Consider the following 57,671-nt stretch of genomic DNA (forward strand, 5'->3'; position numbering starts at 1 on the left):
TCTTGACCCAGTTGGCCAGACCCTGGGTGGCCTGACGGACGACATAAATGTTCATGCGATTGGTGCCAGCACCCAGAACGCCGCGCAGACCGGCGGTGCCGAACTTCAGGGCCACCGCAAAGCGGTCCTTGATCTCCTCGTCATTTCCCTCGATCCTGGCCAGTTCCGGCTTCAGGTCAGCGTCTTCCAGATCCGCTGCCAGCCAGCGCTTATACTCATCCAGATACATATTACACACACCTTACCTTTATTGTTTTTGCCAAGGGGCAGTTTTTCCAAACCTACTTATACTATAAACGCTTGGCTCGTCTGTGTCAATTCCATATTATGTAAGAAGTTTTGCCAAAGAAATCATACAAATACCACAAATCGCTTCCCAAAATCCGCATTTTGGGGCGTTTGCACCGTGTCCGGCGGCGTCAGCAGACAAAATGGCTGGTGCAGGTCGTCCAGAATTTCCAGCCACTGGCCGGGGCCGATGCCGTTTTCACACAGGTACCGCATCACCCGCATGGCCTGCGGAAAATTCTCCGCCGGGCACAGCACCCGGCTGACCGTGCAGCTCCCGCTCTGTTCCTGTGCCAGTTCCAGCACGATGCCCATCTCGGTGCGTCGGGCAGAGTAATACAGCGTGTGGGCATGCTGCAGCCCCTCCAGCTCCGAATAAGAGCGGACGTACTGACAGAATTCCTTTACGATCATGGTCTTTCCTCCCTCATTTCACACATTGACATTATCAATACCCCAAACTATAATGAAAATCAAGATGATAATCTGTCGAAATTCGAGTTCTGACGATTTCTTAGCCGTTTCTTTGCCAAAAATTGGGAACTTGCCACCATTCGGTGGTTCCCTGAGGAGGATCTTATGTACTCTGTTCTGAGAAGTTACGGCCTGAATGGCCTGACCGGCTTTGCTGTGGCCGTCGAAGCCGACATCTCCGGCGGGCTGCCCGCATTTTCGCTGGTGGGCCTGCCGGATTCCGCCGTCCGCGAGAGCGGCGACCGTGTCCGTGCCGCCGTCAAGAATCTGGGCTTCAAGTGGCCGGACCGTCACATCACGGTCAACCTGGCCCCTGCCGATGTCCGCAAGACCGGGCCGGTCTACGACCTGCCCCTGCTGCTGGCGGTGCTGACCGCCTCCGGCCAGCTGGAAACCCCGCCGCAGGATACCGCCTTCCTCGGCGAACTGGCGCTGGACGGTGCGCTCCGCCCGGTGTCCGGTGTGCTGCCCATGGCGCTGGCCGCTGCCGCCGACGGCGTCCGGGCCTTGTACGTCCCCGCCGAGAACGCCGCCGAAGCAGCCGAGGCGGGCGGCGACGCGATGAAGGTCTACCCGGCCCGCACCGCGCGGGAGGTGGTGGACGCGCTGCGCGGCCTCTCCCCCATCGCCCCCACAGTGTCCATCCCCTTCGACCCCGCCGAGAGCTGGAACAATGCCCCGGACCTGGCAGACGTCATGGGCCAGCCCCTCGCCCGCCGGGCCATGGTCATTGCCGCCGCAGGCGGGCACAACGTGCTTCTGATCGGCGCACCCGGCACTGGCAAATCCATGCTGGCCCGGCGTCTGCCCGGAATTCTGCCGCCGCTCAGCCGTGAAGAGGCTGTGGAGACGACCAAGATCTACTCCATCGCCGGGCAGCTGCCCAAAGGGCGCGGGCTCATCACCCATCGGCCCTTCCGCAGCCCGCACCACTCAGCCAGTGCCGCTTCTCTGGCTGGCGGCGGAGCGAACTTCCGCCCCGGCGAGTGCAGTCTGGCTGACTGCGGCGTCCTGTTTCTGGACGAGCTGCCGGAGTTTTCCCGCGAGAGCCTCGAAGTGCTCCGCCAGCCGCTGGAAGACGGCCAGATCACGGTCAGCCGCGCCGCAGGCAGCGCCACCTACCCCAGCCGGTTCCAGCTGGTAGCCGCCATGAACCCCTGCAAGTGCGGCTACTACGGTCACCCCACCCGCGCCTGCACCTGCTCGCCCAGCGCGGTGCGGCAGTACCGCAGCCGGGTGTCCGGCCCGCTGCTCGACCGCATCGACCTCTGCGTCGAGATGGACCCCGTCGCCTTCGATGAGCTTCACGCCTCCTCCCCTGCCGAGAGCAGCGCCGCCCTGCGCCAGCAGGTGCTGAAGGCCCGCCAGATCCAATCCTGGCGTTATGCCGCCCCCGGCTTCGAGGGCGTCCGCTGCAACGCCCAGCTCACGGCCGGGCAGGTGCGCCGGATCTGCCGGATGACCCCCGGTGCCGAGCAGCTCCTCCGCGCTTCTTACGACGCGCTGGGCCTCTCTGCCCGCGCCCATGACCGCATCCTCCGGGTGGCCCGCACCGTCGCCGACCTGGCCGGAAAGCAGCTCCTCGACGAAGATTCTGTGCTGGAAGCCTTGCAGTACCGCGCACAGGAAAAAGTCGATCTGACGTTCTGAACGTTGCTGCATTTGCTGCATATAAAAAGGACTGCCACTCCAATGGGTGACAGTCCTTTTGCTTTTCTTACTTGTAAATATCGCCGCGATTTCCCGCATCGGTCACACGGACTGTGATGATTTCTTCTTCCACGGTATACAGAATGCGGTAGTCACCGACACGCAGTCGGTAGAATCCTTCTGAACCCGCCATCGGCTTGATATCCCCTGCAAATGGAAGCTGTGCAAGTGCCTGCATGATTCGCTTTTGCTGTGCAGGCTGTTGTTTGCGAATAAACTTTGCCGCCCACTTTTCCACTACGATGTGATACTTCATAGTGCGATCCCCAGTTCCTGTGCAAGCTCTTCCAGCGGAACCGCATCATGCTTGTGCGGGTCAGGATTCTCCTGGTAGTTTTTCAGGAGCTGCTCACAGTAGGCATCGTCCGCCTGGTCTGTTGTCTCATCTGCCATCAGTCCCTGCACATAGGCCAGCACATAGGCCAGCTTATAATCCGGCAATGCCGCCGTCAGTTCATTCAGTTGTTCCCGAACGCTCATGAAAATCACCTCTTTGCTTCAGTATATCACGGTTCCGCGTCGATTTCAATCAGAATCTCCTCCACGTATCGGGCAGAAAGAACACCAGCATCGGGAAGATCTCCAGACGGCCGGCGAGCATATCGAAGATCATGACGAGCTTGGCGGGGTTGGAATAGCTGCCAAAGTTCATCATGGGGCCGACCTGATTCAGGCCGGGGCCGATGTTGTTCAGGGTGGCGGCAATGGCCGTGAAGTTCGTCACCATGTCGAAGCCGTCCAGACTGATGAGCAGGAAGGACGCTGCAAAGATGAAGATGTACGCTGCCACATAGACGTTCGTTGCACGAATGGTCTCGTGGTTGAGCAGCTTGCCGTCCATCCGAACCGGGGCCACCACCTGCGGGTGAAGAGCCTGCTTGAGTTCCTTTTTCAGGGTCTTGCCCAGGATCAGGATGCGGCTGACCTTCATGCCGCCGCCCGTGCTGCCCGCACAGGCACCCACAAACATCAGCATGACCAGGATCTCTTTCGAGAGGGTGGGCCACAGGTCAAAATCGCAACTGGAAAAACCGGTGGTCGTGATGATGGAGCCCACCTGGAACGCCGCCTGCCGCAGCGCCTCGCCGAGGCTGTTGTACATGCTGTAAATGTTGCAGGTGATGATGCCGACCGCCACAGCGATGATGAGGAAATAGGCGCGCACCTCTTCGCTGGCGGCCGCGCGGCGGAACCGGCGCATCAGCAGCAGGAAGTAGGCGTTGAAGTTGACGCCGAACAGGATCATGAAGATGGTCACGACCCACTGGATGTAGGGCGAAAAACTGCCGAAGCTGTCGTTCCGAAAGCCAAAACCGCCGGTGCCCGCTGTGCCAAAGGCTGTGAGCAGAGACTCAAACACCGGCATCCCGCCGAACAGCAGGAACACGAACTCGATGACGGTCAGGCCAAAATAAATGCCGTAGAGGATCTTTGCTGTGGACTGCACCTTCGGCACCAGCTTATCCACCTGGGGGCCGGGGCTTTCGGCTTTCATCAGGTTGACGTGAGAGCCGCCGGTCAGCGGCAGCAGGGACAGCAGAAAGACCAGAACGCCCATGCCGCCCACCCAGTGGGTGAAGCTGCGCCAGAACAGGATGCCCTTGGGCAGGTCTTCCACGCCGGGCAGGATGGACGCGCCGGTGGTCGTGAAACCGGACACCGTCTCGAACAGGGCATCCACCGGGTTCGGGATGCAGCCGGTCAGGACAAAGGGCACCGCGCCCACCACACTGATGAGCAGCCAGCAGAGCGCCGTGGTGGCAAAGCCCTCGCGCATATAGAAGATCTGGCTTTTGGTCTTGATGCGGTGGAGCAGTGCCCCCAGCACCGCGCTGAGCGCCGCTGTGAACAGGAAGACGCCCATCACGAACCACTCGCCATAGCACAGGCTGGCCGCAGCGGGCAGCAGCAGCAGAGCGCCCTCCGTCAGCAGGATGTAGCTCAGCAGCCGCAAAACGATCGCATAATTCATGCCGCGCCTCCGTCAGTCTTCCACGATGTCCCGCAGGTCGTGCAGGCCGTGTTCCAGCGTGACCACGATGACGTTGTCGCCCACCTGGATCTGGTCGCCGCCGCGGGGGATCTTGATCTCATTGCCGCGGGTGATGCAGCACAGCAGGGTGTTCTTTTTGAGGTGCAGGCGGCTCAGGGGCACCCCCGTGGCCCGGCTCTCCTCATGGACCGTAAATTCCAGCGCTTCCACGCGGTCGTCCAGGATGCGGTAGAGCGTCTTGATGTTGCTGCCCGCCTCGTTCTGCAAGGCGCGGACGTACTGGACGATGTAGTCGCAGGTCATGTACTTGGGGTAGACGATGCTGCCCAGGTCCAGCCCGGCCAGAATGTCGTCAAATTCCAGGCGGTTGATCTTGGTGACCAGCTTGCCGTTGGAATGCTTTTTGGCAAACAGGGTCAGCAGAACGTTCTCCTCGTCGATGTTGGTCAGGGCCACGAACGCCTCGGTGGATTCCAGCCCCTCCGAGAGCAGGAACTCCCGGTTCGAGCCGTCCTCGCACAGGATCTGTGCTTCGGGCAGGGACTCGGCCAGCACATTGCAGCGCTCCGGGTCCCGCTCCACGATGCGGACGCGGACATGGTTTTCCAGCAGCTCCTGGCTCAGATAGAAGCCAATGGCACCGCCGCCCACGATCATGGCATTGCGCACCGGGCGCACCGCCAGATGGATGCGCTGGAAGAACGCGTGCGCCTTCTCCTGCGTGGCCAGGAAGGTGACCTGGTCGCCGGTCTGCAGCACAAAGTTGCCGTTGGGGATGATGACATCGCCCGCGCGCTCCACGGCGCAGACGAGGATATCGCTCTTCAGGCGGGTGGGGATCTCATGGATGGCCACGCCGTCGAGCTCCTGCGCATCGGTCAGAGTGAACTTGATGAGCCGGACGCGCCCGTCCGCAAAGGTGTCGATCTTGCTGGCGCCGGGGAAGCGCAGCAGGTGCGAGATCTCACGCGCTGCCGCCATTTCCGGGTTGATGATGGCCGAGATGCCGATCTGCTTCTTGATGAAGTCCAGCTCGTGGCTGTACGACGGGTTGCGCACACGGGCGATGGCGTGGCAGTGGCCCGCCTTCTTCGCGAACATGCAGCACAGCAGGTTCAGCTCATCCGAGCCGGTGACCGCGATAAACACGTCGGCTTCTTCAATTCCGGCTTCGGACAGGGTGTTGATGGAGGAGCCATTGCCCACAATGCCCATCACGTCGTAGGACTCGCTCAGGTGCTCCACGCGGGCCTTGTTCGTGTCGATGACCGTTACGTTGTGGCTCTCCTCGCTGAGCTGCCGCGCCAGCGCTGTGCCGACCTTGCCGCCGCCCACCAGAATGATCTTCATAGTCGAAAATTCCTTTCCTTTTCTTCCCCTGTGGGAAGTGTATTGCCAAATGAAAATACAGATTTAGTATAGCACAGTTCAACGGATAGTTCCACTGTTTATGCGGTTTTCTGAGGTTTCCCAACCGTTCTTGCATTTTGTGTGGAAATGTGGTATAGTCGATTCAACGATTTACTGGAAGGAGGGCGCACCTGAATGGTCGGAACTGCTGCACGGTTTACTCAAAATCCCGCGTCGTAGATTCAGCGTTTCCGGCTCGAAGTGCGCCCATTTTTAGGGGATATCCCTCTCCGTGTTTTGATACAACCTCTCCGTCAATGCTTCGCATTGCCACCTCTCCTTGTAGGAGAGGCCTTGGCAGTCCACACCGCGTGTCCGGTTTCGCCAGAGGCTCTCCTACCAGGAGAGCTGTCGAGCGTGCGCGAGACTGAGAGGTTGTACGAAGGATCATCCAAAAGGCGCACTTTCTATTTTGAAATCGATTTGTTCAATAGAAAGGGTGTTCCCATGAACCATCCGCTCAACCTGAAAAGACAGCTCCGTTGTATTTATCTTTCCGATTTCTTCTCCGGCCTGCGCATCACGGATGCGGTCTGGGTGGCCCTGCTGGCCGCGCGGGGCTTCTCACTGCTGGAGATCGGTCTTGCCAAAAGCATCTATTATACGGTCAGTCTGCTGGCCGAGATTCCCAGCGGGATGGCCGCTGACCTGTTCGGCCGTAAGCGCGCCCTCGTCTTGGGCGGTGTCCTGGTCGTGGCCTACAACGTATTGATAGCCTTTGCCCCGAACCTGTTTGTCATCTGCCTTGCTATGGCGTTGAACGCACTGTCCAACGCCCTGTTCTCCGGCACCAGTTCTGCACTGACCTACGACAGCTTGAAGCAAGCGGGCCGCGAACAAGATTACATTCAAGTGTCGGCCAATGAGTACCAGATCACAAATGTTACCAATGCCCTCGGTTCACTGACCAGTCTTCTGCACAAATTTCTGGGCTTTTCCGGATTTTATCTTCTGAGCGCCGCTTTTGAGAGTATTTCTGCCCTTGCCATCACACGTTTAGAGGAACCCCTCGTCACCGAAACGCAGGCCAGCCGGAAGCAGCATCCTCTGCGGGAGCTGCCCGCCCAATTTGCTCAGCTGATCCAGGACAGCCTGCGGGTCCTCCGTTCCTGCCCGTCAGTCGGGAGACTCATTCTGTCCAGCGCCGTCATCAGCGGCTCCAACTATCTGAGCATCATGTTCTTTCAACAGCGTCTGGTAGAACTGGGATATCCCACTTCGCTGCTGTTTCTTCCGTTACTGCTCAGCAATCTGGCTGCTATGCTGGGTACGGAATGGGGTCGTCGAATCCACCTGCACAGTTTCCGGCGGTTTTATACCCTCTGTGCCCTGCTCTGCGGCATCGGATGCCTCTGCGTGGGTGCCGCGCCTGCACTGGTGGGCATTTTGGGTTGTATGCTGGCCGAAGGCGTATTGGGTGCCTGGCTCCTGCACGAGAACCGACTGTTGAACGATGCCATCCCCAGTGACCAGCGGGCCACGCTCATCAGCATGGACAACATAGCCTACAGTCTGCTGATGATTCCCGCCAGCCCGCTCGTGGGTGCGATCGGGGACATTTTCGGGCAGGCCGGGGCCGGACTCGTTCTTCTGGGGCTTGCCGTTGCCCTCAGTGGGCTGATCGTACAAAAGCAGAACTGACACAAAAGGCAGAGCCGAAAAATCCCGGCCCTGCCTTTTGTTTGATCTCTTAATACCGTTCCACACCATCTTTGGTGACGAGGGCATACACCAGCGGGGCCTCTTCGGACTTTTCGGTGCCGTAGACAAGGCCGCTGCGGTACTCCTCGGCGGCGGCAGCGAACTTGTCCGCTGCGCCGTAGAAGGTCGCCAGGCTCTCGCCCTTGTGGACGTAGTCGCCGCGCTTTTTGTGCAGGACGATGCCGGCGGCAAAATCCAGCGGGTCGCCCTTTTTCTGGCGGCCTGCACCCAGCAGCACACTGGCCGAGCCGATCTTCTCGGCGTCGTTGGCCGTGATGTAGCCATCCTGTTCGGCCAGCAGCTCATAGCGGGCAGTGGGCTTCTCGAACCGGTCGTAATCGTCCAGCACACGGATGTCGCCGCCCTGAGCCGCGAACATCTCCTTGCACTTGGCAAAGGCGGAGCCGTCCGCGATGACTGCTTCGGCCATGGCGCGGCACTCTGTCGGTGTGCCCTTACCGGCCAGCACCAGCATGTTGGCGGCCAGCTGCAGGCAGACCTCGGTGAGGTCCGCCGGGCCTTTGCCTTTGAGGACGTCCATGCTCTCCATCACTTCGAGGCTGTTGCCGATGTTGTGGCCCAGCGGGGTATCCATGTCGGTGATCATCGCGGCCACGCGGCGGCCATGGTGGGTGCCGATGGAGACCATCAGCTTGGCCAGCTCGATGCTCTGGTCCACGGTCTTCATGAAGGCACCGGTGCCGGTGGTGACGTCCAGCAGGATGGCATCCGAGCCGGACGCCAGCTTTTTGGACATGATGGACGACGCGATGAGCGGGATGCAGCTGACGGTGGCCGTCACATCCCGCAGGGCGTACATCTTTTTATCGGCGACCGCGATGCCCTCGCTCTGGCCGATGACCGACAGGCCGATCTTGTTCACCTGCGCAAAGAAGTCCTCCTGCGAGAGGGCCGTCCGGGTGCCGGGCACACTCTCCATCTTGTCGATGGTGCCGCCGGTGTGGCCCAGGCCGCGGCCGCTCATCTTGGCGATCTTGACGCCGCAGGCCGCCACCACCGGCGCGATGACCAGCGTGGTCTTGTCGCCCACGCCGCCGGTGGAGTGCTTGTCCACCTTGATGCCGGGGATGGGCGAAAGGTCTACCATCACGCCGCTGTGGGCCATCACATCGGTCAGCTCGGCGGTCTCTTCGTCGGTCATGCCGCGCAGGTAGACGGCCATCATCCAGGCGGCCATCTGGTAGTCGGCCACTTCCCCGCTGACGAAGCCGTTGACGATGGCTTCCAGCTCCTCACGGGTGTGGATGCCGCCGTCGCGCTTTTTGGCGATCAGATCATAAATGCGCATAGAGTCACACTCCTCGAATATTCTTGTCTCAAGTATATCAAATCCTGCCGCAAAATCAAGCTGCATTTGTTCGTTTTCCATGAAAACGGGCGCAGCCGCCCGAAAGCAGCTGCGCCCTGTGGAACTGTTGCGATGCGAACGGATCAGCGGGAGCCCTTGTCGTAGGGGATGCCCTCGGCCTTGGGGGCCATGCTGTTCTTCGACGTGAACGCCAGAATGATCATCGAGGCGATGAACGGCATCATGTTGTAGATGTTGCTGGACCAGTGGAACTGGGCCAGGAAGGTGGAGTCGGCGATGTTGGCCAGGCTCTTGAACACTGCAAAGAACATGGCAGCGGCGCAGATGTTGAACGGCTTCCACTGGCCGAAGATCATAACGGCCAGGGCCAGGAAGCCTGCACCGGCCACACCGACCTCGAAGTTCCAGGTCTGGACGGGCGGCACGATGTAGGCCATGCCGCCGATGGCGCCCAGCGCACCGGAGATGAGCACACCGGCATACCGCATCTTGTAGACGTTGATGCCCACCGAGTCGGCTGCCTGGGGGTGCTCACCGCAGGCCCGCAGACGCAGGCCGAAGCGGGTCTTGTACAGCACGACATAGCTGATGATGAGCAGCACGATGCCCAGCGGGACAAAGATGCTCAGCTCCAGCCCGCCGATGCTGAACAGGAAGGGCTTGTTGGAATAATTCAGCTTGGCGCTGCCGCTGTCGCTGAAATACTTGGCGATGACCACCGCGATGGCCGTCGCCAGCAGGTTCAGGGCCGTGCCGCCGATGGTCTGATCCGCTTTCAGGTTGATGGAAGCGAACGCCAGCAGCAGGCTGTACACCACGCCCGCCAGCGCAGCCACCAGCACCGAGATGAGCACGGTAAGGAACGGCGACAGACCGGCCGGAAGCATGGTCAGGGTGAGCACACCCGCCACGCCGCCGATGACCATGATGCCTTCCAGCGCGATGTTGATGATGCCGGAGTGCTCACTGAACATGCCGCCCAGCGCCACCAGCATCAGAACGATGCCATACAGCAGAGTATATTTGATCAAAAGCAGCATCTTACTTGCCCTCCTTCTTCGCGTTGGCCTTTTCCGCCGGGGCAGGCTCTGCGTTCACGTTGGTCTTGTCCGCGTTCTTGAACAGCAGCTTCTGGATCTTGCCGCGGAAGAGCATGGAGAATGCGCACAGATAGATGATGATACCACTGATGAGGTCTGCGATCTCAGTGGGGTAATACTTGGTGGAAAGGAAGGTGCCGCCCACCGAGATGTGGGAGATGAAGATGGCCGAGAAGATAGTGCCGATGGGGTTGGAGCTTGCCAGCAGGGCAACGGAAATGCCGTTGAAGCCCATGGCGGGCAGGCTGGTGGAGTTCAGCGGGTTCCACTGGCCCACGTTGGACAGATAGAACAGGCCCGCACCAAAACCGGCCAGTGCACCGGCAATGGCCATGGAGAGGATGATGTTCTTCTTCTCGTTGATGCCGGCATAGCGGGCAGCGCTCTTGTTCAGGCCGACGGCCTTCAGCTCATAGCCGAAGGTGGTCTTGTTCAGCACCACCCAGACCAGGACCGCCACGACCGCCGCCAGGAAGATGGCGATGGTGGTGCTGTTGGTCTGGAACAGCTTGTTCAGGCCGAAATCCGGGATGATGGACTGCGCAAAATCTGCATTCTTGCCCAGGTTCAGGGTGCGCGTGTTGCGCACATCGTACATGGGGCCGGTGCCGTTCTGGTAGACCAGTTCATTGACGAGGTAGAGGCCGATCCAGTTGAACATGATGGAGGTGATGACCTCGTTGATGTTGAAATAGGCCTTGAAGAAGCCGGGGATCGCGCCCCAGAGGCCGCCCAGAACCGCCGCAACCAGCAGGCAGACGAACCAGGGCAGCTTGAGCATGATGGCGCAGTAGAGGGCACCGTAAGCGCCCAGCGTATACTGACCGGCTGCACCGATGTTGAACAGGCCGGTCTTGAAGGCAAAGCCGACCGAAAGGCCGGTCATAATGAGGGGTGCCGCATTGGCCAGCTCCTTGCCGACGCCGTAGGGGGCATCGTAGAAGCCGCCCTTGACGATGCGGACGAAACCGTCGCCCCAGGCGTGGGCCGGGTTGATGGCCAGCAGCACCAGGAAACCGACGGCCATGCCGATCACGATGCACAGCAGCGCGGCCAGAACGCTCGTGATGGAGCTGTTCAGATTGCTGCGGGAAAGTTTTTTGTTTTTCATCTGTTAATTGCTCTCCTTTCCCTGCTTGCGCGCGCCTGCCATATACAGGCCCAGTTCCTGCACGGTGGTGGTCTTGGGATTGAATTCGCCCACGACCTCGCCCTCGTACATGACAAGGATACGGTCGGACAGGTTCATGACCTCGTCCAGTTCCAAACTGACCAGAAGCACGGCCTTGCCCTTATCGCGCTGGGCCACGATCTGGCGGTGGATGTATTCGATGGCACCGACGTCCAGGCCACGGGTGGGCTGCACGGCCACCAGCAGCTTGGGGTCTTTGTCGATCTCGCGGGCGATGATGGCCTTCTGCTGGTTGCCGCCGGACATGCTGCGCACGATGGTGGCACTTCCCTGACCGCTGCGCACGTCGTACTGCTCGATCAGCCGGTCGGAATACTCCCGCACCTTCTCGCTGCGGATGAAGCCGTTCTTCTGGAACTCCGGCTGCCAGTAGCGCTGCAGCACGATGTTGTTTTCCAGACTGTAATCCAGCACCAGACCATGCTTGTGGCGGTCTTCGGGGATGTGGCTCATGCCGTCCTTCGAGCGCTCGCGGATGGAGGCATTGGTGATGTCCTTGCCGTCCAGCGTGACCTTGCCGGAGTTGAACTTTTCCAGACCGGTCAGGCCGTAGACGAATTCGGTCTGGCCGTTGCCCTCGATGCCTGCCAGACAGACGATCTCACCGGCGTGCACCTGGAAGGAGACGTTCTTGACGGAATCCTTCTTGTGCTGGGCGTTGTGCATGGTGACATTCTCCACGTCCAGCACGACCTTGCCGGGGGCTGCGGGCTTTTTTTCGACCTGAAGCTGGACATCGCGGCCGACCATCATGCGAGAAAGCTCTTCCTTGGTGGTATCCTTGATGTCCACGGTGCCCATATACTTGCCCTTGCGCAGAACGCTGCAGCGGTCTGCAACGGCCATGATCTCGTTCAGCTTGTGGGTGATGAAGAGGATGGACTTGCCCTCTTTCTTGAACCCGCGCATGATCTCCATCAGCTCGTCGATCTCCTGCGGGGTCAGAACTGCGGTGGGCTCATCAAAGATCAGGATCTCGTTGTCGCGGTAGAGCATCTTCAGGATCTCCACGCGCTGCTGCATACCGACCGAGATGTCGCTGATGAGGGCATCCGGGTCCACGCGCAGGCCGTACTTCTCGCTCAGGGCCATGACCTTCCTGCGGGCCTCCGCCTTCTGCAAAAAGCCCAGCTTGTTGGGCTCCACACCCAGGATGATGTTGTCCAGAACGCTGAAGCACTCCACCAGCTTGAAGTGCTGGTGCACCATGCCGATGCCCAGTGCATTGGCATCGTTGGGGTTGCGGATGGCGACCTCCTTGCCGTTTTTGAGGATCTTACCCTGTTCCGGCTGGTACAGGCCAAACAGAACGCTCATCAGCGTACTCTTGCCCGCGCCGTTCTCGCCCAACAGAGCGTGTACCTCGCCTTTGCGCAGTTGCAGGGTGATGTCGTCGTTTGCCTTGATACCGGGGAATTCCTTGGTAATGTGGAGCATCTCGATCACAAAATCCTCTGCCAATCTGCTCACTCTCCTTTCGTGCCGGTTCGACACCTATACTATTCTGTCTCTCATTATACCGTATTTTTGCCGGTTTGCACACTTCTTTTTGAATTTTTAAGGATTTGCCCTACAAAAAGTATGACTTTTGTGCAATCTGACCAGTTTTCTGCGAGGCGTTTTTCTCCAGAAATTGCAAAAAGAGGCTGCTACACCCACTCCCTTCGTCACAGCTCCGCCGCGTCTGCTCCCTCTGGGAGGGAGCCTGAACGTGACGGCCCGCAATCAAAGCCTCCCTCATTGAGGGAGGTGGCATTGCACAAGCAATGCCGGAAAGAGTGATGCAGCAGCCTCGCAGACTACAGAAAAATTACTGGATGTAGGTGACGGTGGTGAACTCGCTGACGGTGGGCTTGGTTGCGTCGTCGGAGCTGTTGTCCACGGTGATCTCGCCGGAAGCGATCTTGGCCTTGACTGCCTCGTACTCATCCTTGGTGAAGGACTCGAAGTTCCAGCTGTCGTCATCGGTGGGCAGGCCGATGTAATCGCCATCTTCCAGACCGAAGTTGCCGTTGGTGGCAGCGATCTCGCTCCACTCGCCGCCCTCGATGTCGGTCAGAGCAGTCTCGACCGCAGCGGACAGGCCCTTCATGGCGGAGGTGATGAACGGGTTGTAAGCATAGGTGCCATCTGCCACGCCGTTTGCGCCGATGTAGTTCTGGTCAACGTCAACGCCGATGACATAGCCGTTGTTCTTCAGAGCAGCCTCAACCGCAGAGGTGTAGATGCCGCCGCCGCAGGCGAAGACGACCTGCGTACCGTTGGAGTACCAGCCCTCCATACGGGAGGTGATGTTGGCATCGCCGTAGAACTGGCCGCCGTAGAAGTAGTTGATCTCGACGTTCTGTCCCAGCTCCTGTGCGGCAGCGTCAGCGCCCTGCACGAAGCCATAGCCATAACGGATGACAGCGGGAACTGCCATGCCGCCCAGGAAGCCCAGCTTGTTCTTGCCGTCCTTGGTGATGGCATAGCCTGCCAGATAGCCTGCCTGCTCCTCCTTGAAGGTGATGCAGTAGCAGTTTGCGGGGATGGCATCGGTGCCGATGTCGCCCTGGGTGACATCAATAGCGATGAACTTGACATCGGGATACTGCTCAGCAGCCCATGCCAGAGAAGCACCGTACAGATAGCCGACGCAGACGATGACCTCAGCGCCGTCGTTGACAGCCTGGCGGATCATGGTCTCGCGGTCCTCATCGGAAGCGTCTGCTTCGGGGATGTAGTACTGGCAGTCATCGCCCATGTAACCGGAAACAGCGGTCCAGCAAGCCTGGTTGAAGCTCTCGTCATCGATCGTGCCGGTATCGCAGGTCAGAGCGACCTTCGTGATCTTGCCAGCAGCCTCAGAGCCAGCAGATGCTGCGGAAGAAGCAGCAGAAGAAGCGGTGCTGGTGGAAGAGGAAGAACCACCACAGGCAGTCAGAGCGGCAGCAGCGGCAGCGGCGCCAGCCACAGCCAGGAAGTTACGACGAGAAATCATCATAGTGAAAACTCTCCTTTTATGTGATTTGAAAACTTGCGTTTTACGTTCCAAATGTGCACACTGGCACATTTACTGAACCAAGTATAGCCGGGATCTGTGACGAAAGCAAGGAATTTCCGATTACAAAATATTTACAGATTTTTTGTAAAATTCGCGTAAAAGTCTTGCTTTTTGTCCAATTTTGCGCTTTTCTGCCCGGTCTGCGGCCTCATTCCTCCACCGCTTTGTTGCCCGCCACGTTGGACGGCCCGAAGCCGAAGGGCAGCAGTTCGTCCATGCTGCGCTCGATGAAATCATCCGGCGTCCTGGCCATGATGACGTTCAGCTCCGGCCCGCCGAACTCGAACAGCGCCTGACGGCAGACCCCGCAGGGCGACGTGATCTGTTTGTTCACCTCGCCCCGGCGGGCCCCCACGACGGCAATGTCGGTGAACCGGGTCACGCCCTCACTCACCGCCTTGAACAGCGCCGTGCGTTCGGCGCAACTGGTCGGGGTAAAGGCGGCGTTCTCCACATTGCAGCCGGTGAAGACACGGCCGTCCTCCGCCCGCAGCGCCGCGCCGACCAGAAAGTCCGAATAGGGCGCATAGGCTCCCTCGCGGGCCTTCAGTGCCATCCGGATCAGCTCCTTCTTTTCTTCCAGCGTCAGATTCGTCATGGTGTAGTCCTCCTTTTTATCTCAGCGGATAAACAAACATTTCTGCATCCTTCTGCACAAATCCTATTGAGCGGAACATTGCCTGGGACTGTGCATTGAACGAATAGATCTCCGCAAAGCACTCCGGGTAGCCCTTTTCCCGTGCCAGCTCCAAGATCTTTCCTACCACAGCCCGCCCGATGTGCCGGTTCTGGTATGCCTTGCAGACCACAATGGCAATTTCTCCGCTGGCCTGTAAACAAACATCGCCGCAGAGGGTTCCTTCGCACTCGATGTAAAACAGGTCGCCATGGGTGTTCAGATACTCATACATGTTTTTCAAAATGGACAAATCATAAATGCGGTTTTGATTGTCCACCTGGTGACATAGCTCTGCATCCTGATACCACGGAAGCGTAGTCTCGTAGGCTGGGTAATAGGGAACGAGGCGGAGCGATGGGGTGATGGGAATAGTTTTCCTTCCCTGCTTTTCCATTGTCCTTCCTCCTTTTTCATATCAATTAAAGTATACCCCATTCCTTCTTTTCCCGCAAGCGTTCCGATTTTTGCAAAGAAAGTCTCGCGCGAGCACCGCATTCCGTTTGAGGTCTCTGCTGACCCGTTCTACGCAGAGAGCAACATCAATCACCTGCGTCAGATCGTGCACGATATTGATACCGGAAAAGCCAAGCTGACCGAACATGACCTGATCGAGGTAGATTAAATGAGACTGCTTCGGGCATTATGATGACACCTGAAAAGAGGGGGCAGCTGCCGTGTGGCAACCGTCCCCCTCTTTCTTTTCAACCCATAATCAGTATTCTGCCCCCAGAGCGACCTTCATCATATTGGTGAAGCTGGTCTGGCGCTGCTCGGCGGTGGTGATCTCCGGCGAAACGAAGCTGTCGGAGATGGTCAGCAGGCAGGCGGCATTCTTGCCCAGGACCTGGGCATTGGCAAACAGAGCGAAGCTCTCCATCTCGACGCAGAGGCAGCCGCGCTCATCCCGCAGCTTCTCCCAGTAGGTAGGCTTTTCCTCGGAGGGCTGACGGTAGAAGACATCCGAAGAGTGGACGTTTCCCTCGATGAGAGAGATGCCCTGCCTGGTCGCCGAAGCGCGGAGCTTGTCGTTCAGGGTCTGGCTGGGCAGGGTGATGTCCCCCTCGAAGCCGCTCTGGACGCGGGCATAGTTGGACTCGCTGACCGCACCGGTGGCCAGCACGACGTCGAACAGCTTGGCCTTGTCGGTGTAGCTGCCCGCCGAGCCGATGCGGATGATGTTGTCCACATCGTAGAACTTGAACAGCTCGTAGGAGTAGATGCCGATGGAGGGCATTCCCATGCCGCTGCCCATCACGCTGATGGGGCGGCCCTCATAGGTACCGGTAAAACCCAGCATCCCGCGGACGCCGGTCACCTGGCGGACATCCTGCAGGAAGGTGTCTGCAATGAATTTTGCGCGCAGGGGGTCACCGGGCATCAGAACAGTTTTTGCGAAGTCGCCTTTTTCGGCGCTGATGTGGGGAGTTGCCATAGTAATCGTCTCCTTTTCCTTGGTTATGTTAGAATGAACCTCTCAGGCGTCACGCAGCAGAACGCGAGGTTTTTTCCTTATCTTTTGCCGGGGAAGAAGTTCTGCGGTGCCAGATACGAGCCGCTGCGGCGGATCTCGAAGTGGCAGTGGTTGCCGCTGGAACGCCCGGTGCTGCCCACGTAACCGATGAGCTGGCCCTGACGGACGCTCTGGCCTGCACGGACGGTCAGCGACAGGCAGTGGGCATAGACGGTGGTGTAGCCGCCGGAGTGGCTGATGATGACCGAGTAGCCATAGTTCGTGCCGGCACCGGCCTTGTTGTAGCCCGCCTTGGTCACGGTGCCGCCTGCCGACGCATAGATGGGCGTACCGGCCGGTGCGCAGATGTCCACGCCCTTGTGGCCGCTGCCGTACCAGCGCGAGCAGTTACGGTAGTTGGGCACCGGCCAGATGAACTGGCCGCTGCCGGTGATGTAGGCGGTCTTGTTCGTCACCTTCTTGGTGCCGACGACCACCTTCTTGGGCACGGCTTCCTTGAGGGTCTGGGTGGAAACGACGGTCTGTTCCAACAGGGTGCCGTTCGTGTCGTAGACGTTTTGCAGCGTCACAAGACGCAGACCGTTCTCACCCTCCTGCAAGGTTTTGGTCGTGCCCTTGGTATATTCGTTCGACTGGGTGGTCTCGGTGGTGAAGGGGATCTCCTCCTGCCGGGTCTCCATCTTGGTGATGCGCACTTCCAGCGTCGCTTCCTCTTTGGTCACGATGAGGGTGTCGCCCTCCTGGATGTTGGAGCCTTCGGTCAGAGCTGCGCCCTTGAAATTCGGATTCAGTGCACACAGCTCGCGGAAGGTCAGGTCGTTCTTCTGGGCGATGGACCACAGGGTGTCGCCAGTCTGGACCGTGTAGGTCTTCTCCTGCTGGCGGACGCCGGAGATCATATCCTCGATGGAATTGTCGTCCTCGAAGCTGTCGTTGAAATAGATGCCGTCTTCGAGCAGAACGGTCTTGCTGAAGCCGACGGTGACGTTTCCGTCGTCCTTGTACTCTTCCTCGTAGGGGGCCAGCAGGTTGTTCAGGTAGCTGCGCAGGGCGTCGCCGTCTGCGCACACGGCCGTCAGCTCACCGTTCAGGTAGAGAGCCGTGCCCTCGCTGATCTCGTCGCTGGCGCTCTTCAGGATGGCGTCGGCGGTCTCGCTCTCGTCCATGACCTGATGCGCCACCGAGATGGTATAGCTCGGCTCGATGGTCCAGTCGGTCTTGTCCGTACCGGCGTAATTGATACGCTCCATCACGTCCTCACGGGCAAGGTTGAAGACTTCTTCGTTGGCCACATAGCCGACGGTCTTCCCGTTGACCTGCACCGCCAAGGCATAGGGCTGCTGGATGGTGCGGTCATACACCGTCACGAACACCGCCAGCATACACACCGGCAGGATGTACATGGCCATCCGGGGCAGCAGCCGAAGGTTGCGCCGGATGCCGCTGGTAAGATAATGGACGCTGGCTTTGACGGCCGCGCCGAAGCCTTTCTCCTTCCGGACCGCGCGGGCATGCACCAGCAGTGCCCCCGTGCCCCGGAAAAAGAGGATCACCGGGCCGAACAGGTCCCGGAACATCTGGGCAGCGCCGGGGAACGCCAGCGCGGCCAGCTCATGGAACACATTGCGGATGCCGTGCTCCAGCCACCGTGCGACGGCAGAGATATTCCGGCCCGTGCGCACCACAGCATATTCGGCGGCAAAGCCCAACGCATACAGGGTCTCGCCCACCCGCAGCACCAAAGCGCTCCCCCGCAGCTTCTGCGAAAGGTCATTCATGCGGCGCTGTGTCTTCCGGCGGAAGCGGTGTTTCCGCAGCAGCCGGCTGCACTGGAGCTGTGCCCAGAGGGACCGCAGCGTCCGCTTGTGCTTCACCGGCGGTGCTGACGGAGCCTCCTGCATCGGCTCCTTTGTCTTTTCATCAATCAAAAGGGGTTGCTCCTTCCTGACTGTAAGGATCAAAAATCACAAATTCATTTCAATTATACACGCCGTCCGCGCTGAAACAAGGTTCCTCACAAAAATTGGGCAGACCTTTCACGGACTTTTCACTTAGTTTTCATATTTCCAGGGGGTCTTCCCCGAAAAGTGCCCGCAGATCGGGCGGGAGCGGGCTTTTCACGGTGACGGCCCGGCTCTGTTCCAGAGGCGGTGCCGTGATGCGGATGCCCTCCGGCGTCATCTCGTATTCCGGCACCCGGAAGCGCTGCTCTGCACAGTGCAGCGCCTGCCGCCCGATCCGCTCCCGGCTCCCGCCGTAGAGGTCATCTCCGGCCAGCGGGTGGCCGATGGAGGCAAAGTGGACCCGGATCTGGTGCGTCCGCCCCGTCACCGGGACACAGGCGGCCAGACTGAGACCGTGTTCTGCTCTTATTATGGTATACTCCGTCCGGCTGGGCTTGCCGTCCGGCGTCACGCACCGGCCGATGATGCTCTCGGCCTGACGGCCGATGGGGGCGTCGATGACGCCTTTACCGAGGGGCAGTTCGCCCTCCACGACGGCATAGTAGAGCTTTTCGACGTTCCGGGCCAGCAGCGGAGCGGCGTAGCCATTCTTTGCGGCCAGCACAAGGCCGCTGGTGTCCTTGTCGATCCGGTTCACCGGGCGGAAGACCGGGCTCTCGCCCCGCGCCTCCATCCGGGCCGCATAGCCGTTGGCCAGCGTATCCAGCGGATAGTTCAGCGTGGGATGCACAGCCAGGTGCGGCGGCTTGTCCAGCACGATGGCGAACGCATCCTCATAGACGGCCTGCACCGGGATCTCCGGCTGCGGGGCCACACCGGCCCCGTCAGCAGGCAGTTCGAACCAAATGTCCTGCCCGGCTTCGACCCGGCGGTTCGCCAGGACGGGCTGTCCACCAGCCCAGAAGCCGCTGCCGTGGAACTTGACCGCGCGGGCCAGCTCGGTGGAGACGGCACACCGGCGCAGAAAATTGCGCAGCAGCGCGCCGTCCGCTTCGGGCGGCACCGGAAAGATCAGTTTCATCCCTGCGCCACCTCCCCGAAAACTTTACGCCATATATGAATTATTATAACAAATTTTGCCTCCACTTGCAATTCTTGTTTTTTTATGGTATCATGAGGAACGGAAAACGAGTGGAACATACGGCGGCGGGGCGGCTTTGACCGCCCTGAGGAAAGTCCGGGCCTCACAGAGCACGGTAACTGCTAACGGCAGCCGAGGGTGACCTCAGGGAAAGTGCAACAGAAAGGAAACCGCCGCAGCGATGCGGTAAGGATGAAAGGGCGAGGTAAGAGCTCACCAGCGCATGGGTGACCATGCGGCTTTGTAAACCCTACCGGAAGCAACACCTATATGGGACGGATAGCGCTGCTCGCGTGTCCCGATGGTGGCATGAGCCTGCCAGCAATGGCAGGTCGAGACAGATCGTCGTTTAATACAGAACCCGGCTTACGGTCCATCTCGTTTTCCATGTTTGGTTTTGTCTGAGCTGCTGCGGAGGCCCCGCAGCGGCTCTTTTTGTTTGTTCCCGCAATTTTTACCACTCTGTGACTTTCCGTTTTGGCCGGAGTGTGGTATACTATGTGCACCACGGCGACTCATCTGTCCGCCGTGGTCAAACACAACAGACAGGATGTGAAATCCTCCGATGAAAGATGGTTTTTTGAAAGCAGCCGCTCTCTCGCCCGCACTGCGGGTGGCAGACTGCGCCTATAACACCGCGCAGATCCTTCAGGAGCTGCGCACCGCCTCCGCACGCGGCGTGAAGCTGGCTGTATTCCCGGAATTCTGCCTCACCGGCTACACCTGCGGCGACCTGTTTTTGCAGCGTACGCTGCAGCAGGGCGCGCTGACCGGCCTGCAGACGCTTCTGGACGCCAGCCGGGAGCTGGACGTCGTGGCGCTGGTGGGCCTGCCGCTGCTGGTGCGGGGCAAGCTGTACAACTGCGCCGCCGTGCTCTGCCGCGGTCGGCTGCTGGGCCTTGTTCCTAAGACGTACCTGCCCAATTACGGCGAGTTTTACGAAAAGCGCCAGTTCACCCCCGGCTCCACCGAGGTCGAGACCCTCACAGTCTGCGGCCAGCAGGTGCCCTTTGGCACCTCGCTGCTCTTCCGCTGCCGCGAGATGCCCAGCTTCGTGCTGGGCGTGGAGCTTTGCGAAGACCTGTGGAGTGCGCTCCCGCCTTCCACCTTCCACGCGCTGGCCGGAGCCACCGTCATTGCGAACCTCTCCGCCAGCGATGAGACGGTCGGCAAGGCGGAGTACCGCCGGGCGCTGGTGGCCAACCAGTCCGCCCGCCTGCTCTGCGGCTACCTGTATGCCTCCGCCGGGCACGGTGAGAGCACCCAGGACATGGTGTTCGCAGGCCACGACCTCATTGCGGAAAACGGCACCCTGCTGGCTGAAACGGCTCCCTTTGCAGGCGGTCACGCCGAGACGGAGCTGGACTGCCAGCGGATGGAATCCGAGCGGGCCCGCAACACCAGCTTCGAGCCTTCCACGGACGGCTATCAGACCGTGGACTTCAGCCTGACGCTGACCAACACCTCCCTGACCCGCTTCGTGGACCCGACCCCCTTTGTGCCCGGCGACCCGCAGCGCCGCGCTGAGCGCTGCGAGCTCATCCTGAAGATGCAGGCCGACGGTCTGGCCAAGCGGCTGGAACATGCCCACGCCAAAACGGCCGTCATCGGCATCTCCGGCGGGCTGGACAGCTGCCTTGCCCTTCTGGTGGCCGTCCGCGCCATGAAGCAGCTCCGCCGCCCCACCACCGATGTGCTGGCCGTGACCATGCCCTGCTTCGGCACCACCCGGCGCACCCGCAGCAACGCGGAGATCCTGTGCGAGGAGCTGCATGTTTCCTTCTCCGAGATCGACATTGCCAACACGGTCCACAGCCACTTTGCCGACATCGGCCAGGACGAGAGCGTGCTGGACGTCACCTTCGAGAACGGTCAGGCCCGCGTCCGCACACTGGAGCTGATGGACACCGCCAACCGCACCGGCGGCCTCGTAGTGGGCACCGGCGACCTCTCGGAGCTGGCGCTGGGCTGGGCCACCTACAACGGCGACCACATGAGCATGTACGGCGTGAATGCCGGGGTGCCCAAAACGCTGGTGCGCCACCTCGTCCGGTACGAAGCCGACATCGCCGCCACCGATGCGCTCCGGACCGTGCTGCTGGACATCCTCGACACTCCCGTCTCCCCCGAACTGCTGCCCGCAAAGGACGGCGAGATCGCGCAGAAGACGGAAGACCTGGTCGGCCCGTATGAGCTGCACGACTTTTATCTCTATTATGTGCTGCGCTTCGGCTTCGGCCCGGCCAAGATCTTCCGGCTGGCCAAAGCTGCCTTTGCAGGCCGGGCCGAATACCCGGACGAAGTGCTGTACAAATGGCTGCGCAACTTCTACTGGCGGTTCTTTGCCCAGCAGTTCAAGCGCAGCTGCCTGCCCGACGGCCCCAAGATCGGCAGCGTGACCCTCTCGCCCCGCGGCGACTGGCGGATGCCCAGCGATGCGGCGGCAGCGCTCTGGCTGGCCGAACTCGAACAACTGTTTCCGCACAAAGGATGACCCATGAAACAACATTCCAAGCTTTTCGTCAACCTGATCTTTGTTCTGGCCGTGCTGGCCATTGCGGGCGTTCTGTTCGCCCTGCGGGCCGCACACGCCACCGGCAGCGCCCTGGAAGCCGAGCTCATTTACGGCGACGCCAACACGGTGCAGAAGTTTTCTCTGGACAACGACGCCACCTATGATGTGGACACCGGTTACTACACCGTCCACATCGAGGTAAAGGACGGGGCCGCCCGCTTTGTGGATTCGCCCTGCCCGGACCACATCTGCGAAAGTTTCGGTTGGCTTTCGGCGGAAGATCAGACCGCCACCTGCCTGCCCGCCCGCGCCGTGCTGACCATCGCGCCGCTGTCCTGAGGGCACAGTCAAAAGGAGAATTTCCATGTTCGATGAAAAAGACACCACCCGGCACATCCACCGAGGTGCACGGAAGGACCCGGACCGCACCGTTGAGGTGGACAGCTCCGCATTTTTTGCGCCGGAGACTGCCCGGCCGGTGACGCCGCCGCCCTCCAAAAAGCCGCCCCGGCAGAACAGCTCCCCGGTCCGGCCGCCCCAAAAGCCTGGCAAAAAGAAAGGCTCCGGCTCGAAATTCGGGTCGTTCCTGCTGGTCTTGCAGGCCATTCTCAGCGTGGCAGCCTTCGTGCAGCTCTGCCGCACCCAGATGCTTCCCGCGCTCTACCTCGTCATCATTGCAGCGCTGCTGGCCCTGTTCTGGCTGCTGGTCAAGCGCTGCCAGGAGTACAGGACCCCCGGCAGAGTCTCCCGCGTCTTCTCGGTCTTCCTGTGCGCGGCGCTGGCCCTCGGCTGCGTCTGGGCGCAGCAGGGCCTTGCCGCGCTGGGCAGCGTGACCTCCGGTCTGCTCACCGGCGCTGAGGCGAATAAGATCACCAAGGAGCCGTTCGTCATCTACCTCAGCGGCGTGGACAACCGCGGCGAGCTGACCGAAAAGGCCCGCAGCGATGTGAACATCCTGGCCGTGGTCAACCCCGCCACCAAGCGGGTGGCTCTCATCAATACCCCGCGCGACTACTACGTCGATCTGGCGGGCACCAGCAGTAAGGACAAGCTGACCCACGCCGGTCTGTACGGCGTGGAGACCAGCATGGCCACCCTGGGCAACCTCTACGGCGTGAATGTGGAGCACTACATCCGCATCAATTTTGCGGGCTTCATCAGCATCATCGACGCGGTAGGCGGTGTGGATGTCTACTCCGACCAAGCGTTCACCTCAGTGGGCAGCCCCGGTTACTATGACCCCACCACCTTTGCCGAGGGCTGGAACCATCTGGACGGCAAGAGCGCACTGGCCTTTGCCCGCGAGCGCCACGCCTTCGCTTCCGGCGACATCCAGCGCGGCATCAACCAGATGAAGGTCATCGACGCCATGGCGAACAAGCTCAAGTCCCCCACCGTCCTGATGAGCTTTTCCAAGCTGATGGACGCCGTGTCGGACTGCTTCGTCACCAGCCTGTCGCAGGAGCAGATCTCCGCGCTGGTCCGGATGCAGCTGAGCGACCTCGCCAACTGGGATATCCAGAGCTACTCCGTCACCGGTTCCAGCGGCAAGAGCTCCCAGTGCTACTCCGCCAAGGGGCAGAGCCTCTACGTCATGAAACCGGACGAAAGCTCGGTGGCACAGGCCAAGGAGCTGATCGCCTCCGTGCTGGGCGGTGAGGGCACGGTCAGCGACACCCAGCAGACTCCGGAGAAGACCGAAGTCCACACGCCGACGGCAGACCCCAACGCCGCTGTTTCCGTGCCGGAGACCCCGGCGGACAGCGTCGTCCTGGACGAGCCTGCGGAGAGCATCCCGGAGGAGATCCCTGCTAGCAGCGAGCAGCCCGCAGAGGCTCCGGCTGAGGCCCCTGCCGAAACCCCGGCCGGCAGCGAACCGTCTGCCTCCACCGAAGTGCCCGCCGAGGAGCCTCCTGCCGAGAGCAGCAGCTCCTCCGAAGCACCGTCCATCTCCCTGCCCACGCAGGAGCAGGTCGAGCAGGCCGCCTCCTCGCTCCATCAGGCGGCGTCCACCGTTCTGGATGCCCTGTTCGGTTCCAGCAGCTCCGCAGAATAAGACCCAGTTACAAAAAAAGTCCCGACCAGACCGGTCGGGACTTTTTCTTGTTTCATGTTGGAGCGGATTATTCAGCGGACTCCAGCTCGAAGGTCTTGACGGAGGCGGTGCCGTTGCGGCCAGCCTTGTCGGCGCGCAGATACTGGCGGGTGGTCTCGCCGTTTGCGGTCACGTCTGCCACATACACGGTGTTCTCCTCAGCCTCGATGGGGAACTCCTCAACCATGCCCTTCATGGGCAGGGCGCTCAGGTCGTCGTATGCGCCGTTCAGCTTCCACAGCTTCATGGTGTCGCCGTTGGAGAGGGTGAACTCGCCGTAGCAGTCGGCATCGTAGGTCTTGCCGTTCACTTCGAGGGACTCGGTGCTGACCACGCTGGCGGCGGCAGCCTCGCTGGATGCGGCCTCCGAAGCAGCCACAGAAGAGGCAGCCTCGCTGGATGCAGCAGAGGAAGCGGTGGAAGATGCGGTGCTGGAGCAGCCGGTCACAGCAAAAGCCAGAACAGCGGCGGCCACTGCCAGACCCATTGCACGATTCAGTTTCATTGTATGATCTCCTTTGTTTGAACCAATCCTTTTTCTGTCCGGAAGCAGGAGCGATTCTGCTCTTCCTTCACGAACAGGCACAGGGCCTAGTCTACCACAACCTCAACCATACTTCAAGCACCTTTGGCGCTTTTGTTTTCAACCTGTGACTTTTACTTCCGGATCTTCTCCCATACGCTCTGGCCATCCAGGGTCGAAGCGTCTACACCAAGGTACTCGCAGACGGTGTGGGCGATGGTGCCGAAGCAGAGCTTCGTGCCCAGGTCCACGCCGGGCTTGACGCCCTTGCCGCAGATGAGGTACGGCACATACTCGCGGGTGTGGTCGGTGGTTTTGGTATAGGACGGGTCGCAGCCGTGGTCTGCCGTGATCATCAGCAGGTCGCCCTCCCGCATACCGGGGATGAAGTCAGCCAGGAACGCATCGAACTCGGTGGCAGCGGCGGCATAGCCCGCCACGTCGCGGCGGTGGCCGTAGAGCATATCAAAATCGACGAGGTTCACAAAGGCCAGGCCCTCAAAATCGCGGGTCTGCAAGGCTTTGGTGAAGGCGATGCCGTTGGTGTTGCCTGTGGTCTTGATCTTCTCGGTCACGCCCTCGCCATCAAAGATATCGAAGATTTTGCCCACGGCGATGACGTCCCTGCCTGCGTCCTTCAGCAGGTCGAGCATGGTGGCGCGGGGCGGCTTCAGGCTCAGGTCGTGGCGGTTGGTGGTGCGGTAGAAGGTCTCCGCCGTGCTGCCCAGGAAGGGGCGGGCGATGACGCGGCCCACGCCGTATTCGCCGTTCAGCATCGCGCGGGCGATCTCACAGTAACGGTACAGTTCGTGCACCGGCACCAGCTCCTCGTGCGCGGCCACCTGAAAGACGCTGTCGGCGCTGGTGTAAACGATGAGGGCATCCTCCCGCATGGCCTGCTCGCCATAGTCCCGGAGCACCTGTGTGCCGGAATAGGGCTTGTTGCAGAGCACCTTGTGGCCGGTCTTTTCCTCGAACGCATGGATGAGCTCCTCCGGGAAGCCGTTCGGGAAGGTGGGCAGCGGTTTCGGGCTGACCACACCGGCGATCTCCCAATGGCCGATGGTGGTATCCTTGCCCATGCTCTGCTCCTGCAGGCGGGCAAAGGCCCCCGCCGGGGCAGCAGTCTTCTCCCCTGCCGTCACACCGTCGATGTTGAACAGGCCGAGCTTCTGCAGATTGGGGCAGTGAAAGTTCGGGTGCTTTGCAATGGCACCGAGGGTATTGGTGCCCGCGTCGCCAAAGGCGGCTGCATCCGGCTCTGCGCCGATGCCAAAGCTGTCCAGAACGATCAGAAATACACGTTTTTCCATAGTTTTGTTCTCCATTTCGTTTCCAGAGCGTCCCACCCGAAAGTGAGACTTTTTCTGGTTCCATTATAAGCAGTTCCGCTCCCGGATGCAAGGGCTTTCCGGATGCAGGCATTCCTTACGAAATTTTAACCAATTCTTTGCCAACTCCCTCTTGCCCTATTGTATCCAAGTGTTTATAATATAGTATGGTATGGTTTTGAGAACGACCATATTGGCGTCTTTCGCCGCGGCAGGCCCCGAATGCCGGAGCCTGCCAAATGCAGCCGATCGGGCTGCTGCGTTAAGATAGAGAGTAGAATAGAGAAAGTTCGAGGTAATCAACATGAGAAAAACGAAGATCATCTGCACCCTTGGCCCCTCCACCGACAAAGGGGATGTCCTGCGCGAGCTGATCGCCAACGGCATGAACGTGGCCCGCTTTAACTTTTCCCACGGCTCCTATGAGGAGCACGGCGGCCGTCTGGCCAATCTGAAGGCACTGCGCGAGGAGCTGGGCAAGCCCGTTGCCGCCCTGCTGGACACCAAGGGCCCTGAGATCCGCTTGAAGGAGTTCAAGAACGGCGTCGAGATGCTGGAAGCCGGCCAGACCTTCACCCTGACCACCCGCGAGGTGGAGGGCACCAAGGAGATCTGCTCCGTCACCTACAAGGACCTGCCCCACGATGTGCACGAGGGCGGCACCATCATGCTGGACGACGGCCTCATCATGCTGCGCATCGAGAAGGTCACCGACACCGACATCACCTGCACTGTGCTGAACAGCGGCAAGATCAAGACCAAGAAGGGCGTCAATGTGCCCGGCGTCCATCTGTCCATGCCGTACCTGAGCCAGAAGGACCGCGAGGACATCATCTTCGGCATCCAGAACGGCTTCGACTTCATCGCAGCCTCCTTCGTGCGCACCGCACAGGACGTCTACGACATCCGCAACCTGCTGAACGAGTACGACTCCAACATCCGCATCATCGCCAAGATCGAGAACCGTGAGGGCGTCAACAACATCGACAGCATCCTGTCCGCTGCCGACGCCGTCATGGTCGCCCGCGGCGACCTGGGCGTTGAGATCGACTTCACCGAGCTGCCCGGCATCCAGAAGAACATCATCGACCGCTCCTTCTCCTTCGGCAAACCCATCGTCACCGCCACCCAGATGCTGGACAGCATGATGGTCAACCCCCGCCCCACCCGCGCCGAGATCTCCGACGTGGCAAACGCCATCTATGACGGCACCTCTGCCATCATGCTCTCCGGCGAGACCGCTGCGGGCGCTTACCCCGTCGAGGCCCTGAAGACCATGTCCGCCATCGCCGAGCGCACCGAGAACGAGCCCCACTACCGCGACGAGCGCTTCAAGGATGCTGCCCACGGCCAGATCAGCGTCAGCGATGCCACCGCACACGCTGCCTGCCTGACCGCACGGGACGTCAACGCTGCCGCAATCGTCACCGTGTCCGAGTCCGGCAACACCGCCCGCCTGCTGAGCAAGTACCGCCCCACCCAGCCCATCATCGCCTGCGTCATGGACGAGCAGGTCCAGCGTCAGCTCTCCCTGAGCTGGGGCATCACCTCCCTGCTGATGGGCCCCGCCAAGAGCACCGACGAGCTGATCGAGATGTCCACCGCTCTGGCCCAGAAGAACGGCTACCTGCACAACGGTGAGCTGGCCGTCGTCACCGCCGGTGTTCCCGTGGGCGTTTCCGGCACCACCAACATGATCAAGATCCACATGGTCGGCAACTGCCTGTCCACCGGTGTGGGCGTCGGCCGCGAGAACGCCGACCTGACCAGCGCTTCCGGCAAGGCCTGCGTCTGCCGTACGCTGGACGAGGTCCGTGCCAAGTTCAAGCCCGGCATGGTGCTGGTCGTGCCCTCCACCAGCAACGAGATGCTGGAGTACGTCCGCGATGCTGCCGCTCTGGTGGTCGAGGAGGCTGGCCTGAACAGCCACGCCGCCATTGCCGGCAAGGCCCTGCTCAAGCCCACCATCGTGGGTGCCCTGGGTGCCTGCAGCCACATCCGCGACGGTCTGGACATCGCAGTGGACTGCGCCCACGGCAGCGTCCAGCGCCTGCAGGCCTGAGAGGTGCACGAGATGGAACGGATCGCAAGTTTCTGCGTGGACCACACCAAACTGGACCGCGGCATGTACCTGAGCCGTCAGGACGGCGATGTGCTCACCTGGGACATCCGGATGAAGAAGCCGAACCACGGCGATTATCTCTCCACCGGGGCCGCCCACACGCTGGAGCACCTGTTCGCTACCTATGCACGGAACAGCGCTTTCCGGGACGGCGTCATCTACGTCGGCCCCATGGGCTGCCGCACCGGCTTCTATCTGCTCACGCGCGGCCTTACCCCTGCCGAAGCGCTGAAGCTGACGGTGGAGTCCTTCCGCTTCATGGCGGCCTTTGAGGGCGCTGTCCCCGGTGCCAGCGAAGTGGAATGCGGCAACTACCGCGACATGGACCTGCCCGCCGCCAGAGCCGAGGCAGCCGCCATGCTCCCTGTTCTGGAAGCGCTGACCGCTGACCAGCTGCACTACTAATTTCAATCAAACCAACGACCGGGAAGTCTCTCACCAAAGAGGCTTCCCGGTTTTTTGATAAAAAGATGGATTTTTATGTACAAATCCTTTATAATGATTTTAGTCTAATTCCCCTTTTTTACGGAGATCCCGATCCTGCGAGGGGCTGACAAGATCACATTGCGGAGGTTCAGGATATGGCAGAATACATTTTGCTGATCGACAGTAACTATGAGGAGGCCGAGGGCTTTGTGCGCGGGCTGGAAGAAGCGACCGCTTCCCCCTGGGAAGTCGAGCTTTATCCCAACAACAAGACCTACGGTCTGCACCGCTACCTCAAGTTTTTCACGGTGGCGCTCCATGTGGTCACCCACCCGGCCCGGTATTCCGGCAAGACCCTGCTCTGCTGGCAGCAGTTCTACGGCATCGCCATCGCGTTTTTCTTCCGGTTGTTTCACCTCAAAAAGCGGTTCCGGCTCGTCATCATGACCTTTATCTACAAGCCGCGGTCCGGTTTTGCCGGGAGGCTGTTCGAGCGCTTTGTGCGGTACGCCGTCACTTCCGACGCAGTGGACCGCATCCTGCTGACCACCCGCGCCGAGGCCCCGCGCTACGCCGAGACCTTCGGTCTGCCCCTTTCCCGATTCGGTTTTGCCCACTGCGGCTCGATCCCGCACGACCCCGCCGCCTACGACGACCCGGCACTGAAAGCGCAGGGCTACTATTTTGCCACCGGCCGCAGCAACCGCGACTATGACTTCCTCATCCGGGCGTTCCGGGGCCGCCCGGAAACGCTCTGCATCGCCTGCGATGTTCTCGCCCCCTGCCCGGAACCCAACATCCAGGTCGAACAGAACCTGTTCGGCGAGGCCATGCTGCGCCGGATGCGGAACGCCAGAGCCGTTCTCTTCGCCTTTGAAAACGACCAGGTCGCCTCCGGGCAGCTGACCTTCCTCACGGCCATGGATCTCGGTGTACCCGTCATCGTGACCCAGACACAGGGCCTGACAGACGACTATCTCACCGATGGCGTCACCGGCCTTGTGGTGCCCAAGGAGGAAGCGGCTCTGCACGAAGCGATGGACCGGCTGGCCGCAGACCCTGCCTTTGCCGCCCGGCTCAGCGCCAACGCAGAGCAGGCGTTCCGCACCCGGTTCACCTATTACCATGCCGGCAAAGAAGTCGGCGCACAAGTTTCCGAAAGCGAGGTGGTCTGAATGCCCTGCATCAGCGTGATCGTCCCGACCTACAATGTTCTGCCCTATCTGGACCGCAGCATGACGTCCCTGCTGGGGCAGACCCACCGGGACCTTGATATCCTTCTCATCGACGATGGCGCCACCGACGGCTGCGCCGCCCGCTGCGACGCCTATGCCCGGCAGGACCCGCGCGTCCGGGTCGTCCACCAGCCCAACGGCGGCCTCAGTGCAGCCCGCAACACCGGGCTGGACCATGCAGTCGGCGATTTTGTCGCCTTCCTTGACCCGGATGACTACGCCGACCCCCACATGCTGGAACGGCTTCTGACCACGCTCACCCAGGCACAGGCCGACACCTGCTTCTGCCGCTATTACGATGTCTCCGCCGACGGCAGCGTCCGCCTTGCCCCGGAGGACTATGCGCGTTCCCTCTACACCGGTGCTGAGATCGACCAGCTTCTTCTCGGCATGGTCGGCTCCCGGCCGCACCATCCCCACGACGTGGAGATCGGAATGTCGGTCTGGAAGGGGCTCTACTCCCTGCCCATCCTCCGGGCGCACCACATCCGGTTCCTCTCCGAGCGGGAGTACCTGTCCGAAGATCTGCTGTTCCATCTGGACTATCTTGCCCACGCCGGGGCGGTCGCCATCGTACCGGAGCCTCTCTATTATTACTGCCAGAACCCTGCCTCCCTCACCGGTGTATACCGGGCCGACCGCTTTGCGCGGGAAAAGCGGTTCTACGAGAAGGTCTCGGCAGAGCTTGCCCTGCGCTTCCCGCCCGAAGTCTACCGTTCGCGGCTCGACAAGGCCTTTTTAGGCCGGGTCCGCCGCTGCATCGCGCAGGAGGCCGCACACAACAAAAACAGCCTGCGGAACATCGCGGCCATCTGCCGGGATCCTCTTGTGCAGGCGGTTCTCCGGGAGCTGGATGAGAGCCAGCTGCCCCGGCTCAAGCGGGTGCTCCACTGGGCTATCCAGCACCATTGTGCGCTCTTTTTGTATGGGACATTCCGGCTCAGATAAGCCCCAGCGCCGCAAATTCCCGCGCGATACCGTCGTCGGTGACGGCGGGGCAGAGATGTAGCGCAACGACCGGGAAGTCTCTTTCCAACGAGGCTCCCCGGTCGTTTTTCTTTTTGATCTTCTAATTTTTTCTCCGGAACTGTCCGGTGAGTACCCTTGCGCCTTGGATCAACGCTTCTCGTTCGGTGTCCCAATGCTTCAGGACCTGTTCCAGATGAAGCGTCAAAAGAGACGCTTCGTAGTAATTTTCCGTGTGGCCACACCGAACATTTTCCCACGCCCACATGCTGTCCGGTTCAAATTCATTGGTTTGTCCTCAGATCAGCCCCAGCGCTGCAAATTCCCGCGCAATGCCGTCGTCGGTGACGGCGGGGCAGATGCGATCACAGCGTTTTTTCAGGTTGTCTGAGCCGTTGGCCATGCAGACGCTGATGCCGACAACGTCCGTCATCTGCAAGTCGTTGTCGCTGTCGCCAAAGCCGATGGTATCGGCCAGCGAGCAGCCCAGATGATTGCAAATGGCCCGGATGCCGCTGCCCTTGTTGAATTTGCGGTTGATGAGTTCTCCGTTCACGATGCCGCCGCCCTCGTCGCCAAGGCGGGATTCGCAGAAGACGAACTGGTCTTCATACTGCCGCTTTACCTCCGTCAGGCAGGCTTCGTTGGGCGCAATGAAAACGATCTTGTAGACCGGCTCGCCGTGGTATTCCTCGATGGGGCGGATGGTCATCCCGAACTCCATCATCTTCCGCCAGCGCTCGGCCTCGCTGTTGGTCTGGCCCGGCTTTTTGGGAAAGAGGTTGGCGAACCGCTCGATCATTTTGATGCCGCCATACGTATCGTCCCGCACTTCCAGTGTGCACTCGGCCCCGCATGATTGCAGCGCCGCCCGCAGGCCGCGCACCTGCTCCGGCTCCATGGGGAGGTCCACCAGGACCTTTCCCTCACAGCCCACATAGCCGCCTGCCGAGCAGACGAAGCCGTCGAACCCGTAGTGGAAGAGCGGTGCGGTCATCCGGAGGTTCCGCCCGGTGCATAGAAAGAGCTTGTGCCCGTTGGCGCGGGCGCGGCGGAGAGCCTCCACCGCACTGTCCGGCACGGTCATCTCACCCGGCGGCAGCAGGGTGCCGTCGATATCCAGAAAGATCAGTTTTTGTTTCATTTTCCCATCCCCATCCAGCGGAAGAGCAGGCCCAGCACCAGCATAGCCAGCAGCAGGCCCAGCACCGCGTAATTCGTGCGGGGCGTCCGGCTGCGTCTGCCGCCCCCCTGTTTGCGATTCGTCGTGTTTTTGCGGGCCGTGCCGTTCCGGCCGCCCGAAGTGCGGCCCGCGCTGCCGGAACGCGGTCTGCGGTTGGCCGCAGTGCCCGAACCCGACCCGTTCCGCTGGCTGGCGTTCCGGGCTTTTCCGGTGCTGCGCGTCTCCTGCCCCTCCGGCTGCGATGCCCTGGCGACGGGTTTTCTTGCCCCGCAGCGGTCCAGAAATACCTCCGCCTGCCGGTAATACTGCTCCAGCTCACTGGTGCGCAGGGCTGTGCCCGCATAGCCCTCTTCCAGCGCCTCCACGGCCTCGTTGAAGAGGATGGCCGCCTGGGTCCCGGCGGTGCGGTCCGATGCGTGTGCGGCCTCGTTGCGGGCCGTGCGCACCGCGTTGCAGGCGCGGCGGGCAGCACCGGGGTGTTCGGTATTGCCCAGCAGGTCCAGCGGATGGGCGGCGTCCTTTTCGGGGTCCAGCAGCACCCGCATACACAGGGTGGTGTCCAACTGGCTCCAGCTCGTCCTGCCCGAAAGGTCGGGCATCCGCTCGTAATACTCCGGGCTCTCCTGCTGGCGCTGGGCGATGTGTTCCAGCAGGGCGTTCAGGCTGTGGGCACCGGGCTTTCGCTCCCAGTGCCAGCGCAGCAGCTTGCGGCTGATCTCGTCGCAGGCTGTTTTGATCTCAAATGCCACTTGCAGTGTTTCGTCTGGCATAGTATCCTCCCTTGAGAAAACCAAAAACGGAGGAAGCGTTGGGCCTCCTCCGTTCGTTTTTTACATCATGAACTGATAGTACACAAAGCCCCACAGCGCGATGCCGGCGCAGAGGATGGCCGTGAGCGGCGGCACCCAGCGGATGAGCGTTTCGGCCACGCCGTCGCGGGGCTCGGTCTGCTCTTCCTCTTCGGCATCCTCCGGCTCCGCCGGGCGAACGGTCTCCCGCCCTCTGGCCGGGATGACGCGGGTCCCCTCGTCGTCCGCATGGGCCGGGCTGGTTTTGCCGGGAAATGCCGCACGGGTGGAAGCATCCAGCACACGGGTGCTCTCTGCATCCGGCGCGTTCTCCAGCGGCGGCGCAAAGGAAGCAGGCCTGTCCACTTCCTCAGCCGAAGGCCGCAGGGTCGTGCGCGGCGGCATCACGCGGGTGGCCTCCGCATCCGGTTCTGTCCGGGGCGGCACACTGCCCACGATGCGGGTCGGCTCTTCCGGCGGGACCGGGGCAGCGCCCACAACGCGGGTGCGCTCGTCCGGCTCCGTCTGCACAGGCCGCACCGGCTCGGCGGCGGGCACAGGCTCCTTCTTTTCCGGCTGCAACAGGGTGTTCAATGCGTTTTGCAGCAGGATGCGGTCGCAGCCGCACTCGGTGCAGTAAACGGTGTCTTCTTCCTTCGGGTGGAAGGAACCGCAGGCGCAGTACCAACCGTTCTCGAAGACCTGGGGCATATACTTGAGGCCCTGACGGTTCATCCGGGCTTCCAGCGCCTTTTGCAGCTCCGGACTCAGGCGGCGCGGGGCGGGCAGGCGGACGCGCTTGATGGCGTCCAGATGCACGACCTTTTTGCCGCTGTAAACATTTCGGAGAGACACATCCACGCTGGTGATGGCCTTCTGGGTCACGAACACCGCATCGTCCATGCCGAAGCTCTCGCCGGGCTTGACCTCGATGTCGCGGTACTCGAACTGGTCCTCACAGAGGATGACGCCATCCACGCCCTTGCACTTGAAATGGATCTCCAGTGCGGTCAGGGTCACGCGGGAAATGTTCTTAAAGGTCAGGCAGACCGCATGGTCGCCGCTGGCCTCGCCCTTGAGCAGCTCCACGCAGACGAACTGCACCGGGCTGCCGGGAGTGTAGTAATTCGCTCTTGTCCGTGCGACCGGATCAAAATTTTCCTCCACAACACTCGCTCCCTTCGTGGTTTATTCTTCGCTCGTCGGAGCATCCTGCTCCGGGATGAATGCTTCACCGAGCTGGGCATTCTCGGCCTGCTCGGCAGGTTCTGCCGGTTCGGCCGGCTCAGCAGGCTCCACCGGGGCCGTCTCGACCGGAGCCGATGCCTCCGCCTTGGGTTCGTCCCCGTCACGCGGGGACAGCTTGCCGCCCGCCATCACGGTATTGAACTCCTGCTCGTTGAGCTTTTCACGCTCCATCAGGGCCTGTGCCAGTGCATGCAGCTGGTCGATGTGCTCGGTCAGGGTGCGGCGGCAGGTCTCGTAGGCCTCGTCGATGATATCGCGCATCTCGCTGTCGATCTCGGCGGCAGTCGTCTCGCTGTAGCCTTTGCCCTGGCCGAAGTCGCGGCCCAGGAAGGTCTCCTCCTGCGAGGTGCCGTAGACCACCGGGCCAAGCCGCTCGGAGAAGCCGTACTTGGTGATCATCTGGCGGGCGATGTTGGTGGCCTGCTGCAGGTCGTTGGAGGCACCGGTGGAGATGTCCTCCAAAATCAGCTGCTCAGCCACACGGCCGCCCAGGCTGGACACGATGTCCTCGAACATTTCGCCCTTGGTCACGTAGCTGCGGTCCTTTTCGGGCAGATACATGGTGTAGCCGCCTGCCTGACCGCGCGGGATGATGGTGATCTCATGCACACGGGGGTGGTGCTTGCAGTAGAAACCCGCCACCGCGTGGCCTGCCTCGTGGTAGGCCGTGAGCTTTTTCTCTTCGGGGGTCACGACGCGGCTCTTCTTTTCAGGGCCTGCCATGACCTTCATGGATGCCTCCTCGATATCCTCCATCGTAATGGCCTTGCGGCTCCGGCGGGCTGCCAGCAGCGCGGCCTCGTTGACGAGGTTTTCGAGGTCTGCACCGGCAAAACCGGCGGTGCGCTGGGCAATGACCTTCAGCGACACATCCGGGGCCAGAGGCTTGTTCTTGGTGTGGACCTTCAGGATCTCTTCACGGCCCTTGACGTCCGGCAGGCCGACATAGACCTGACGGTCGAAGCGGCCGGGGCGGAGCAGCGCCTTATCAAGGATGTCGGCACGGTTGGTAGCCGCCATTACGATGACGCCGTCGTTGGCCTCAAAACCGTCCATCTCGACCAGCAGCTGATTCAGGGTCTGCTCGCGTTCATCGTGGCCGCCGCCCAGGCCGGCGCCGCGCTGGCGGCCGACCGCGTCGATCTCGTCGATGAAGATGATGCAGGGCATGGTCTTCTTGGCCTTGTCGAACAGGTCGCGCACGCGGGAAGCGCCGACGCCGACGTACATCTCCACGAAATCCGAGCCGGAGATGGAGTAGAACGGCACACCGGCCTCACCGGCACAGGCGCGGGCCAGCAGGGTCTTGCCGGTACCCGGAGGGCCCACGAGCAGGACGCCGTGGGGGATGCGGGCACCGAGGGAGTTGAACTTGTCCGGGCTCTTGAGGAACTCGACGACTTCCTTCAGCTCTTCCTTCTCCTCGTCCTCACCGGCCACATCAGCGAAGGTCGCGGTCTTCTTGTTCTCATGCTCATCCTTGACCTTGGCTTTGCCGACGTTCATGATGCCGCCGCCACCGGCACCGCCCCGCATCATGGAGAAGAGCAGGAAACCGGTGCAGCCCAGCATCCCCAGATAGAACAGGATCTCCATCCAGGGGATGGTCTCCTTGAGGGTGGTGTAGTCGTAGGTCATCGGTGCGTCGGGGTTCGCCGCATCGTAGGAAGCGATATATTTGTCCACGTTCTCAATGAAAACGTAGGCATAGGGCAGTTTGTAACGGACGGTCACAGTGCCGTCGTCGTTCTTCACCGCGCCGACGGAAGCCGCCGAGGAGGGGGAGAACATCCCGCTGAGCAGGCCGCCGGCAGCCTGCGTGGTGCCGGCCGCGGACGAGGTGTCCGGCAGGGCCAGGTCACCCTCCTTCAGCGTCAGGGTGATGATGCTGGTGTTCCGGTCCAGCGTGAAGTCCGTGACCTGATTGTGCTCAAAGTAATGCACCACGGTGGAGTAGCTCATGGTCGAGCCGCTCGTGCTGCTGCCGCTGGTGCCCAGCACCGACCAGATCATCAGCACAGCCGCCAGAGCCAGCGCCAGGATCAGGGGGTTAAAGCGAGGTCGTTTCGGTTGCAAAAGGGATCAACTCCAGTTCTATTCTTACTTATTTTTCGTAGACAGCGGGCTTGAGCACGCCGACATAGGGCAGATTGCGGTATTTCTCATCGTAGTCCAGGCCATAGCCCACCACGAACTCGTCCGGCACCTGATAGCCCTCGTAGTCGGGCTGGATGTCGGCCTTGCGGCGGCTGGGCTTGTCGAGGATGGTGCAGATCTTCACGGAGTTCGGATTGCGCATCTTGAGCATCGGCACCAGGTTGGACAGGGTGACGCCGGTGTCGAGGATATCCTCCACGATCAGCACATCCTTGCCGGAGAGGTCGCCGTCCAGATCCTTGATGATCTTGACCAGGCCGCTGGAGGTGGTGTTGCTGCCGCCGTAGCTGGACACCACCATGAAGTCGATGCTGCACGGGATGCTCACCGCCCGCATCAGGTCGGCCATGAAGACCACCGAGCCCTTCAGGATGGAGACGAGGACGAGGTTTTTGCCCTCGTAGTCTTTGCTGATCTGGGCGCCCAGTTCCGCGACCTTGGCCTTCAGCTGTTCTTCGCTGACCAGAACTTTCTCGATATCGTCGTGCATACTCATTGTTGTTCCTCCATTTTTTGCGCTTCCATCTGCAAGACGTTTTCACTGTCCGCCGTGGGAGCCAGCCCGTCGGCAAAGCCTGCACCGCAGACCCACACGACCTCGCTCCCCGCCGCAAGCAGCGGCAGACGGTCTCGTTCTTCGGGCGGGATGCCCGCTTCGTTCATCCATTTGCGCAGCTCTTTGCGGATGCCGCGTCCCGCCGGGCGGAACGTATCCCCCGGCTGGCGGCAGCGCAGCGTGAGCGCAGAATATAACATTATTATTCTAGCATAATCTGCCTGATTTTTTAAGTCTTTTTTATGAACACCCTGTGTTTTTTCTTGAAAACCGCCCGGAATCTGCCGGGCGGCGAGCATCCAGCCCCCCGGAAGGGCGATCTCCAGCGGTCCTGCCGGGTCAAACGGCAGCGGGAGCACCGCAGCCGCCGGGTCCTCCGGAGCTGCCGCGGTGGGCATTTCCTCCATCCAGAGCACTCCGCCGCCCGCACAGAAGCGGACGCTTCCGGTCAGCTGGACGGCCCCGCTCCCCTGCTCCACCAGCGCGCAGAGCAGGCGGATGTATTTTTCCTCCGCGTCCCGCACCGGGGCCACCAGACTGTGCAGGGCAGCTTCCAGGATCAGCGGGTCGGCCTCCTGCAGCCCTTCCAGCCCCCAGACGGGCCGGCCGCTCTGCAGCGCATACCGTGCCCCCGCCGGGAGGGCGGGCGGCAGCAGGACTTCCGCGTCTTCCAGCAGCTCTTCCGCCCGCTGTGCAAAGTAGGCATCCGCGCGGGCGGCCTTTTCGCAGAAGCGGGCGAAATTTTCCTCCGCCGCCTCGTTCACCGAGCGCAGGGCCGGCAGCGCCGCGTGGCGCAGCCGGTTGCGGGCGTAGGCATCGGAGGCGTTCGTCTCGTCCGTCACCCAGCGTTGGCCGCATGCCGTGCAGACCTGCTCGGTCTCCGCGCGGGTCAGGCAGAGCAGCGGGCGGCAGAAACCAGGGCGGCTGGGCCGGATGCCCGCTGCGCCGTGGAGACCGGCCCCCCGCGCCAGCCGGAACAGCAGCGTCTCGGTCTGGTCAGTAGCAGTATGGGCGGTGGCGACCGCATCTATCCCACCGGCCCGCAGAGCATCGAAGCAGGCATAGCGGAGCTTCCGCGCCCAGTCCTCCCCCGGATGCGCCGGAACGGCAGCACCCACGTCAGCCGGATGGAACACGCGCAGCGGCACATTCAGCCGGGCGCATTCGGCGCGGACAAAGGCTTCGTCCCGGTCGGCGGGCTCTCCCCGCAGGCCGTGGTTCACATGGCAGGCCGTCAGCTCGTAGCCGAACACCGGCTGGATCCGCAGCAGCAGCCGAAGCAGCGCCATGCTGTCAGCCCCGCCCGAAACGGCGGCGCACAGCCGCTGCCCCGGCGCGAACAGCTTGTTTTCCTGCGCGAAGGCGCGCACTTTTTCCACGATCTCGTTCATCAGCGTTTGAAATCCACATCCATAAAGCGGGTATGTGCGCCATCCCAGCCCAGCGGCACCGTGCTGGTCTCGCCGTGGCGGTTCTTGGCCACGATGCACTCGGCGGTGTCGGCGTCCACCTCGCCGCCGTCGGGATTCTGGCTGGCGTAATAGGAATCGCGGTAGAGGAACAGGACGCAGTCGGCATCCTGCTCGATGGAACCGGAGTCACGCAGGTCAGACAGCTGCGGCCGGTGGCTGGAATTGTTGCCCTGCTTTTCCACCGCACGGGACAGCTGCGACAGCGCGATGATGGGCACGTTCATCTCTTTGGCCATGATCTTGAGGTTCCGGGTGATGGAGCTGATCTCCTGCACACGGTTCTCGGTGCGCTGGCCGGTGGTCATCAGCTGCAGATAGTCGATGACGATGAGCCCGACGTTCGGGCGGGTGGGGTCCTGATTGACCCGGCGGATCTTCGCCTTCATCTCGGTGATGGTGATGCCGGACGTGTCGTCCATATAGATGGGCGCATCGTGGAGCTTCTCGGTCGCCATGGCCAGATACTCCCAGTCCTCGGCGCGGAGGGCACCGGTGCGGAACGCCTGGCTGTCGATGCCCGCTTCCGCCGAGAGGATGCGGTTGGTCAGCTGCTCCTTGGTCATTTCGAGGCTGAAGATGGCCACCGGTACCTTCTGCTGCATGGCCACGCGGGTGGCGATGTTCAGTGCAAAGCTGGTCTTGCCCATGCCGGGGCGGGCAGCCAGGATGACGAGGTCGCCGCGGCCCAGGCCGGTCAGGACGGTATCCAGCAGGCGGAACCCGGTGGGGATGCCCTTGTATTTGTCGGCATCGGGGCCGCTGATCTTCTGCAGGTTGGTCAGTGTTTCCACCATGCTGGAAGAAAGCGGCGTCAGTGCGCTGGAATCCCGCCCGGAGCGGATTTCGTAGATGCGCTGTTCGGCGTTTTCCAGCAGCAGGTCCGCGTCCGGTTCATCGCCCGCATCCTGCAAGATATCCTTCGCCACCCCCATCAGCTGGCGGACCAGATATTTTTCCTGCACGATCTGGGCATAGGCCTTGACGTTTGAGATGCTGGGCACCGTCTCGGCCAGACCGGTCAGGTAGACTTTTGCCTCGTCCGCGCTGGGGAAGACGCCGTCCGAGATGACTGCGTCCAGCAGGGTGACGAAGTCGATGGTCTGGTCGCTCGTGAAGAGCCGCAGCATCTCGGAATAGATCTGTGCATTCTGGCGGGTGTAGAACATCTCCGGCCGGATGATTTCGACCAGGTCGGTCAGGGTATCCGGCTTGAGCAGCACCGCGCCCAGCACACTCTGTTCGGCCTGCATGTTGTAGGGCAGGTTGATGCCCACGCTCTCCAGATTCAGTTCATTGGTATAATGTCGTTCGTTCGGCATGGTATCGTTTTCCTCTCAGAAACCCAAAAAGCGCCCCCTGCACTGAGGGGGCGCTGACAGGCATTTTGGAATCAGGCCTGCTCCACTTCCACCATGATCTTGAAGGAAGCCACGACACCGACATGCAGACGCACCTTGGCGTTGAACACGCCTGCGTCCTTGATGTCCTTGGTCTCCAGCTCGATCTTCTTCTTGTCGATGGGAGCACCGGCCAGCTGGGTCAGAGCCTCGGCAACTTCCTTGCCGGTGACCTTGCCGTGCAGGCGGCCGGATGCGCCGCCCTTGGCCTTGATGGTCACGGTCTTGCCGTTGATCTTCGCCGCCAGAGCCTGGGCAGCAGCCACCGTCTCGGCCTCGTGGAAATCCGCAGCAGCCTCCTTGCCGCGTGCGATATTCACCGCGCTGGCGTCGGCCACAGCGGCCAGTTTGCGCGGGAACAGAAAGTTGCGGGCGTAGCCGTCGGAGACCTCATGGATCTCGTCCTTCTTGCCAATGCCTTTGACGTCCTGCTTCAGAATCACTTTCATGATAGTATCCCTCACTTCTCACCGGAAAAACCGGTGCCGTTCTTGTAAGTTCTAGTATACAGCAATTGACCGCTTCCGTCAACTTGATATCCGACCGCATCGCCGGGTGCTTTTCCCTCATACAGCCGGGAACCTGCTGTTATGCCAGTTCGTTTTTCGCCACCGACAGTGCCACCTCGATGACCTTGTCCATATCGTAGTACTTGTACTCGCCCAGACGGCCGCCGAAGATGACCCCCGGCTCGGCATCGGCCAATTTCTTGTATGCAGCGTAGAGCGCACCGTTCTTCTCGTCGTTGACGGGGTAGTACGGCTCATCGCCTTTCTTCCACTCGGCGCTGTACTCGCGGCTGATGACCGTTTTGGGCTGGGTGCCGAACTCAAAGTGCTTATGCTCGATGATGCGGGTGTAGGGGGTCTCGGCGTCGGTGTAGTTCACGACGGCGTTGCCCTGATAGTTGTCGGTGTCCAGCACCTCGGTCTCGAACCGGACGCTGCGATACTGCAATGCGCCCAGCTGGTAGCCGAAGTAGGCATCGACGGGGCCGGTGTAGACGACCTTCTCCGCCAGCTTGTCCAGAGACGCCTTCTCGGCCAGATAGTCCACGTTCAGGCGGACTTCCACGCCGTCCAGCATCTTTTCCACCAGAGCGGTATAGCCGCCGTTGGGGATGCCCTGATACAGCGCGTTGAAATAGTTGTTGTCGTAGGTAAAGCGGACGGGCAGGCGCTTGATGATGAACGCAGGCAGCTCGGTACAGGGGCGGCCCCACTGCTTGCCGGTGTAGCCCTTGACCAGCTTCTCGTAGATGTCGGTGCCCACCAGACTGATGGCCTGCTCTTCCAGATTCTTCGGCTCGGTGATGCCTGCTTCGGCCTTCTGCTGCTCGATCTTGGCCCTGGCCTCAGCCGGCGTGACCACGCCCCACATCTTGTTGAAGGTGTTCATGTTGAAGGGCATGTTGTAGATCTCGCCGTGGTAGTTGGCCACCGGGCTGTTGGTGTAGCGGTTGAACTCCGCAAACTGGTTCACATACTGCCACACGGCCTTGTTGTTGGTGTGGAAGATATGGGCGCCGTAGCGGTGCACGTTGATGCCCTCCACCGGCTCGGTGTAGATGTTGCCTGCGATATGGCCGCGCTTGTCGATGACGAGGCAGCGCTTGCCGGCCTTCTTCGCCTCGTGGGCAAACACCGCGCCGTACAGACCGGCACCCACGATGAGATAATCATACTGCTTCATGGGAAGATTCCCCTTTCCTCATTTTTTCGTATCCGGGGCGCTCTTTTTCTGCGACTCCCGGTACTGGTCGATGGCGGTCTGGATGCGCGCCCGCGCCGCCTCCGGGGTGATGTGCTTGAGCTGGGCCGCCGCCATGGTCTGGTGGCCGCCGCCGCCCAGCGACTCCATGATGACCTGCACATTCACAGCCCCCAGACTGCGGGCCGAGACGTTCACGCCCGTGCCCACCTGAACGGCCACGAAGCTGGCATCGACGCCCTGAATGGTCAGCAGGTCGTTCGCAGCCTGCGCCACGGCCACGCGGGCCTCCGGGGCGACCTCGCCGCCCACCGAGATGGCACAGCCTTTGTACATCTGGGCGGCTTCCACCAGCGCGGCCTTGGCGTTGTATTCCACCATCGTCACATCGAACAGCTGGCGGACCCGCTCGGTCTCCGCGCCATAGCGGCGGAGGGCCGCAGCGGCCTCAAAGGTGCGCACACCGGTGTGCAGGGTAAAGTCGCGGGTGTCCAGCATGATGCCGGAGAGCAGGCCCTCGGCCTCGACCCGGTTGGGCTTGTCGTCGCGGGTGCCGACGTACTGCAGCAGCTCCGTGACCAGCTCACTGGCCGAGGACGAATACGGCTCGTGGCAGACCAGAGCCGGGTTCTCGATGAAGCCGACGCCCTTGCGGTGGTGGTCGATGATGGCCACCTTGCCGCATTTTTCCAAAATCTCCTTGCTCTCCACGAGGCCAGTCTGGTATGTATCCACCACGATGCAGAGCGTTTTTTTCGAGACGATGGGCAGCGCCCCCTTGGGGTCGATGAAATCATCCTCCTGCCCGGCCCGGACCAAGGCGTCGATGAGGGAGCCTGCCAGCGTGGCGTCTCGGCGGACGGCGATGACGGCGGGCACATCGCAGATCTTGCAGATGCGCAGCACACCCTCTGCCGCACCGATGGCGTCGAGGTCGCTCATCCGGTGGCCCATGATGACCACATGGTCGGCCTCCTTGATGAGCTTGACCAGCTGGTCGGCCACGATGCGGCTGCGGACCTTGCTCCGCTTTTCCACGCCGTGGCTGACGCCGCCGTAGAAGGTGAAGCCGTCCGGCGTCATCTCGGCGGCCTGGTCGCCGCCGCGGCCCTGCGCCATATCCAGCGCCTGCACCGCCATATCCTGCGCCTCCCGCAGGGTCTTGGCCCCGCGGCCGATGCCGATGGAGATGGACAGGTTCACGCTGGGGTCGAGGGCGCGGATCTTATCCAGCACATCATAGCCGCGCTTTGCGTACTGCTCCAGATGGCGCTCTTCCACCACGGCGATATACCGGCCGCTGGCCACCCGGCGCAGAAAGCCGGTGCCCCGCCCGATCAGATCCTCCAGCACACGGTTGATGCCCTCCAGCAGGCGGGCGCGCTCGCTGTCCAGCATATCGCTGAAGACATCGTCGTAGCCATCCACCAGAAAGACCATGTAGCCGGGGCGGCTGGCCTTGTACTCGGCCTCCACCCGGCGCAGCGCGGTCTCTTCGTTGAAGATCAGGAGCGTGACGCTCTCGCTCTGGCCCGGCACCGTGGAGCTGTGGATGCTCCACACGCCGTCGGCCAGGTTGAGCTGCTGGCCGTCCGCCGTGCGGCAGAGCTGCAGGTCCAGGCCGGGCAGCAGCTTCTGCGCCCGGCTGGCCAGACGGTCTTCGCCGCCCAGCAGCCGCTGGCGGAACGCCGTGTTGTACCACAGCACCGTCTCGCCGGAGAGCACCGCCGCCGGCTGAGACAGGGATTCCAGACTGTACTGGGTCTTGGAGTTTTCAAAGCTCCCGCCCGTTACCCAGCGCGCAAGCCAGCTGCGCAGCCGGTAACGGAAAAGCCCCATCCCGATGCCCCACAGCACCACCAGCACCACCAGCACCGGCCAGCCCGCCGGGCGCTGGACGAGCAGCACCAGAAACAGCAGGCCGCACAGAACGGCCAGCGCGCCGGTCAGTATCTCAAGCGTCCATCTCGGTTTTCGTTTCATCAAATCTTCTGCCTCCTGATCTGCCGCCGCGTCGGGCGGCCTCTATCAGACCTCCATCAGGATGGGGAGGATCATCGGGCTGCGCTTGGTGCGGCGGTAGATATAGCTGCTCAGCGCCTCGCGCACACGAGTCTTAACGCTGTTCCAGTCGCGGACGTGTTCGTCCACGCAGCGGTCCAGCGCGTTTTCTACGATGCTCTGGGCACCGTCCATCAGGCTCTCGTTCTCACGCACGTAGACGAAGCCGCGGCTCACGAGATCGGGGCCGGCCAGCACCTTGCCGGTCTTGCTGTCCACGGTGGCCACGATGATGACGAGGCCGTCCTCCGACAGGTGCTTGCGGTCCCGCAGGACCACATTTCCCACGTCGCCCACGCCGAGGCCGTCCACCATGACGGCACCGGCCGTGACCGGTTCGCCCAGCTTGATCTCATCCCTGGTCAGGATAACGTTGGAGCCGTTTTCTGCGATGAGGATGTTGCTGGTGGGGATGCCGAGGCTTGCGGCGGTGAGGGCATGCTTTTTCAGCTGCTTATACTCGCCGTGCACCGGCAGGAAATACTTGGGCCGGGTCAGGGTGAGCATCAGCTTCTGCTCCTCCTGGCAGGCGTGGCCGGAGACGTGGACATCATACATGCTCTCGTAGATGACCTCTGCGCCCAGCAGCAGCAGACCGTTGACGATCTTGGTCACGCTCTTCTCGTTGCCGGGGATGGGGTTGGCGGAGATGATGATAAAGTCGCCGGGGCCGACGCGGACCTGACGGTGGCTGCATGAAGCCATGCGGGAAAGGGCGCTCAGCGGCTCTCCCTGGCTGCCGGTGGTGATGAGGACCACCTGTTCCGGCGGGTACTGGTTCAGCTCTTCCACGCTGATGAGGGTGCCCTCCGGGATGTGCATATACCCCAGCTCCTGCGCCATGGCCGTGTTGTTGACCATGCTGCGGCCGCTGAATGCCACCTTGCGGCCATCTTCCACGGCCAGGTCGATGATCTGCTGGACGCGGTAGATGTTGGATGCGAAGGTCGCAATGATGATGCGCTTGTTCCGGGCGCGGGCAAACAGGCTGCGCACACCAGCGGCGACCTTCTGTTCGGTGGCCGTAAAGCCCGGACGCTCGGCATTGGTGGAGTCGCTCAGCAGGGCCAGAACGCCCTTCTGGCCGTACTCGGACAGGGTGGTCAGGTCGGTGACGCCGCAGGCCAGCGGGGTGTAGTCGATCTTGAAGTCACCGGTCTGGATGATGGTGCCTGCCGGGCTGTCGATGGCAAAGGCCACCGCATCCGGGATGGAGTGGTTCACATGGATGGGTTCCACCGTAAAGCAGCCCAACTTGAGCTTCTGTTTGGGGGTGATCTCCACGAACTTGGTCTTGCCTGCCAGGCCGAACTCTTCCAGCTTGTTCCGGATGAGGCCGCAGGTCAGGCGGGTGCCGTAGATGGGCAGATCGAACTTTTGCAGCAGATAGGGGATGCTGCCGATGTGGTCTTCGTGGCCGTGGGTGATGAGCAGGCCCTTGATCTTCTCCTTATTCTGCACCACGAAGGTGAAATCCGGGATGACCAGATCCACGCCGTACATGTCGCTGTCCGGGAAGACGAGGCCGCAGTCCACGATGATCATATCGCCGCAGCACTCATAGACCGTCATATTCTTGCCCACTTCGCCCAGGCCGCCCAGCGGGTAGATGTGGATGGGCACAGCGGCCTCCTTGGGCTGCTGCGGGCGGCGGGGCCGCCGCTGATAATAGGGGCGGCGGGTGCGGGGCCGCTTTTCGCCGGTGGATTCCGTGTTTCTGTTCTGAGCCTGTGCCATGGTCTGGCTCTGTTCCTTTGCCTGTGCCATTCGTACCTCCAAAAATCAATCACAAAACGCAGGCTCGCCCGTTCTGCGGGCGGCCTGTCCTCACAAAGAAGCGGGCAAGCTCTGCCGCTTCCATCAAACCATCGTATAGAATTTATCGTTTCAGCGCTGTTTCACGAGCGCAGAGTCGGGTCTGCGCAGCACATTGCAACCTGTCAGTCCATCTGTTCGATGCGACCGCGGCGCAGCCGTGCAGCCCCTGAGCGCACCCCTCCGGTGCACCCCTATACGCATTTTGTTACAAACAGTATAGTATTTCTCACCCTTTTTGTCAATTCCAAGGTTGGGCTGTGCGGCAGCAAATTATGCGTCCCCCTCTTGACAGAAACGGAAAAATGGCTCTAAATAGAAGCATCTACAACAACACACCGGGAGAACCACATGAAACAAGTTGAAGTTTACACCGACGGCGCATGCAGCGGCAACCCCGGCCCCGGCGGCTGGGGGGCGGTGCTGCGCTACCGTTTCAACGGCAAGGTCTACGAGAAGGAGCTCAGCGGCGGCGACGCTTCCACCACCAACAACCGGATGGAGCTGACGGCCTTCATCGAGGCGCTGCGCCAGTTGAAAGAGCCCTGCGAGGTGCGCCTGTGCTCCGACAGCCAGTACGTCATCAACGGGCTGGAAAAAGGCTGGGCCAAAGGCTGGAAGCGCCGGGGCTGGAAAAAATCCGACGGCTCCCCTGCCCTGAACCCGGACCTGTGGGAACAGGCGCTGGAGCAGGAGGCCCGCCACAAGATCACCTATGTCTGGGTCAAGGGCCACGCAGGCCACCCGGAGAATGAGCGCTGCGACCAGCTGGCCGTGGCACAAAGTCAGGCACACGGAGGGAGACAGGGACGATGAGCGATACGTTTTTGCCCGGCAGCGGGTTCGACACCTACGAAGAACAGGATAAGGTCCTGGTGGGCCTGTGCGGCGGCAGAGGCTGCCGGGCCGCCGTCCGCATCCTGCAGCAGCAGGGCTTTGCCGTGGCGGGCGCAGTGGTCCGCCTGACCGACGCCGACGACACCGTGCAGGCCGCAAAGGACGCGGCCAAGGCCCTCGGCATCGAGTGCGTCACCCTGAACGCTTCTGAGCTGGCAAGCCAGCTGGCCGAAGAAGCACTGCCCGGCGACCTGCGCTTCCCTGCCCTGCTGGCCGCTGCCGACCGGCTGGGCATCCAGTACATCGCCACCGGCCACCATGCGCGGGTGGAGACGGATGCAGACGGCGTGAGCCACCTGCTGCCCGCCGCCGATGCAGCCAGCGACGAGAGCGCTGCTCTGGCCGCTCTGCCGCAGGAGACGCTGGCCCGGCTCATCCTGCCGCTGGGCGATTTCTCGCCCGATGAGCTTTCCGACCTGGCCGAAGAGCTCCAGTTCTGATCCTGCCCGGAAATGCACAAGAGGCCCTGGACCGTTCGGTCCAGAGCCTCTTTCTTTTTGATTTCAGCTGTTCTGGGGGTGGACGATGTCGCGCCAGTCGAGGTCGCCGCGCTCCAGACCATGGATGAGCACCTCTGCGGTGGCGATGTTGGTGGCCAGCGGGATGTTGTGCACATCACACAGGCGCAGCAGCGTCATCTCATTGGGCTCACTGGGCTTTGCATTGATGGGGTCGCGGAAGAACAGGAGCAGATCGACCTCATTGCAGGCGATGCGGGACGCGATCTGCTGGTCGCCGCCCTGAATGCCCGCCAGGAATCGCTGGACCTGCAGGCCCGTTGCCTCGGCGATCATCTTGCCGGTCGTACCGGTGGCCACCAATTTATGCTGGCTCAGGATCCGGCAGTATGCCGTACAGAACTGAACCATCAGCTCCTTTTTGGAGTCATGCGCGATCAGTGCAATCGTCATCGGTCAACCTCTCCTTTACGTTCCCCATGTGCTGGGCCATTTCCTTGCACATATCATAGTATCATAGTTTCTCTCTTTTTACAACAGGTTTTTGGACAAAAGCGCCGATTTTTTCGGGAGTTTCTCCAATTTCCACCGAAATCCGCGCATCATCGTCACGCACCTGCCGTGGCTGCAGCATCCGCCGGAGCCGCAGCTGCGTCGTTCTGCCCGGCATCCTCTGCCTCCCCGGCGGCAAGGTCAGCTGTGCCGTCCGCATCGGCGGCCGTTTCGGGCTGCGCCTGCGACTCTGCTGCCGCCTCGTCCACGGTCAGGGTGCCGTCCTTCATCGCATAGTAGGCGTTGAAGATATCCGCCACCAGTGTGCCGGTGCGGGCACCGGCACCGCCGTATTCCACCACGATGCCGATGGCGATCTCCGGGTCTTCCGCCGGGCCATAGGCGATCATGGCGGCGTTGGTGTAGTGCTTATAGGTGCTGCCTGCATAGTAGCCCTCGCTGCGCTGGGGACTGCCGGTCTTGCAGGCGATGGTGTGGGGGTAGCTGGCCAGCGCCGGGATGGTCTGGGCCACCCCCAGCATCCCTTCCCTGACCAGGTCAAAGGTCTCGCCCTTGTCTTCGACGACATCCATAACCTCCGGCTGGGTCTCTTCCAGCGTCTTTCCGGTGTTGGAGTCGAGGATGGCCTTGACGAAGTGGGTGCGGTAGCGGGTGCCGCGGTTGGCCAGCGTGGCGGCATAGGTCGCCAGCTGGATGGGCGTGACCGCCGTGTTGCCCTGGCCGATGGCGGCCTGCACGTCCAGCGACTCGGTGTAGTTGGAGTCGTTCTTGGTGGTCAGGCGGCCCAGCGCCTCGCTGACCTCCACGCCGGTGCGCTGGCCCAAGCCCAGCTTGTAGGCATAGGCGTCGTAGACATCGCTGGTCAGGCGCCGGCCCACATCGTAGAAGAAGATGTTGCAGCTCCACTTGATGGCAGTCACGACGTCGATGTTGCCGCTGTGGCCATGGCGGGTGCATTTGGGGTGATAGTCCTTATAATAGGTATAGACGCCGTTGCACAGCACCGTGGAATATCGGTCGATCAGCCCCGTATCCAGCGCCGCCACTGCCACGCTGGGCTTGTAGGTGGAGCCGGGGGTATACAGGCCCTGCAACGCGCGGTTGAACAGGGGCATGTTCTCATCCTCGCTGTATGCGCTGTAATTGGCGGCGTAAAGGTTCTGGTCAAAGCTGGGGTAATTGGACGCTGCCAGCACACCGCCGGTCTTGACGTCGATGACGACGACCGCACCGGCGTTAGCCTGCTTGCTGTCCGCATAGCTGTTCCGGATCCACTCCACGTTCTTTGCCAGCGCCTGATCGACGGCCTTCTGGAACTCGCTGTCGATGGTCAGCTGGACGGTGTGGCCCGGTTCCGGCACGGTGGTCAGGGCCGTGTTCACGATGACGCCGTCCGAGTTGCGGGTGATGGTCTCCACGCCATCCTTGCCGCGCAGCTCGTCCTCATAGGCAGATTCCAGACCGGAAATGCCGATGACGTCGTTCATGTTGTAGCCTTTTTCCTTGAGCGGATAGGTCACCTGCCCGTTCTCGTCGGTCACCTTCCACTTTTCGGCCGTGATCTTGCCCACCCGGCCCAGCACATGGGGCAGAACGGTGCCCTGCTCGTAGCTGCGGGCGCTCGTCTCCACGATCTCCACGCCCGGCAGGGTGAGGCTGTTCTCCTTGATGGTGGCCACGGTGGCCTCGCTGACGTTTTCCGCCAGAATGAAGTTGTTGACGTTGGAAAACGCCTGCAGCTGCATCTCGTAGTGGATGCCGCCCAGGATGCGCTGCCAGTAGAAAGAGAAATCGGCAAGGTCATAGTCCTCCACCAGCTTTTCCATCACATCGTCGGCGGTGGCGTACTGCTGCAGGCCCAGGTTTTCCTTCATGGCGGCAAGGGAGCGCTGCTCGGCGGCGTTGTCGCTCTCCGCCGTGTACGCATAGTGCCCGGCGGCATCCGCCTGCCCGATGAGCAGGCTGTCGTTCCAGCTCTCGCCGTTCTCGCCCAGCAGGCCGACCAGCTTCTGGAGCAGGGCGTCCAGATCTTCGTCGCCCATCAGCAGCTTGTTCAGCACCACGTTGTAGCCCGTCACGCTGGAAGCGATGCGCTCGCCCTTGCTGTCCACGATGTTGCCGCGGGCGGCCGTGACGGTAAATTTATAATCGGTCGTGTTGGTGGCCTGCGCCTTGAAGCTGTCGCCGTTGACCAGCTGCAGAAAGATCAGCCGGAAGCCGTACAGCCCGATGATCACACCTGCGGCGGCGATGAGGAGCATCATCCGCCGCGCGGCCGTTTTGCGTTCGTCTTGGTTCATCCGTTCTCCTTTTGGCGCAGCCGGTTCAGACTACGTCGTTGTCGATCTTGAATTCCGCATGGATGCGGCGCACTGCCCCGAACAGCACCAGACAGACCGGGATGGTCAGCGCCGCCGTGGGCAGCACGAACCACAGATACCGCTCCACTGCCCCGCTGTAGCCGGGCATGTAGTAGAAGAACAGCCAGTCCAGCGAGAGCACCAGCAGCACCGCCGCCGTTTCCAGCAGGACAACATTCGCCGCCGAGGTTTTGAAGTAGAGCTGCATGACCGCCGAGAGCAGAAAACAGAGCAGCAGCAGCTCAAAGGCCAGCAGCCCGGCGGTGCGGCCTGCGGTGTAGTCCCACATCAGGCCGCAGATGGCACCGAAGATGCCCCCCGCGAACTCGCCTTCCTCCACCGCGACGGCCAGCGCCAGCGGCAGCAGCCAGAGGGGCTTTGCCTCCCCCAGCTGGAACAGCCCCGGCAGGGTCTGCAAGACCGTGCACAGCAGCATCAGCAGCGCATAGCAGACCCATTTGGCGATCTGGCTGCGCTTGCGCTTGCGGCGTGATTCCATGGCAGGGCCTCCTCAGAAATTGGTGATGATGAATGCGTGGCGCACCGTGCGCGGGTCGGCGCCCGGCTCGATGACCGCGATGGACGATTTGCCGCTGACCTCCGGCACCACTTCCCGGACCACGCCCACCAGCACATCCGCCGGGAAAACGCCGCCCAGCCCCGTGGTGATGACCTGGTCGCTCTTCTGCGTCAGGGTGTTGCGGTTCAGGTTGGTCAGCACACACAGGCCGTCGGCCGCATAGTCCGAGCTGCCGGTGATGATGCCGTTGTCCCGCGTGCGGGAAACGACGCCCGCCGCGTTGAAGTTGGGGTGCAGGATGGTCATGACCTTGCAGCTGGTGGCTTCCACTTCCACCACCATGCCCAGCAGATAGCCCTCGTCGCTGACGACGGTGTCGTTCAGCTCCACGCCGTCCACTGAGCCCTGATCCAGCGTGAAGCCGTAAAAGGCATCCAGCGGGTCGCGGCCGATGACAAAAGCCGAGGCGCAGCTCATCTCCGGGCGGGTGTTCTGGATGTTGGCCAGCGCCTTGTAGGCTTCGTTCTCCGCCTTGAGCCGGTCGTAGTCCACCATCTGTTTGCGCAGCTCGGCGTTTTCGGCAGTGAGCTGCTCGTTCTCGTCCAGAATGGCCCCGATGTTGGTGTAGTTCTCCCACAGGGAGGCCACGCGGTCGCCCACCATGGCCGCCGCCTTCTGGAACGGGGCCACGGCCACGCTCAGCAGCTCCTGCGGGGCGGCGGTCAGGCGGTCGTTGGCACCGGCATAGGCCATGATGCCCACCAGGAACACCGCGATGCCGATGAGGATCTTAAATTTCCAGGTATCGAAAAAATCTTTCAAGGGAACTTCCTCCGGTTGCAAAAAAGCGCGGACAGCCAGAGCCGTCCGCACTCTCTGTTACATATGGGGCCCGTCGGTATCCAGAACGTCATGCAGGACGTCCACATGATCCAGCACGGCACCTGCGCCCTTGGCCACGCAGTCCAACGGGTCCTCAGCCACATGCACGTCGATGCCGGTCTCGCTCTGGATCAGCTGGTCCAGACCGCGCAGCAGTGCGCCGCCGCCCGTCAGGGTGATGCCGTGGTCGATGATGTCGGCGCTCAGTTCCGGCGGGGTGCGCTCCAGCGTCTCCTTGATGGCACTGGTGATCTTCACCAGGCACTCCAGCAGAGCCTCGCGTACATCCTCGGAGTGGACGACGATGTTCTTGGGCAGGCCGTCCACCAGATTGCGGCCCTTGATCTCCATGGTCATTTCGGGGTCCAGGGGGTAAGCAGAGCCGATCTCGATCTTGATCTGCTCGGCAGTGCGCTCACCGATGAGCAGGTTGTACTTGCGCTTGATGAACGCGATGATGGCCTGGTCGAACATGTCGCCTGCCATCCGGACGCTGCGGGACGCCACGATGCCGCCCAGCGAGATGACGGCGATCTCAGCCGTGCCGCCGCCGATGTCCACGATCATGCTGCCGGTGGGCTCGCTGATGGGCAGGCCTGCACCGATGGCCGCAGCCATGGGTTCCTCGATGACGGAGACCTGGCGGGCACCAGCCTTCAGGGTCGCCTCACGCACCGCGCGGCGCTCGACTTCCGTCACGCCGGACGGGATGCAGATGACCACGCGGGGGCGGGAGAACATGCTGTTGCCGCAGGCCTTCTTCAGGAAGTTCTCCAGCAGATTGGCCGTGATGTCAAAGTCCGCAATAACGCCGTCCTTCAGGGGGCGGACGGCCACGATGCTGCCGGGGGTGCGGCCGATGACGGCCTTTGCCTCGGTGCCCACGCAGCGGACCTCATCGGTCTTGGTGTCCACCGCCACAACGGACGGCTCGCGCATGATGATGCCCTTTCCCTTCATGTAAACCAGGGTGTTGGCTGTACCCAGATCAATGCCAACGTCTTTTGAAAACAAACTCATAATGAAGCTCTCCTTCGTATTTCCGGTCTATCCAAAACGCAGGGCGGCGCAAACCAGTCTGCCGCCGATCGCAGAATAACACGACTATATTATAGCCGCAAGCAGAAGTTTTCTCAAGCGTTTTTACAGGTTTTTCCGGATTTTTTCATAAATCTCCGCGCCAAGCCGCTCAAAATCGCTCCAGCAGCCGGATGGTGCGGCTGACGGGCAGCCCCATGATGGTGTAATAGTCGCCCTCGATGCGGTCCAGCCAGAGGGCCGCGCGGCCCTGGATGGCATAGGCACCGGCCTTGTCGTAGGGTTCTTCGGTGGCGGCATAGCGCTCGATCTCCGCTTCGGAGATGGGGAAGAACTTCACGCGGCAGGTGTCCACGAAGCTCTCGGTGCGGGTGCCGTCCGAGATGCAGACACCTGTGTGGACCTCGTGCACCGCACCGGAAAGGGCCCGCAGCATCCGTCTGGCGTCCTCCACGCTGTGGGGCTTGCCGAACACTTCCCCTTTCACGTCCACGACGGTGTCGCAGCCGATGACCACCGCGCCGGGGTGCTGGGCCGAGACTGCCTGGCACTTGCCCCGCGCCAGCATTTCCACCAGCTCAGCAGGGGTGTCGGCGGTCACGGTGCTCTCGTCAAAATCGCTGGCGCAGACGGTAAAATCGGTGGTGTACAGGCTCAGCAGCTCTCTGCGCCGGGGGCTGCCGGAGGCCAAAATCAGTTGTTTCATTTTATTTTCCCGTCGAGCCGAAGCCGCCCTCGCCGCGCTGGGTGCCGCCCAGCTCCTCCACCTGCGCAAAGGCTGCGGTGTACACCGGCGCGATGCAGAGCTGCGCCACCCGCTCACCGGGCTGGATGGTGTAGGCCTCGCCGCCCAGATTGACCATGGGCACCTTCAGTTCCCCGCGATAATCGCTGTCCACGACACCGACGCCGTTGGCCATGCACAGGCCGTGCTTGATGGACAGGCCGCTCCGGGCATAGACCAGCGCCACGCAGTGAGCGCCGGGCAGCTCGATGGCAAGGCCGGTAGGCACCAGCACCCGCTGCATGGGGGCCACGGTCAGGGGTTCGTCCAGCACAGCGCACAGGTCGGCTGCGGCCGCGCCCGGCGTCGCGTAGGCGGGCACCTTCGCCCGCGCATCCAATACTTTATAGTTTACCGTGATGGGTTCCATTTTATTCTCCATTTCGCCTGCCCGCTGCCGCAGGGCCCGGCATCTTCTGTTTTGCTCGATCTCATTCAGACAGCTCCGGCTTCACCGGCCTGCCAAGGGCTCCCCTTTTAGGGGAGCTGGCACGCGAAGCGTGACTGAGAGGCTCAATTCGTTCCTTTGAAATACAGCCCGCGGGTGAACTCGCCCTCGAACGGGGCATGCTGGCGGATGCTGTCCAGAATGGCGGCGGCCTCCTCGCGGGTCTCCAGCGTGAAATAGGCCACGCCGTAGTCCACCGTCAGGGCACCGGGTTTGTCGCCCATGTAGATGGGCACCGGATTATAAATAGTACGCACTCCCATGCCGCAGCGCACCGGGAACTTTTTGGCCTTGCGGTCGGTCAGCAGGCCGGTCTTGTCGCAGTGGGCGCAATCGTGGATGTTCTGCAGCGGGCAGGCGCGGGTGACCATCAGCGGCATGTGGCCGTAGACGATCACGCCCGTGGGCACCGGCTGGCCGTTCTGCGCCGGGGCAATGGACGTGATGTCGCTGTCCTTGACCTCCGGCAGGATGAGGATGGCGTTCAGGCCGTGGTCGGCATAGAACTGAGCCGACAGCTGGTTGGTCACATTCAGGCCGAAACCGCCGGAGAGCGGCAGGCCGCGGCACATCCGCAGGTGGGCGATGTTGCCCGCCTCGTAGCCCGCAAACCCGGCCTCCTGCGTCGCCGCGATGCGGCGGGCGGTGTCCGCTTCCAGCGCGCCGAACATGACGCGGGGCAGTTCGAGGATGGTCTTGCTGCGCCACGCACGGGGGACGCGGTCTGCCTGCGCGATGGGCAGGATGAGCGCTTCGATGCCGGAGAGCGCCTGTTCCGGCACCTGGTCCCAGCTCTCGAACCGGGCGCGGAGCGTCCGATGGGGCGGCAAAGTGCGCTGCGGCAGCGGAGCCAGCTCCACCTCGTGCATCGGCCAGGGGCGCAGGGTCTCGCGCTTCTGCTGCAGGCCCTCCAGCGCGGTGCGGCGCAGCTCATTGACGGCGCTGCCCGGCACGAACCACGGCCCGCCGTCCATCTCCACGTCGATCTTCTCCACCGCAAACGGTGTGCCGCCCGTCTTGGACAGGCTGCGCTGCAAGCTCTCGGTGGGGTCGGTGCGGGCGGGCTGGGGTTCGGCGTCGCCGTAGGCAAAGGCGCGGTTGCCGTCTGCATCGGTGACGGTCAGCTTCTCGCCGCCCTCCTCGATCTCCAGCTTCATCTTCACCGGCACGCGGGAGCGCTCCCGGCGGTACAGCTCCCGCAGGGCGGGCAGGGTCTTCCGGGTCAGTTCCGCGTCGGCCTCACTGCGGACGCCAAACATCGTGCCGTCGATCTTGCCATCCAGATAGCCGGACGTGAAACCGGACCGGCTGAACGCATTCTTCAGCAGGTCGCGGTCATAGGCGCGGCCTTCGCGGCCCGCCAGGCAGGCATTGACCGCCGCCGCCACGTATTCCGGTGTGCGCAGACGGCCCTCGATCTTGGCCGAGGCCACGCCGATGGCCTGCAGCCTGTCCAGCTTGTCGATGACGGAATTGTCCTTCAGGGACAGGTGATGCAGGCGGCCCGGCCTGCCCTCCGGCAGGGGGTTCGCCTCAAACGGCAGGCGGCAGGGGCCTGCGCAGGAGCCGCGGTTGCCGCTGCGCCCGCCCAGAAAAGCCGACATGTAGCACTGGCCGCTGACGCACATGCACAGCGCCCCGTGGACGAAGCACTCGGTCTCGATGCCGCAGTTCCGGGTGATGGCTTCCACCTCCGGCAGGCTCAGCTCGCGGGCCAGCACCACGCGGGTGAAACCCAGGTCCTTCAGCTCCAGCGCGCCCTGCAAGGTGTGGACGCTCATCTGGGTGGAGCCGTGGCGGGGCAGTTCCGGGGCGATCTCCCCGATGAGCTTTGCCACCGCCAGGTCCTGGCAGATGACGGCATCCGCGCCGCTGGCGGCCACGGCCCGCACGGCATCCGCCAGCTGGGCCAGTTCGGTGCCGTAAACGGTGGTGTTCAGCGCCACATGCACCTTGACCCCACGCACATGGCAGAAGCGGACGGCCTCCTTCAGGCTGTCCGCATCAAAGTTTCCCGCGCTGGTGCGGGCGTTGAAGCCCGAAAACCCCAGATACACGGCGTCCGCACCGCTGAACACGGCGGCATGGAGCATCTCTTCACTGCCCACTGGGGCAAGGATCTCAATCTTCGACATTCTGTTCCCTCTGTTTTTCCTGTTCCTGCTCGGTCTGCGCGGCCTTTTCGCGGTCCTGTTTTGCCTTCAGGCGGGCCAGCTGCTCCCGCAGGGCTGCATTTTCGCGTCGGAGCGTCTCATTCTCCGCTTTTGCCTTATCCTCCGCGAGCTTCGCATGGGCTGCATCCGCGATATAGCTCTGGATCTGGCTGCGCATGTTCTCGGCGCTGCCGGTGCTCTTTTTGTACTCGTCCAGATAGTCCATGGCGCAGAACACTGCCGCCTTGGTCACCGAAAGGTTTTCGTTTCCGTCCAGCAGCTTTGCGATATCCTCGTCCAGCTTTTTGGCCAGAGAGGTGATATACTTTTCCGAATCCGTCGTTGCGATCGCATAGGGCGCGCCCGCAATGTTCACTCGCACTTTATTAACCATCGTATCCTCACTTTGCACGCCGCATGGCCTCTGCACGGCGGGAGCGGTTCCGAGTTTCCCGGTTTTTCGGACGCATTTTCGGGATCTTCGGGCACAAACCCGCCTGCGCCCGAAAACCGGGGCGCGGCTTTTTCGTTCTGAGCGGAATTTCTCTCCGAATTGCCGGGGTGCCGCCGTTCTCCTGCAGCAGCTCCCGGCCCGCTGTACCCTTATTATAATATAAATGGAGCGCAAGAAAAAGTGCTAAATTTGAATTTTTAGCAGATTTGTCAGAAAGAGGGGTCCAAAAATAGCAGTAACGGCAAAAATTGGCTCTTTTCCTTGCATTCATGCGCAGAACTGATTATAATATCATTGTTGTGTAGCAGGGCTGAGGGAAAGAGGAGAGTTTCCCTGCTGCGTTCAAATTCAGAAAGAGCACCCGTGAGTGTGCGGATAGGAGTTCCTTTATGACTACGAAAGAATTTGCAAAAATTCTTCAGGACAAGCTGACCAGCGAGTACGGCGTGGATCTGAGCGTTGCTTCCAATCAGCAGATCTATCGTTCCCTTGCTCTGATCTGCCGCCAGATGATGAGTGAGAACCACAAAAAGTTCCAGTCCAAGGCGATCGGCACCGGCTCCAAGCAGGTTTATTACCTGTGCATGGAGTTTCTGATGGGCCGCAGCCTGAAGATGAGCCTGTTCAATCTGGGCCTGAACGATGTGGCACAGCAGACTCTGGCCGCTGCTGACATCAACATCGACGGCATCTTCGAGGAAGAGCCCGATGCCGGTCTGGGCAACGGTGGTCTGGGCCGTCTGGCAGCCTGCTATCTGGACGGCATGGCCACCACCGGCATCTGCGGCACCGGCTACTCCATCCTGTATGAGTACGGCATCTTCAAGCAGAAGATCGTGGACGGCTGGCAGCAGGAGCGCGCCGACAACTGGCTGCCCGGCGGTCAGGTCTGGCTGAAGAGCCACCCGGACCAGGCCATCGAGGTCCGCTTTGACGGCGAGATCCACGAGAACTGGGATCACGGCTTCCATTATATCCAGCACACCAACTACAACAGCGTCATGGCGGTTCCTTCCGACATGTACGTGCAGGGCTACGACGGAAAGGGCGTTGCCAAGCTGCGCCTGTGGCAGGCAAAGGCCCCGGACTTTGATATGTCCAGCTTCTCTCTGGGCAATTACAACACGGCCATGAGCAAGAACGCCAACGCCGAGCTGATCTCCAAGGTCCTCTACCCCAACGACAACCACGTCGAGGGCAAGATCCTGCGCCTGCGCCAGCAGTACTTCCTGTCTGCCGCTTCCATCGGCGACATCGTCCAGAATCACCTGGCTACCTACGGCACCCTGGAGAACCTGGGTGACAAGGTGGCCATCCAGCTGAACGATACCCACCCGACCCTGGCCATCCCCGAAATGATGCGCATCCTGCTGGACGAGTGCGGCTTTGGCTGGGACAAGAGCTTCGACATCTGCCAGAAGGTCTTCGCCTACACCAACCACACCGTCATGGCCGAGGCTCTGGAAAAGTGGAACGTAGACATCTTCAAGATGACTCTGCCCCGCATCTACCAGATCGTGGTCGAGATGAACCGCCGCGCCCGCGAAGAGCTGGAGAAGGCATTCCCCGGCGACGAGGGCAAGATCAACTACATGGCCCTGATCGGCGACAACCAGGTCCGCATGGCCAACATCTGCGCTTATACCTCGCACAGCATCAACGGCGTGTCCAAGCTGCACAGCGAGATCATCAAGGACAGCGTCTTCCACGATTACTACCTGTTCAAGCCGAAGGCGTTCAAGAACGTGACCAACGGCATCGCTTACCGCCGCTGGCTGCTGGCCTCCAACCCGGAGCTGTGCAAGCTGCTGGATGAGACCATCGGCGACGGCTACAAGCACGACGCTGCCGACCTGAGCAAGCTGAACAAGTATGCTGACGACAAGACCGTGCTGAAGAAGCTGAACGAGATCAAGCTGGACAACAAGAAGAACTTCGCCGCTTATCTGGAGAAGAGCACCGGCCAGTCCATCGACCCGAACTCCATCTTCGACTGCCAGGTCAAGCGGATGCACGAGTACAAGCGCCAGCACCTGAACGCGCTGAACATCGCTGCTCAGTATCTGTATCTGAAGGAGAACCCCAACGCCGACTTCATCCCCAAGACCTACATCTTCGGCGCAAAGGC

The 57,671-nt window shown here is 61.6% G+C and carries 50 protein-coding genes and 1 other RNA gene (2 of these 51 cut by a window edge); 13 read left to right on the forward strand and 38 right to left on the reverse strand.

Annotated elements, in window-relative coordinates:
• Both I5P96_RS09595 and I5P96_RS09600 read right to left on the reverse strand, forming a co-directional pair.
• Positions 1-229: the beginning of a phospho-sugar mutase gene (locus I5P96_RS09595; protein WP_097792562.1), read on the reverse strand. 1,454 nt of this gene lie to the left of the window's left edge; the window shows 229 of its 1,683 coding nt (coding positions 1-229); its start codon is at positions 227-229; the stop codon falls past the left edge of the window.
• A gap of 122 nt (positions 230-351) precedes the next feature.
• Positions 352-702 (reverse strand): hypothetical protein, encoded by a 351-nt coding sequence (locus tag I5P96_RS09600; protein WP_223381847.1) that lies wholly within the window; start codon positions 700-702, stop codon positions 352-354.
• Positions 703-867: 165 nt separating this feature from the next.
• Between I5P96_RS09600 and I5P96_RS09605 the strand changes: the two genes are divergently transcribed.
• Complete coding sequence (locus tag I5P96_RS09605) at positions 868-2,412, forward strand: YifB family Mg chelatase-like AAA ATPase (protein WP_223381848.1); 1,545 nt, start codon at positions 868-870, stop codon at positions 2,410-2,412.
• Positions 2,413-2,479: 67 nt separating this feature from the next.
• Here the strand turns inward: I5P96_RS09605 and I5P96_RS09610 are convergent, their stop codons facing one another.
• From I5P96_RS09610 to trkA, 4 genes are read right to left on the reverse strand one after another with little or no spacing between them, the layout of a single operon-like run.
• Positions 2,480-2,728: a type II toxin-antitoxin system RelE family toxin gene (locus I5P96_RS09610; protein WP_118551835.1), complete on the reverse strand. Its 249-nt coding sequence runs from the start codon at positions 2,726-2,728 to the stop codon at positions 2,480-2,482.
• Positions 2,725-2,952 (reverse strand): hypothetical protein, encoded by a 228-nt coding sequence (locus I5P96_RS09615; protein ID WP_223381849.1) that lies wholly within the window; start codon positions 2,950-2,952, stop codon positions 2,725-2,727. The genes I5P96_RS09610 and I5P96_RS09615 overlap by 4 nt, the downstream gene beginning before the upstream one ends.
• A gap of 49 nt (positions 2,953-3,001) precedes the next feature.
• Entirely contained in the window at positions 3,002-4,444 is a 1,443-nt protein-coding gene (locus I5P96_RS09620) for a TrkH family potassium uptake protein (RefSeq protein ID WP_223381850.1), read from the reverse strand.
• 12 nt (positions 4,445-4,456) lie between these two features.
• Entirely contained in the window at positions 4,457-5,866 is a 1,410-nt protein-coding gene (trkA, locus tag I5P96_RS09625) for a Trk system potassium transporter TrkA (protein ID WP_263286937.1), read from the reverse strand.
• Between the two features lie 456 nt (positions 5,867-6,322).
• Here trkA and I5P96_RS09630 point away from each other — a divergent pair, with 456 nt between their 5' ends.
• Positions 6,323-7,516 (forward strand): MFS transporter, encoded by a 1,194-nt coding sequence (locus I5P96_RS09630; RefSeq protein WP_223381852.1) that lies wholly within the window; start codon positions 6,323-6,325, stop codon positions 7,514-7,516.
• A 49-nt stretch (positions 7,517-7,565) separates the two neighbouring features.
• Here the strand turns inward: I5P96_RS09630 and I5P96_RS09635 are convergent, their stop codons facing one another.
• From I5P96_RS09635 to I5P96_RS09685, 10 genes are all read right to left on the reverse strand, one after another.
• On the reverse strand, positions 7,566-8,885 hold the full coding sequence (locus I5P96_RS09635; RefSeq protein WP_223381853.1) for a thymidine phosphorylase: 1,320 nt from the start codon (positions 8,883-8,885) through the stop codon (positions 7,566-7,568).
• A 143-nt stretch (positions 8,886-9,028) separates the two neighbouring features.
• Positions 9,029-9,946: an ABC transporter permease gene (locus tag I5P96_RS09640; protein ID WP_118551821.1), complete on the reverse strand. Its 918-nt coding sequence runs from the start codon at positions 9,944-9,946 to the stop codon at positions 9,029-9,031.
• Between the two features lies 1 nt (position 9,947).
• Positions 9,948-11,117: an ABC transporter permease gene (locus I5P96_RS09645; protein WP_223381854.1), complete on the reverse strand. Its 1,170-nt coding sequence runs from the start codon at positions 11,115-11,117 to the stop codon at positions 9,948-9,950.
• A 3-nt stretch (positions 11,118-11,120) separates the two neighbouring features.
• A complete protein-coding gene (locus tag I5P96_RS09650) occupies positions 11,121-12,635 on the reverse strand; it encodes an ABC transporter ATP-binding protein (RefSeq protein ID WP_223383750.1) in 1,515 nt (504 codons plus the stop codon).
• A gap of 373 nt (positions 12,636-13,008) precedes the next feature.
• Positions 13,009-14,181 (reverse strand): BMP family protein, encoded by a 1,173-nt coding sequence (locus I5P96_RS09655; protein ID WP_223381855.1) that lies wholly within the window; start codon positions 14,179-14,181, stop codon positions 13,009-13,011.
• Positions 14,182-14,389: 208 nt separating this feature from the next.
• Positions 14,390-14,839 (reverse strand): cytidine deaminase, encoded by a 450-nt coding sequence (locus I5P96_RS09660; protein ID WP_207685460.1) that lies wholly within the window; start codon positions 14,837-14,839, stop codon positions 14,390-14,392.
• A gap of 16 nt (positions 14,840-14,855) precedes the next feature.
• Complete coding sequence (locus tag I5P96_RS09665; RefSeq protein WP_223381856.1) at positions 14,856-15,314, reverse strand: GNAT family N-acetyltransferase; 459 nt, start codon at positions 15,312-15,314, stop codon at positions 14,856-14,858.
• A 318-nt stretch (positions 15,315-15,632) separates the two neighbouring features.
• A complete protein-coding gene (gene deoD, locus I5P96_RS09675) occupies positions 15,633-16,352 on the reverse strand; it encodes a purine-nucleoside phosphorylase (RefSeq protein WP_223381857.1) in 720 nt (239 codons plus the stop codon).
• Positions 16,353-16,429: 77 nt separating this feature from the next.
• Positions 16,430-18,319 (reverse strand): peptidoglycan DD-metalloendopeptidase family protein, encoded by a 1,890-nt coding sequence (locus I5P96_RS09680; RefSeq protein WP_223381858.1) that lies wholly within the window; start codon positions 18,317-18,319, stop codon positions 16,430-16,432.
• 130 nt (positions 18,320-18,449) lie between these two features.
• The gene (locus I5P96_RS09685; RefSeq protein ID WP_223381860.1) at positions 18,450-19,376 is read right to left on the reverse strand and encodes an RluA family pseudouridine synthase; all 927 of its coding nucleotides are present in this window, start codon (positions 19,374-19,376) and stop codon (positions 18,450-18,452) included.
• 107 nt (positions 19,377-19,483) lie between these two features.
• On the opposite strand from I5P96_RS09685, the gene rnpB reads away from it, so the two are divergent.
• The 4 genes from rnpB to I5P96_RS09705 all read left to right on the forward strand — a co-directional run bounded on the left by rnpB (position 19,484) and on the right by I5P96_RS09705 (position 24,007).
• Positions 19,484-19,821, forward strand: an RNA gene (rnpB, locus tag I5P96_RS09690) — RNase P RNA component class A.
• Positions 19,822-20,001: 180 nt separating this feature from the next.
• The gene (locus tag I5P96_RS09695; protein WP_223381862.1) at positions 20,002-21,930 is read left to right on the forward strand and encodes an NAD(+) synthase; all 1,929 of its coding nucleotides are present in this window, start codon (positions 20,002-20,004) and stop codon (positions 21,928-21,930) included.
• 3 nt (positions 21,931-21,933) lie between these two features.
• Positions 21,934-22,290: a NusG domain II-containing protein gene (locus I5P96_RS09700; RefSeq protein ID WP_223381864.1), complete on the forward strand. Its 357-nt coding sequence runs from the start codon at positions 21,934-21,936 to the stop codon at positions 22,288-22,290.
• Positions 22,291-22,315: 25 nt separating this feature from the next.
• Positions 22,316-24,007 (forward strand): LCP family protein, encoded by a 1,692-nt coding sequence (locus I5P96_RS09705; protein ID WP_223381866.1) that lies wholly within the window; start codon positions 22,316-22,318, stop codon positions 24,005-24,007.
• A 67-nt stretch (positions 24,008-24,074) separates the two neighbouring features.
• Here I5P96_RS09705 and I5P96_RS09710 read toward each other — a convergent pair whose 3' ends face one another.
• On the reverse strand, positions 24,075-24,551 hold the full coding sequence (locus tag I5P96_RS09710; RefSeq protein ID WP_223381868.1) for a hypothetical protein: 477 nt from the start codon (positions 24,549-24,551) through the stop codon (positions 24,075-24,077).
• Positions 24,552-24,703: 152 nt separating this feature from the next.
• Entirely contained in the window at positions 24,704-25,882 is a 1,179-nt protein-coding gene (locus I5P96_RS09715; RefSeq protein WP_223381869.1) for a phosphopentomutase, read from the reverse strand.
• Positions 25,883-26,204: 322 nt separating this feature from the next.
• On the opposite strand from I5P96_RS09715, the gene pyk reads away from it, so the two are divergent.
• From pyk to I5P96_RS09735, 4 genes are all read left to right on the forward strand, one after another.
• On the forward strand, positions 26,205-27,962 hold the full coding sequence (gene pyk, locus I5P96_RS09720) for a pyruvate kinase (protein ID WP_223381870.1): 1,758 nt from the start codon (positions 26,205-26,207) through the stop codon (positions 27,960-27,962).
• A 12-nt stretch (positions 27,963-27,974) separates the two neighbouring features.
• Entirely contained in the window at positions 27,975-28,427 is a 453-nt protein-coding gene (locus tag I5P96_RS09725) for an S-ribosylhomocysteine lyase (RefSeq protein ID WP_118551795.1), read from the forward strand.
• 176 nt (positions 28,428-28,603) lie between these two features.
• Positions 28,604-29,623 (forward strand): glycosyltransferase, encoded by a 1,020-nt coding sequence (locus I5P96_RS09730; protein ID WP_223381871.1) that lies wholly within the window; start codon positions 28,604-28,606, stop codon positions 29,621-29,623.
• Entirely contained in the window at positions 29,624-30,631 is a 1,008-nt protein-coding gene (locus tag I5P96_RS09735; protein WP_223381872.1) for a glycosyltransferase, read from the forward strand. It abuts the gene before it with no gap.
• Positions 30,632-30,947: 316 nt separating this feature from the next.
• Here I5P96_RS09735 and I5P96_RS09740 read toward each other — a convergent pair whose 3' ends face one another.
• The 11 genes from I5P96_RS09740 to I5P96_RS09790 all read right to left on the reverse strand — a co-directional run bounded on the left by I5P96_RS09740 (position 30,948) and on the right by I5P96_RS09790 (position 44,988).
• Positions 30,948-31,793: an HAD family hydrolase gene (locus tag I5P96_RS09740; RefSeq protein WP_223381873.1), complete on the reverse strand. Its 846-nt coding sequence runs from the start codon at positions 31,791-31,793 to the stop codon at positions 30,948-30,950.
• A complete protein-coding gene (locus tag I5P96_RS09745; protein ID WP_223381874.1) occupies positions 31,790-32,602 on the reverse strand; it encodes a hypothetical protein in 813 nt (270 codons plus the stop codon). Before I5P96_RS09745 ends, I5P96_RS09740 begins: the two co-directional genes overlap by 4 nt.
• A 60-nt stretch (positions 32,603-32,662) precedes the next feature.
• Positions 32,663-33,787 carry a hypothetical protein gene (locus tag I5P96_RS09750; RefSeq protein WP_223381875.1) on the reverse strand — a complete coding sequence of 375 codons (1,125 nt, stop codon included), beginning with the start codon at positions 33,785-33,787 and terminating at the stop codon, positions 32,663-32,665.
• A 21-nt stretch (positions 33,788-33,808) separates the two neighbouring features.
• On the reverse strand, positions 33,809-35,881 hold the full coding sequence (gene ftsH, locus I5P96_RS09755; RefSeq protein ID WP_223383751.1) for an ATP-dependent zinc metalloprotease FtsH: 2,073 nt from the start codon (positions 35,879-35,881) through the stop codon (positions 33,809-33,811).
• 91 nt (positions 35,882-35,972) lie between these two features.
• Positions 35,973-36,521: a hypoxanthine phosphoribosyltransferase gene (gene hpt / locus I5P96_RS09760; protein WP_097792593.1), complete on the reverse strand. Its 549-nt coding sequence runs from the start codon at positions 36,519-36,521 to the stop codon at positions 35,973-35,975.
• Positions 36,518-37,972: a tRNA lysidine(34) synthetase TilS gene (tilS, locus tag I5P96_RS09765; protein ID WP_223381876.1), complete on the reverse strand. Its 1,455-nt coding sequence runs from the start codon at positions 37,970-37,972 to the stop codon at positions 36,518-36,520. The genes hpt and tilS overlap by 4 nt, the downstream gene beginning before the upstream one ends.
• Complete coding sequence (dnaB, locus tag I5P96_RS09770; RefSeq protein ID WP_097792595.1) at positions 37,972-39,372, reverse strand: replicative DNA helicase; 1,401 nt, start codon at positions 39,370-39,372, stop codon at positions 37,972-37,974. The genes tilS and dnaB overlap by 1 nt, the downstream gene beginning before the upstream one ends.
• Positions 39,373-39,443: 71 nt before the next feature.
• A complete protein-coding gene (gene rplI, locus I5P96_RS09775) occupies positions 39,444-39,899 on the reverse strand; it encodes a 50S ribosomal protein L9 (RefSeq protein ID WP_223381877.1) in 456 nt (151 codons plus the stop codon).
• 139 nt (positions 39,900-40,038) lie between these two features.
• A complete protein-coding gene (glf, locus tag I5P96_RS09780) occupies positions 40,039-41,142 on the reverse strand; it encodes a UDP-galactopyranose mutase (protein ID WP_223381878.1) in 1,104 nt (367 codons plus the stop codon).
• Positions 41,143-41,160: 18 nt separating this feature from the next.
• The gene (locus I5P96_RS09785) at positions 41,161-43,143 is read right to left on the reverse strand and encodes a DHH family phosphoesterase (protein ID WP_223383752.1); all 1,983 of its coding nucleotides are present in this window, start codon (positions 43,141-43,143) and stop codon (positions 41,161-41,163) included.
• A gap of 45 nt (positions 43,144-43,188) precedes the next feature.
• Positions 43,189-44,988 carry a ribonuclease J gene (locus tag I5P96_RS09790; protein ID WP_118551777.1) on the reverse strand — a complete coding sequence of 600 codons (1,800 nt, stop codon included), beginning with the start codon at positions 44,986-44,988 and terminating at the stop codon, positions 43,189-43,191.
• A 399-nt stretch (positions 44,989-45,387) separates the two neighbouring features.
• On the opposite strand from I5P96_RS09790, the gene rnhA reads away from it, so the two are divergent.
• Together rnhA and I5P96_RS09800 are read left to right on the forward strand one after the other, a co-directional pair.
• Positions 45,388-45,852, forward strand: coding sequence for a ribonuclease HI (gene rnhA / locus I5P96_RS09795; RefSeq protein ID WP_097792600.1), 465 nt, complete (start codon positions 45,388-45,390; stop codon positions 45,850-45,852).
• Positions 45,849-46,373, forward strand: a complete 525-nt coding sequence (locus I5P96_RS09800) for a hypothetical protein (RefSeq protein ID WP_207685480.1) — start codon at positions 45,849-45,851, stop codon at positions 46,371-46,373. The genes rnhA and I5P96_RS09800 overlap by 4 nt, the downstream gene beginning before the upstream one ends.
• A 63-nt stretch (positions 46,374-46,436) precedes the next feature.
• Here the strand turns inward: I5P96_RS09800 and mgsA are convergent, their stop codons facing one another.
• The 9 genes from mgsA to zapA all read right to left on the reverse strand — a co-directional run bounded on the left by mgsA (position 46,437) and on the right by zapA (position 55,483).
• Complete coding sequence (gene mgsA, locus I5P96_RS09805; protein ID WP_097792602.1) at positions 46,437-46,844, reverse strand: methylglyoxal synthase; 408 nt, start codon at positions 46,842-46,844, stop codon at positions 46,437-46,439.
• Positions 46,845-46,999: 155 nt separating this feature from the next.
• On the reverse strand, positions 47,000-49,204 hold the full coding sequence (locus I5P96_RS09810; RefSeq protein WP_223381880.1) for a peptidoglycan D,D-transpeptidase FtsI family protein: 2,205 nt from the start codon (positions 49,202-49,204) through the stop codon (positions 47,000-47,002).
• Positions 49,205-49,229: 25 nt separating this feature from the next.
• Positions 49,230-49,763 carry a rod shape-determining protein MreD gene (gene mreD / locus I5P96_RS09815; RefSeq protein ID WP_223381881.1) on the reverse strand — a complete coding sequence of 178 codons (534 nt, stop codon included), beginning with the start codon at positions 49,761-49,763 and terminating at the stop codon, positions 49,230-49,232.
• A 12-nt stretch (positions 49,764-49,775) separates the two neighbouring features.
• Positions 49,776-50,606 carry a rod shape-determining protein MreC gene (gene mreC / locus I5P96_RS09820; RefSeq protein WP_223381883.1) on the reverse strand — a complete coding sequence of 277 codons (831 nt, stop codon included), beginning with the start codon at positions 50,604-50,606 and terminating at the stop codon, positions 49,776-49,778.
• Positions 50,607-50,663: 57 nt separating this feature from the next.
• Positions 50,664-51,686: a rod shape-determining protein gene (locus I5P96_RS09825; protein ID WP_097792605.1), complete on the reverse strand. Its 1,023-nt coding sequence runs from the start codon at positions 51,684-51,686 to the stop codon at positions 50,664-50,666.
• A gap of 169 nt (positions 51,687-51,855) precedes the next feature.
• Positions 51,856-52,410 (reverse strand): Maf family protein, encoded by a 555-nt coding sequence (locus I5P96_RS09830; RefSeq protein WP_223381886.1) that lies wholly within the window; start codon positions 52,408-52,410, stop codon positions 51,856-51,858.
• 1 nt (position 52,411) lies between these two features.
• Positions 52,412-52,858, reverse strand: a complete 447-nt coding sequence (gene dut, locus I5P96_RS09835) for a dUTP diphosphatase (protein ID WP_223381888.1) — start codon at positions 52,856-52,858, stop codon at positions 52,412-52,414.
• A 143-nt stretch (positions 52,859-53,001) separates the two neighbouring features.
• Entirely contained in the window at positions 53,002-55,071 is a 2,070-nt protein-coding gene (locus I5P96_RS09840; RefSeq protein ID WP_223381890.1) for a U32 family peptidase, read from the reverse strand.
• Complete coding sequence (gene zapA, locus I5P96_RS09845; RefSeq protein WP_097792609.1) at positions 55,058-55,483, reverse strand: cell division protein ZapA; 426 nt, start codon at positions 55,481-55,483, stop codon at positions 55,058-55,060. The genes I5P96_RS09840 and zapA overlap by 14 nt, the downstream gene beginning before the upstream one ends.
• Before the next feature lie 449 nt (positions 55,484-55,932).
• Here zapA and I5P96_RS09850 point away from each other — a divergent pair, with 449 nt between their 5' ends.
• Positions 55,933-57,671 carry the 5' portion of a glycogen/starch/alpha-glucan phosphorylase gene (locus I5P96_RS09850; protein ID WP_223381892.1) on the forward strand. 658 nt of this gene lie beyond the right edge of the window, so only the first 1,739 of its 2,397 coding nucleotides appear in the window; the start codon lies at positions 55,933-55,935; the stop codon falls past the right edge of the window.

The sequence above is a fragment of the Faecalibacterium prausnitzii genome (assembly GCF_019967995.1).
GTDB classification, from domain to species: domain Bacteria; phylum Bacillota; class Clostridia; order Oscillospirales; family Ruminococcaceae; genus Faecalibacterium; species Faecalibacterium prausnitzii_E.

Excerpts from the sequence above, each read along its gene's own strand:
- I5P96_RS09600 (WP_223381847.1), bottom strand. The coding sequence starts at position 702 with ATGATCGTAAAGGAATTCTGTCAGTACGTCCGCTCTTATTCGGAGCTG.
- I5P96_RS09605 (WP_223381848.1), top strand. The coding sequence starts at position 868 with ATGTACTCTGTTCTGAGAAGTTACGGCCTGAATGGCCTGACCGGCTTT.
- I5P96_RS09610 (WP_118551835.1), bottom strand. The coding sequence starts at position 2,728 with ATGAAGTATCACATCGTAGTGGAAAAGTGGGCGGCAAAGTTTATTCGC.
- I5P96_RS09615 (WP_223381849.1), bottom strand. The coding sequence starts at position 2,952 with ATGAGCGTTCGGGAACAACTGAATGAACTGACGGCGGCATTGCCGGAT.
- I5P96_RS09620 (WP_223381850.1), bottom strand. The coding sequence starts at position 4,444 with ATGAATTATGCGATCGTTTTGCGGCTGCTGAGCTACATCCTGCTGACG.
- I5P96_RS09630 (WP_223381852.1), top strand. The coding sequence starts at position 6,323 with ATGAACCATCCGCTCAACCTGAAAAGACAGCTCCGTTGTATTTATCTT.
- I5P96_RS09635 (WP_223381853.1), bottom strand. The coding sequence starts at position 8,885 with ATGCGCATTTATGATCTGATCGCCAAAAAGCGCGACGGCGGCATCCAC.
- I5P96_RS09640 (WP_118551821.1), bottom strand. The coding sequence starts at position 9,946 with ATGCTGCTTTTGATCAAATATACTCTGCTGTATGGCATCGTTCTGATG.
- I5P96_RS09645 (WP_223381854.1), bottom strand. The coding sequence starts at position 11,117 with ATGAAAAACAAAAAACTTTCCCGCAGCAATCTGAACAGCTCCATCACG.
- I5P96_RS09650 (WP_223383750.1), bottom strand. The coding sequence starts at position 12,635 with ATGCTCCACATTACCAAGGAATTCCCCGGTATCAAGGCAAACGACGAC.
- I5P96_RS09655 (WP_223381855.1), bottom strand. The coding sequence starts at position 14,181 with ATGATGATTTCTCGTCGTAACTTCCTGGCTGTGGCTGGCGCCGCTGCC.
- I5P96_RS09660 (WP_207685460.1), bottom strand. The coding sequence starts at position 14,839 with ATGACGAATCTGACGCTGGAAGAAAAGAAGGAGCTGATCCGGATGGCA.
- I5P96_RS09665 (WP_223381856.1), bottom strand. The coding sequence starts at position 15,314 with ATGGAAAAGCAGGGAAGGAAAACTATTCCCATCACCCCATCGCTCCGC.
- deoD (WP_223381857.1), bottom strand. The coding sequence starts at position 16,352 with ATGGCAACTCCCCACATCAGCGCCGAAAAAGGCGACTTCGCAAAAACT.
- I5P96_RS09685 (WP_223381860.1), bottom strand. The coding sequence starts at position 19,376 with ATGAAACTGATCTTTCCGGTGCCGCCCGAAGCGGACGGCGCGCTGCTG.
- I5P96_RS09695 (WP_223381862.1), top strand. The coding sequence starts at position 20,002 with ATGAAAGATGGTTTTTTGAAAGCAGCCGCTCTCTCGCCCGCACTGCGG.
- I5P96_RS09700 (WP_223381864.1), top strand. The coding sequence starts at position 21,934 with ATGAAACAACATTCCAAGCTTTTCGTCAACCTGATCTTTGTTCTGGCC.
- I5P96_RS09705 (WP_223381866.1), top strand. The coding sequence starts at position 22,316 with ATGTTCGATGAAAAAGACACCACCCGGCACATCCACCGAGGTGCACGG.
- I5P96_RS09710 (WP_223381868.1), bottom strand. The coding sequence starts at position 24,551 with ATGAAACTGAATCGTGCAATGGGTCTGGCAGTGGCCGCCGCTGTTCTG.
- I5P96_RS09715 (WP_223381869.1), bottom strand. The coding sequence starts at position 25,882 with ATGGAAAAACGTGTATTTCTGATCGTTCTGGACAGCTTTGGCATCGGC.
- pyk (WP_223381870.1), top strand. The coding sequence starts at position 26,205 with ATGAGAAAAACGAAGATCATCTGCACCCTTGGCCCCTCCACCGACAAA.
- I5P96_RS09725 (WP_118551795.1), top strand. The coding sequence starts at position 27,975 with ATGGAACGGATCGCAAGTTTCTGCGTGGACCACACCAAACTGGACCGC.
- I5P96_RS09730 (WP_223381871.1), top strand. The coding sequence starts at position 28,604 with ATGGCAGAATACATTTTGCTGATCGACAGTAACTATGAGGAGGCCGAG.
- I5P96_RS09735 (WP_223381872.1), top strand. The coding sequence starts at position 29,624 with ATGCCCTGCATCAGCGTGATCGTCCCGACCTACAATGTTCTGCCCTAT.
- I5P96_RS09740 (WP_223381873.1), bottom strand. The coding sequence starts at position 31,793 with ATGAAACAAAAACTGATCTTTCTGGATATCGACGGCACCCTGCTGCCG.
- I5P96_RS09745 (WP_223381874.1), bottom strand. The coding sequence starts at position 32,602 with ATGCCAGACGAAACACTGCAAGTGGCATTTGAGATCAAAACAGCCTGC.
- ftsH (WP_223383751.1), bottom strand. The coding sequence starts at position 35,881 with ATGATCTGGTCGGTGCTGGGCACCAGCGGCAGCAGCACGAGCGGCTCG.
- hpt (WP_097792593.1), bottom strand. The coding sequence starts at position 36,521 with ATGAGTATGCACGACGATATCGAGAAAGTTCTGGTCAGCGAAGAACAG.
- tilS (WP_223381876.1), bottom strand. The coding sequence starts at position 37,972 with ATGAACGAGATCGTGGAAAAAGTGCGCGCCTTCGCGCAGGAAAACAAG.
- dnaB (WP_097792595.1), bottom strand. The coding sequence starts at position 39,372 with ATGCCGAACGAACGACATTATACCAATGAACTGAATCTGGAGAGCGTG.
- rplI (WP_223381877.1), bottom strand. The coding sequence starts at position 39,899 with ATGAAAGTGATTCTGAAGCAGGACGTCAAAGGCATTGGCAAGAAGGAC.
- glf (WP_223381878.1), bottom strand. The coding sequence starts at position 41,142 with ATGAAGCAGTATGATTATCTCATCGTGGGTGCCGGTCTGTACGGCGCG.
- I5P96_RS09785 (WP_223383752.1), bottom strand. The coding sequence starts at position 43,143 with ATGAAACGAAAACCGAGATGGACGCTTGAGATACTGACCGGCGCGCTG.
- I5P96_RS09790 (WP_118551777.1), bottom strand. The coding sequence starts at position 44,988 with ATGGCACAGGCAAAGGAACAGAGCCAGACCATGGCACAGGCTCAGAAC.
- rnhA (WP_097792600.1), top strand. The coding sequence starts at position 45,388 with ATGAAACAAGTTGAAGTTTACACCGACGGCGCATGCAGCGGCAACCCC.
- I5P96_RS09800 (WP_207685480.1), top strand. The coding sequence starts at position 45,849 with ATGAGCGATACGTTTTTGCCCGGCAGCGGGTTCGACACCTACGAAGAA.
- mgsA (WP_097792602.1), bottom strand. The coding sequence starts at position 46,844 with ATGACGATTGCACTGATCGCGCATGACTCCAAAAAGGAGCTGATGGTT.
- I5P96_RS09810 (WP_223381880.1), bottom strand. The coding sequence starts at position 49,204 with ATGAACCAAGACGAACGCAAAACGGCCGCGCGGCGGATGATGCTCCTC.
- mreD (WP_223381881.1), bottom strand. The coding sequence starts at position 49,763 with ATGGAATCACGCCGCAAGCGCAAGCGCAGCCAGATCGCCAAATGGGTC.
- I5P96_RS09825 (WP_097792605.1), bottom strand. The coding sequence starts at position 51,686 with ATGAGTTTGTTTTCAAAAGACGTTGGCATTGATCTGGGTACAGCCAAC.
- I5P96_RS09830 (WP_223381886.1), bottom strand. The coding sequence starts at position 52,410 with ATGAAACAACTGATTTTGGCCTCCGGCAGCCCCCGGCGCAGAGAGCTG.
- dut (WP_223381888.1), bottom strand. The coding sequence starts at position 52,858 with ATGGAACCCATCACGGTAAACTATAAAGTATTGGATGCGCGGGCGAAG.
- I5P96_RS09840 (WP_223381890.1), bottom strand. The coding sequence starts at position 55,071 with ATGTCGAAGATTGAGATCCTTGCCCCAGTGGGCAGTGAAGAGATGCTC.
- zapA (WP_097792609.1), bottom strand. The coding sequence starts at position 55,483 with ATGGTTAATAAAGTGCGAGTGAACATTGCGGGCGCGCCCTATGCGATC.